Genomic DNA, 46,620 nt, shown 5'->3' with positions numbered 1-46,620 from the left:
CCCTCGTCGCGAAAGCCCTCCGCCGTGTCCGCTCCCGCCCTCCCGTCTCCCGGCGCCCCCGCGCAGAAGCGCCCGAGCACGCTGCAGACCCTGCTGCGCCTCGTCCCCTTCGTCGGCGACTCCCTGCCCCGGCTGGTCGGCGGCATCGCGGTCGCGCTCGTGGCGAGCCTGGTGTCGCTGGTCATCCCGATCGTCCTGCAGCAGCTCGTCGACGGGCCGCTGGGGGACGGAGCGGCCTCCGCCGGCTCCGGCGACCTCGGGCCGCTGATCGGCCCGGTCGCCGTCATCCTCGTGCTCGGCGTCGTCGAGGCCGGTGCCATCGCGCTGCGCCGCCGGATGGTCCTCACCCCCAGCACGCGGATCGAGGCGCGCATGCGCTCGGCGCTCTACAGCCGCCTGCAGGACCTCCCGGTGTCGTTCCACGACCGCTGGCAGAGCGGGCAGCTCCTGTCGCGGGCGATGAGCGACCTCAGCCTCATCCGCCGCTGGATCGCCTTCGGCTTCGTCCTGCTCGTGGTCAACGCGCTGACGATCGTCGTCGGCTTCGGCGTCCTCGTCTACTGGAACCCGATCCTCGGCGTGCTCTTCGTCGTGTGCTCGATCCCGGTCTGGATCTACGGGTTCGCGTTCGAGAAGCGCTACTCGAGCATCGCGCGCCGCAGCCAGGACCAGGCGGGCGACCTCGCCACGACCGTCGAGCAGTCGGTGCACGGCATCCGCGTCCTCAAGGCCTTCGGCCGCCACCAGCACGCGCTGGAGAACTTCGCCGGCCAGGCCGAGAAGCTCCGCGGCACCGAGATCGACAAGGCCCGCGCCATCGCCGGGATCTGGCTCGTCCTGCTGCTGGTGCCGGACATCGCGTTCGCGCTCTGCCTGCTCGGCGGGGTCTGGCTCGCCGCGGCCGGCCAGCTGAGCGTCGGCGAGCTGTTCGCCTTCTTCGCCACCGCGACCGTGCTGCGCTGGCCGGTGGAGTCGATCGGCTTCCTCCTCTCGATGACCTTCGACACCCGCACGGCGGTCGACCGCTACTTCGAGGTGATGGACAGCCGGAACACCATCACCGACCCGGAGGACCCCGAGACGATCCTCGAGCCGCGCGGCCGGGTGCGCTTCCGCGACGTCCACTTCCGCTACCAGGACGCCCCCGAGCGCTACCGCGACCTCCTCGACGGCGTCGACCTCGAGGTCGAGCCGGGCGAGACGATGGCACTGGTCGGCATCACCGGCTCCGGGAAGACGACGCTCACCGCGCTGCTCCCGCGCCTCTACGACGTGACCGGCGGAGCCATCGAGCTCGACGGCGTCGACATCCGCCGGCTCCGCCGCGACGAGCTGCGCACGCACATCGGCATGGCGTTCGAGGACGCGACGCTCTTCTCCACCAGCGTGCGCGAGAACGTCCTCCTCGGCCGACCCGACGCGACCGAGGAGGAGCTGCTCGAGGCCCTCGAGATCGCGCAGGCCGACTTCGTCCACCGCCTCCCCGAGGGCCTGGACACGAAGGTGGGCGAGGAGGGGATGAGCCTCTCCGGCGGCCAGCGCCAGCGCCTGGCCCTCGCCCGCGCGGTGGCCGCTCGTCCGGCGGTGCTCGTCCTCGACGACCCGCTCTCGGCGCTCGACGTCGACACGGAGGCGCGCGTCGAGGCGGGGCTGCGCCGCGTGCTCGGCGACACCACGGCGATCATCGTCGCCCACCGCCCCTCGACGGTGGCGCTCGCCGATCGCGTGGCACTGATGGAGGAGGGCCGCATCACCGCGGTCGGCACCCACAGCGAGCTGCTCGCGAGCAGCCCGCACTACCGCTTCGTCATCTCGAGCCTCGAGGAGGACGAGCTGACCCGGCCCGCCGGGACCGAGCGCATCGGCTCCCGCCCCACGACGACCCACCAGGAGACGCGATCATGAGCACGCTCGGTTCCTCCGAGGAGCGCGACGACCTCAGCAGAGCGGAGTCGGCGGCCCTGCGCCGGCGCTCGCTGCGGCTGCTCGGCTTCCTGCTGCGGCCGCTCCGGCTGCGGCTGGTGCTCACCGCGGTCGTGGTCGTCGTCGCGACCGCTGCCCAGGTCGCGGGACCGGCGCTGATCGCGGCGGGCATCGACAACGGTCTGCCCGCGGTCCTCGCGGGGAACGCGGTCCCGCTGGCGGTCACGGTCGGCGCCTACATCCTCACCGGACTCGTCGGCGCGCTCCTGGTCGCCTGGTACACCGTGCTCTCCGCGAGGGTGAGCCAGGCGATCCTGATCGACCTGCGCAAGCGGGTCTTCCTGCACACCCAGAAGCTGAGCCTGGAGTTCCACGAGAACTACACCTCCGGCCGGATCATCTCGCGCCAGACCAGCGACCTCGACTCCATCCGCGAGCTGCTCGACTCCGGCATCAACCAGCTGGTGCAGGGTGCGCTCTACATGGGCTTCGTCGCGATCGCCCTCGTCTCCCTGGACGGCGTGAGCGGCATCGTGCTCGCCTGCGCCCTGGTGCCGCTCGCGCTGCTCACCCGCTGGTTCCAGAAGCGGTCGCAGGCGCTGTTCCGCGGCACCCGCGTCGCCTCGTCGCGACTGATCGTGCAGTTCGTGGAGTCGATGACCGGCATCCGCGCCGTGCAGACCTTCCGCACGCAGAAGCGCAACGAGTCGGTGTTCGGCGGGGTCGTCGAGCAGTACCGGCTCGCCTACAAGCGCGTCTTCGGGGTGTTCGGCACCTTCGACCCCGGGCTCGTGCTGATCGGCAACGTCACCGTCGCCGTGGTGCTGTTCATCGGCGGCGTCCGCGTGCTCGACGGCGGGCTCGAGATCGGCGCGCTGCTGGCGGTCCTGCTCTACACCCGGCGCTTCTTCGACCCGGTGCAGGAGATGGCGATGTTCTACAACTCCTACCAGTCGGCGGCCGCCGCGCTCGAGAAGATCTCGGGCGTGCTGGCCGAGGAGCCGAGCGTCCCGGATCCGGCCCGCCCGGTCGACCTGCGCCAGGCGCGGGGCCGCCTCGGCTTCGAGGGCGTCCGCTTCGCCTACACCGCCGACCGCGAGGTGCTGCCGCGCTTCGACCTCGACATCCCCGCAGGGCAGACCATCGCCCTCGTCGGGTCCACGGGCGCCGGCAAGACGACGCTCGCCAAGCTGATCTCGCGCTTCTACGACCCGAGCGACGGCGTGGTGACCCTCGACGGCGTGGACCTGCGGCAGCTGCACCCGAAGGACCTGCGGCGCGCGATCGTGATGGTCACCCAGGAGGCGTACCTCTTCTCCGGATCCGTCGCCGACAACATCGCGATCGGGCGGCCGACCGCGTCCTACGACGAGATCGTCCGGGCCGCGCAGGCGGTCGGCGCGCACGAGTTCATCCAGGCGCTGCCGGACGGCTACGACACCGACGTGAACAAGCGCGGCGGCCGCGTCTCGGCCGGTCAGCGCCAGCTGATCTCGTTCGCCCGCGCGTTCCTGGCCGACCCGGCGGTGCTGATCCTGGACGAGGCGACCTCCTCCCTCGACATCCCGAGCGAGCGCCTGGTGCAGCAGGGCCTGCAGACGCTCCTGGCGGACCGCACGGCGGTCATCATCGCGCATCGCCTCTCGACGGTCGCGATCGCCGACCGGGTGCTGGTGATGGAGCACGGCCGCATCGTCGAGGACGGCACTCCGGAGGCGCTCATCGCCGGCGAGGGCCGCTTCGCCACCCTGCACGCGGCCTGGCGGGACTCGCTCGTCTGAGCGGCTGCCGCTCGCGACTAACGCCCTTGAGCCGATCCCGGCTCAGGGGCGCCAGCGGGCGCTGCGCACGTCGACGCGCCAGCCGCCCAGCGTGACGACGAGGGGCGTGCCCTCGCGCTCGTACTCCCGGCGGGCGCGCTCCTCGTGGCCGACCGGGGGCGCTCCTCCCGCGCGGACGACGCGCCACCAGGCGGTGTCGGAGCCGTAGCGGGCCATCACCGTGCCGACCGCGCGTGCCGCACGCGTGCCGAGGACCGCGGCGATCTCGCCGTAGGCCATCACGCGGCCGGGCGGGATGGAGGCGACCACCTCGAGGACGGCGGAGACGAAGTCGGCCGGCTCCGCTGCCTCCGGCGCCGCGCTCAGAGCGTCAGCGCCCCGATGTTCTCGCCGTACTGCGTCTCGCCGACGACCTCGAAGCCGATCCAGCGGAAGAACTGCTCCGGGCCGTCCTCGCCGGACTCCCAGATCACCGTGAGGGTGTCGAAGCCGCGGGCGCGCGCCTCGTCGGCGGTGGCGCGGACGGCGAAGGTGCCGACGCCGCGGCCCTGCTTCGCCGCGTCGATGTTGATGCGCCAGATGCAGCTGCGGAACTCCTCCGCCGCCTCCGGGTCGAAGTGCGCGTGGATGAAGCCGAGCAGCTCGTCGCCGTCCATCACGGCCCGCTGCCAGGAGGCGCCCGGGTCGATCACCGCGGCGGCGGCGGAGTAGGAGACCGGCGCGATGAACTGCTCCTGGCCGGGTTTGAGGCTCAGGCCGTTCACGGCGGAGATGTTCGAGGCGGACAGCTCTTCCAGGCGGAGGTCACTCATGCCGTCACTGTACCGGCGGCGCAGGACGGCGGGCATCCTCCTGTCGGGCGACGTGCGCCGGCCCCGGCGCGGACGATCGAGAACTGTCTCGACATCGAGACAGTTCGGGCCTCGGGTAGGCTGGCGGAGGCCATCCGGAGCGGTGCAGAGCCGCCCGTCCCGCACAGGTGCGGGGTCATCGACACCATGGGAGAGCAATGTCCAAGATCAAGGTTGAGGGAACGGTCGTCGAGCTCGACGGCGACGAGATGACGCGCATCATCTGGCAGAAGATCAAGGACACCCTCATCCACCCGTACCTCGACGTGAACCTCGAGTACTACGACCTCGGCATCGAGTACCGCGACGAGACGGACGACCAGGTCACGATCGACGCGGCGCACGCCATCCAGAAGCACGGCGTCGGCGTGAAGTGCGCGACCATCACCCCCGACGAGGCCCGCGTCGAGGAGTTCGGCCTCAAGAAGATGTGGAAGTCGCCCAACGGCACGATCCGCAACATCCTCGGCGGCGTGATCTTCCGCGAGCCCATCATCATCTCGAACATCCCGCGCCTGGTCCCCGGCTGGAACAAGCCGATCATCATCGGCCGCCACGCGTTCGGCGACCAGTACCGCGCCACCGACTTCGTCTTCAAGGGCAAGGGCACGCTGACCGTCGAGTTCACGCCCGAGGACGGCTCCGAGCCGATGAGGTTCGAGGTCTACAAGGCCCCGGACGACGGCATCGCGCAGGTCCAGTACAACCAGGACGCGTCGATCCGCGACTTCGCCCGCTCGTCGCTGAACTACGGCCTCTCGCGCAACTACCCGGTCTACCTCTCCACCAAGAACACGATCCTCAAGGCCTACGACGGCCGCTTCAAGGACATCTTCGAGGAGATCTTCGAGACCGAGTTCAAGGAGCGCTTCGACGCCGCCGGCCTCACCTACGAGCACCGCCTCATCGACGACATGGTCGCCTCGGCCATGAAGTGGGAGGGCGGCTACGTCTGGGCCTGCAAGAACTACGACGGCGACGTCCAGTCCGACACCGTCGCGCAGGGCTTCGGCTCGCTGGGCCTGATGACCTCCGTGCTCTCCACGCCCGACGGCAGCGTCGTCGAGGCGGAGGCGGCGCACGGCACCGTCACGCGCCACTACCGCCAGCACCAGGCCGGCAAGCCCACCTCGACGAACCCGATCGCCTCGATCTACGCCTGGACGCGCGGCCTCGCGCACCGCGGCAAGCTCGACGGCAACCAGGAGCTCATCGACTTCTCGCTCACCCTGGAGGACGTGGTCATCAAGACGGTCGAGTCCGGGAAGATGACGAAGGACCTCGCCCTGCTCGTCGGCCCCGAGCAGGGCTGGCAGACGACCGAGGAGTTCCTCGCGACCCTCGACGAGAACCTGAAGGCCCGCATGTCGGCCTGATCTCCGGCTTCGGCAGACGCGTCCGGCCCGCACGATCCTCGGATCCTGCGGGCCGGACGCGTCTCCGGGCCCGGTGGGACGCGCCCGGGCCGAGCGCCTCAGAGCGCCCGGGCGAGGTCCTCCATCGCGTGGAGCGGATCGGGCCCCGACGGCATCAGCACGACGCTCGACGCACCGGCCTCGTGCAGCAGGCCGATGCGGCGACGAGCGTCCTCGGGAGTGCCCACGACGGCCAGCTGGTCGACCCAGGCGTCGGGCAGGTCGCGGACGAAGGCGGCGCGGTCGGCGCTCTCGGCCCGCAGGCGGGCGAAGTCCTCGGCGAAGGGGAGCGGCTCGATGTGCGGCGCCCAGTCCGGCTCGCCGATCCACTCGAGTCCCGGCCGGACCGCGTCGCGCGCGGCGGCCGCGTCGTCGTCCACGGCGGCCACGTTGTAGGCGACGATCCGTCCGGTGCCGCCCAGGTGGCCGCGGGCCGCCGCGAGGTACTCCGGAGTGACGGGCTCGGCCAGGACGACCCCGTCGGCGATCCGGCCCGCGAGCGCCAGCGACTTCGGTCCGCGGACGCCGGCCAGCAGCGGCGGCACGACGGCGGGCGGCGACTCCAGGACGAGGCCGTCCACGTGCACGTAGCGGCCGGAGCGGTCGGTGCGCTCGCCGGAGAGCAGCGAGCGGATCGCGTCGAACTGCTCCTCGAGCAGGGTGAGCGGGCTGCGCGGCCAGACGCCGAGGCCGCGCATCCAGTGCGGCATCCCGTGCCCGATGCCGGCGTGGACACGGCCGGGGAACAGTTCGCCGAGAGTGCCGAGCTCCATCGCGGTGAAGGCCGCCGTGCGCACGGCGGCGGGCAGGATGCCGATGCCGACGACGATCCGCTCGGTGGCGGCGAGCACCGCGCCGGCCTGGGCGATGCCGCCGCGGAAGCCGAGGTCCTCGACCACCCAGAGCTCGTCGAAGCCGAGCTCCTCGGCGCGGCGGGCGTAGACGAGCACCTCGGAGGCGGGGAGATCGCGGGGGAGCAGGACGCCGACAGCGGTGTCGGAGGAGGAGGCGCGCATCCGGCCAGCGTAGGGCGTGCGGACACGCGGAGGGCCCGCCCGCACGATCGCGGACGGGCCCTCGCTCGTCGTCCTACTCGGCGGCCGCCTCGCCGATCCGCACCTGCTCGGGGCGGGCGGTCGAGACGACCTCGATGCGGCGGGGGCGCGCCTTCTCGCTGACCGGGATGGTCACCGAGAGCACGCCGTTGTCGTAGGACGCGGCGATGCGCTCGGTGTCGACGCCCTGGCCGAGGCTCAGCTGGCGGACGAAGGTCGCCGACTGGCGCTCCCGGGTGATCCAGGTGACGTCGTCGCCGCCCGCGACGGTGCGCTGGGCGCGGATGGTGAGGAGCTGCCCGTCCACGTCGACGTCGACCGACCCGGGGTCGATGCCGGGGAGGTCGGCGGTGAGGACGTAGTGGTCGCCGTCCCGGTACAGGTCGATCGGCATCCGGCGGGGCCCCTGGCCGGAGCCGAGGAGGGCGGTGGCGAGGCGGTCCAGCTCGCGGACGGGGTCGTAGGTGACAGCCATGAGATCACTCCATTCAGTCGTGCAACGAAGAGTTCCAAGAGTTGAGCCGACCCGGCTCAACGCGATTAAATTAGCACTCGGGGAGGGGGAGTGCCAACGGATCGGCCCCCTTCAGCGTCGACTTCGTTACCTGTTCGTAACAAAGCTGGGCAATCGAGTTCGTAGGGTCGTTTCTGTGTGGAAACCGATCCGGTTCCCAGCGAATGTGAGTAAGGACATCGATTGCCGATCCACCTGTCCCACCGACCACCCGTCCGCCGCGCTGAGAGGCGCATCCTCGCGGGCCTCGCCGTCCTCGGAGTCGCCGCGACCGCGGCCTTCGCCACCACCGGCGCCAGTGCCGCCCCTCTCGCCGGCAGTGCCTCGCTCGTCGGCGGGCTCTCCGTCGGCCAGAGCTTCGACGACGGCGACTACGTCGTCACCCTCGTCGAGCCCTCCGCGGCCACCTACCAGGGCAGCGATGCCCGTTTCGCCCGCACCGCGCCCGTCGACGGTGCGCAGCTGCAGGCCGCCTCGGCTCCGGTGGAGGACTACTCCGCCCACCTCGAGCAGCGCCAGGAGGACGTCGCCTCCGCGGTCGACGCCGCCATCGGCTACCACTACACCGTCGCCCTCAACGGCTTCTCCGCGACCCTCTCGGGCGAGCAGGCGGGCGAGCTCGCGAGCCGCCGCGACGTCGCCCAGGTCCGCAAGGTCGAGAACCTGAAGGTCGACCGCGCCGCGCAGGCCTCGCCGCTCGCCGCGGCCGCCGCCGGTACCCCCGTGCCCGACACCGGACAGCAGCGCTCCACCGACTTCCTCGGCCTCGAGGGCGAGGCCGGCGTCTGGCAGAAGCTGGGCGGCATCGACAAGGCGGGCGAGGGCGTCGTCGTCGGCGTCATCGACTCCGGCATCGCGCCCGAGAACCCCTCCTTCGCAGGCGCGCCCCTGGCGACCTCGCCCGGAGCGGCCCCCTACACGGACGGCACCACCACCTCCTTCGTGAAGTCGGACGGCGGCACCTTCGTCGGCTCCTGCTCGCCGGGGCTCCCCGCTTCCGAGCAGTGGGACGGCGACGAGTGCAACCAGAAGCTCATCGGCGCACGCTGGTTCCTCGCGGACGAGGAGGTCGGCTCGACGGACAACCCCGAGTACCGCTCCCCGCGCGACGCCGACGGACACGGCTCGCACACCGCGAGCACGGCAGCCGGCAACAACGGCGTCGAGGCGAGCGTCGACGGCTACGACTACGGGAAGATCTCCGGAGTCGCCCCGGCCGCCAAGGTCGCCGCGTACAAGGTCTGCTGGAACGGACCCGACGAGGGCACCGACGACGACGACTTCTGCTCCGGAGCGGGCATCCTCGCGGCCATCGACGCCGCGACCAAGGACGGCGTCGACGTCATCAACTTCTCGATCGGCGGCGGCTCGGCCACCTCGACCCTGACCGCGATCGACGAGGCGTTCCTCAACGCCGCCGCCGCGGGCGTCTTCGTCGCGGCCTCGGCCGGCAACTCGGGTGCGGGCGCCTCCACGCTCGACCACGCGTCGCCCTGGTACACCACGGTCGCCGCGTCCTCCATCCCGACCTACACCGCGACCGCCGCTCTCGGCGACGGCCAGAAGTTCGTCGGAGGATCCATCTCGGTCCACGAGGACGTCACCGGACCGCTGGTGAACAGCGCCGACGTCGTCCGCTCGGGCGCCGAGAACCCCGCCATCTGCGAGACCGGCACCCTCGACCCCGACAAGGTGAAGGGCACGATCGTCGCCTGCACCGCGGGCGTCACCGCGCGCGTCTCCAAGTCGGCCGAGGTCGAGCGGGCCGGCGGCATCGGCATGCTGCTGCTCAACCCGACCCCGAACGCCCTGCACGTCGACGACCACTCGGTCCCGAGCATCCAGATCGACTCGCAGGCCTACCAGGCGATCACGACCTACGCCGGCACCGCCGGTGCGACCGTGACCCTCTCCGAGGGCAACTCGTCCGGAGCCTCCATCCCCGTCCCGCAGGTCGCCGGCTTCTCGTCGCGCGGACCCGCTGAGGCGGACGGCGCCGACGTGCTGAAGCCCGACCTCACGGCGCCCGGCGTCGCGATCCTCGCCGACAGCTTCAACGCCGAGGGCGACGACCCCGCCTTCGCGTTCGAGTCCGGCACCTCGATGTCGTCGCCGCACGTGGCGGGCCTCGGCGCGCTGATCCTCGGCGCGACCCCGAAGGCCTCGCCGTCCGCGGTGAAGTCGGCCATGATGACCTCCGCCTACGACAGCGTCGACCAGTCGGGCGCCGCGTCCGAGGACGTCTTCGCCCAGGGCGCCGGACACGTCGACCCGGCCGCGTTCCTCGACCCCGGGCTGCTCTACCAGAGCGGCACGGAGGACTGGATCGCGTTCCTCAAGGGTGCGGGCTACGTCTTCACCTCGAACCCGGTGATCGACCCGATCGCCGCGATCGACCCGTCCGACCTCAACCAGGCCTCGATCGCGATCGGCGCCCTCGCGGGCACGCAGACTGTGACCCGCACGGTCACCTCGACCGGCGCGGGCACCTACACCGCCTCGGTCGACGGCCTCGCCGGGATCGACACCGTCGTCTCGCCCTCAACCCTCTCCTTCACGGGTGCGGGCCAGACGGCGGAGTACACGGTCTCCTTCACCACCGGCTCGGCGGCGCTCAACCAGTTCGCCACCGGCTACCTGACCTGGGCGAGCGCGGAGCACGACGTCCGCAGCCCGATCGCGGTGCGCCCCGTCCTGCTGGACGCGCCCTACGAGGTCTCCGGCACCGGCTCGACCGGCACCGGCACGGTGACGGTCACGCCCGGCATCACCGGCGCGCTGCCGCTCACCGCGAGCGGTCTCGCCGAGGGTGTCCTCGCCGAGGACGCCACCGCCGCCGACGGCCACTCGGCGACGCTCCCCACGGGGAAGTCGCTGACGACCACCGTCGTGGTGCCGGAGGGCGCCGAGTTCGCCCGCTTCGATCTCGACTCGCTCGACGACGCGGCCGACCTCGACCTCACCGTCACCAGCGAGAGCACCGACAAGGTCTTCACCTCGGCGACCGGCTCGGCCGACGAGCGCGTCGACATCGCCGACCCCGCTCCGGGCGAGTACACGGTCCAGGCCGATGTCTACTCGACCGCTCCGGGATCCTCGACCGTCACGTTCGACTTCCGCAGCTTCGTCATCACTCCGGAGAACGGTCTCGGCTCGCTGAGCACCGACCCCGCCGTGGTCGACGCCGTGCAGGGCGAGCCGATCGCGTACGCGGTCTCCTGGTCGAACCTGGCGGGCCCGGCCCGCTACCTCGGCCGTGTCGCCTACACCGATTCGGGACTCGCGACGCTCGTGAGCGTCGACGTCACCGAGGCGGTCACCCCCACCCCGACGCCGACCGCGACTCCGGAGCCCACGGGCACCCCGGAGCCGACCGCGACGCCGACGGCCGGTCCCACCGCCGGACCGGGGGAGCCCACCTCCACGCCGACCGCCGGACCGGGCGCGCCCGGCCACGGCGCCGGCGGCCTCCCGTCGACGGGCTTCGACGGCGGTCTCCTCGGAGCCGCCGCCCTCGCCCTCCTCGGTGCAGGTGCTGTGATCACCGGCCTCCGACGCCGCGCCCTGGCGCAGCGTGAGGCGGGCGCCGCGGAGTAGTCCTCCGCGACCGCCGCGAACGGCCGTCCCCCTGCTCCTCCAGGAGCGGCGGGGGCGGCCGTTCGCCGTTCCCGGGCCGGGGAGGCGGAGACGGGGCGGCTCGTGGTGCGTGCCGGGAGCAGGACCGGCCGGGCTGCGTGGGGGAACGGCTCGAGAGGGGAGGCGGGAGCGGGTCGGGGAGAGATCGACGATCAGGCGGGGCGGAGCATCTCCGACTGGGGCCCCGGCAGTGCGATCGGCCCGGGATCCCGCTGCGGTGGCGCATCCCCGGAGGTGCATCGACGGGAGAGCGCGGTGGCGACCTGCCGCTGCGAGCCGGGACGACGCGTTCGGTCCCGCTCCGAGCGGCGGCGAGCGCACGGGGACCGCGGTACACCCTCGGGGACAGCGGTGGACGGCTCCGAGCGAGCGCCCCCTCGGCCTGAGCGGCCGCCGTCAGGATCAGAGGGAGCGGCGTCCCGCGATGACGCCGGAGACGACGGCGAGGACGCCGAAGACGATCGCGACGACCGGCTGGCCGAGGTCCAGCCACGCCAGCGCGGCGGCGCCCATCACGAGCAGCTCGATCAGCGAGCGGCCGTAGACGTCGATCGCGAGGACCGCGCGCGGCGAGAGGAAGAGCGCCCAGATCAGCGCGGCGACCACCGGAGCGCCGATGCCGAGGACGATGTTCCACGGCAGGTCCCACGACGCGAAGCCCCAGAGGGCGAAGGTCGCCAGCGCGACGAGCTCCAGGAGGAACCGGAGGATCGCGTTCGGGCCGATCCTGATGTCGGTGCCCGCGGTGTCCGCTCCTGCTCGATTCACGCCGACCATGCTAGCCGCCGGAGGTCAGCGGAAGATGATGGTGCGGGCCCCGTCGAGGAGCACCCGGTCCTCCGCGAACCATTTGACCGCCTGCGTGAGCGTGCGGCTCTCCTCGTCCTGCCCGATCGCCACGAGCTGGGCGACCGAGTGCGAGTGGTCCACGCGCACCACGTTCTGCTCGATGATCGGCCCCTCGTCGAGGTCGCTGGTCACGAAGTGCGCGGTCGCCCCGATCAGCTTGACGCCGCGGGCGTGCGCCTGCTTGTACGGGTTCGCGCCCTTGAAGCCCGGCAGGAACGAGTGGTGGATGTTGATGGCGCGACCGGCCAGTCGCGCGCAGAGCTCGGGGGAGAGGATCTGCATGTAGCGCGCCAGGACCACGAGCTCGACGTCGTGCTCCTCGACGACCTCCAGCACGCGCTCCTCGAACCCGCGCTTCGACTCCGGCGAGACCACGGGGCGCGACTCGAAGGGCACGCCGTAGAACTCGGCGAGGTCGCGCAGGCTGCCGTGGTTGGACAGGATCATCGGGATGTCCACCGCGAGCTGCCCGGCGCGCTGGCGGAAGAGCAGGTCGTTGACGCAGTGCGCGGCCGTGGAGGCGAGGACGAGGGTGCGCAGCGGCCGGCCGACGACGTCGAGGCGCCAGGTCATCCCGTAGTGCTCGGTGATCGGCAGCAGGGCGGCGGCGAACTCCTCGCGGCTGATCGGCGACTCCACCTGCAGGCGCATGAAGAAGCGGCCGGTGTCGGCGCTCGAGAACTGCTGGCTCTCGGTGATGTTGCCGCGGGCCTGGACGACGGCACCGGACACGGCGTGCACGATGCCCGGCTGGTCGGGGCAGGCGAAGGTCAGGGTCCAGTGGTTTCCCGCGGGCCGGGCGCCGGACCACGCGGCGTCGCTGCCCGTCGGACGGGTGCTCGCGGAGGCGGGCCGGGGAGTCGCGGACGCGGCGGGTTCGGGCTGCATCCGCCCAGGATAACGGTGGGGCACGGGGCGGTCCGCGCGCCTCAGCCCGCGTCGACGGACACGACGGCGACGGGTCCCGTCCGCCCGTCCGGGGAGGAGTAGCGGACGCCGATCGTGTGCCTCCCGGGACCGACCTCCAGGGTCGCGGCGAGGACGGGGGCTCCGGGAGCGAGGGACCGCACCTGCTCGCCGTCGACCAGGAGGTCGAGGCCGTCCGCGTCGGGGTCGGCGAGCACGAGCACGCCGACCGCGCCCCCGCTCGACGCGGCCCGGGCGAGGAGCACCGGAGCGCGCAGGTCGACCGTCTCCGGGGCGCTGACTCCTGCGGCGGTGCGCGCCAGCACCGTGGTCCTGCCCGCGGGGAGGGGGAGCGCCGGCGCGGTCCAGGAGCCGTCGGCGTCGGCGGTGGCGGAGCCCACGCGGTGTCCGTCGGAGGCGTCCTCGAGGAGCACCTCGGCGCCGGGCGCGGCGGTGCCCCGGGCATCGGGCAGCAGCCGGCCGTCGGTGTCGAGCGCGAGGGTCGGTGCGGCCGGAGCGGGAGGTGCGGCCGGAGTAGGGGTCGTGACCGGTGCGGGAGTCGAGACCGGAGCGGAGGTGCTCGGCGCCTCTGTCGGGACCGGCGCCGGGGTGCTCGGTACGTGCGTCCCTGCCGGAGCGGGAGTGTCCGGTGGGGGAGTCACGGTCGGAACAGGAACAGGAAGAGGAACGGGAACCGGAGTGCTGGGTGCGGGGGTCGGGACCGGAACGGAGGGCAGGGCCGGGCCGTTGCCGATCGGGCCCGGCGCGGAGCTCCCGGTCGTGGTCCCCGGCGGCCCGGAGGGGGCCGGACCCTCGGTGACGGCAGGGGAGGGCGCCGGTGCGGGGCTGCCGGTCACGGCAGGGCGGGACGGGGCGGGCTCGGCGGCAGGAGTCGGGGAGGCGGTCGCCTCGATCCCTCTCGACGCCGGTGCGCCGACGGGATCGTGGGACGGCTTTTGTTGCGGCGGGCGTCCCGTCCTCCCGGGGGTCGCGCGCGTCGCTCCGGCATCGTCCGACGCAGCCCGTCCGGCCACGGCCGGCACCGTGCTCCTCGGAGCGGCGCCGGAACCGCTGGACCGCCCCGCCGGATCGCCGTCCGCTGCACTCGTCCGGTCCGCGGCCTCCGGGTCCGTCTCCGGCCGGTCGGCGCTCGCCGCCGCTCCTCCGCTCGATGTGGGCGCAGCCGCCTCGGCCGTTGCACGCTCGTCCACCCGCGCGGAGGCGTCCTCCGCCGCCACGAGCGCGCCGCCCCCGTTCCCGGACAGCAGCACCACCGCGCCGACGACTCCCGCGACCGCGAGTGCCGCCGCAGCGGACGCGGCGACGACTACTCCTGTTCCGCTGCCCGCTCTCGACGCTCGGACCGCTCTCGACGCTCGAACCGCGCTCGACGCCCGGACCGCGCTCGGCAGCGGACCGGAGGCCGCGCCGGAGCCCCCGCCCGCCGCCCAGGCTGCCGCACCGCTCACGCCGGCCGAGAGCGGCAGCAGCACCGACGCGAGGCGGCGCGCAGTGCTCTCGGCCTCCGCCAGCGCCTCCCGGCAGGAGAGGCACCCGTCCAGGTGCCGGTCGATGCGGTGCCTGTCCCGGACGGGGGCTCGTCCTCGCGCGTACGTCCCCGCCCGCTCGAGCACCCACTCGCACTCGCCCGTCGCCGAGGCGTCCGCCACGTGCTCCCGGATCCACGCGGAGCGCAGCCCCTCCCGCGCCCGCACCCCGAGCGCTGCGACCGCGTTGGGCCGCAGGCCCATCAGCGGTGCGGCGGCGGCGGGGGACAGGCCCTCCACCTCCGTGTACCAGAGCACCTCCTGCCAGCGCGGCGGCAGCGCCCGGAACGCGCGCGCGCCCAGGTCGCGCTCGAGGGCGGCGAGGGCGTGCGCCTCGGGATCGGGGCCGGCAGAGGGGAGGGCGCGGTCGGCCTCGTCGAACGGCCGCTCGTGCCGGTCCCGCCGGGCCCAGGATCCCGCGACGTTGCGGACGGTGGTGAAGAAGTAGGGGCGGAAGGCGCCCTCGGGTCCGCCGCCGCGCTCGATCGCCCGCAGGACGCGGAGGAACGCCTCCGAGACCAGGTCGTCGGGGTCGGAGCTGCTCGCCCACGCCCGGGCCACGGTGCGCCCGGCCGAGGAGTGGCGGCGCCAGAGCTCGGAGACCGCGTCGGTGCGGCCCTCCCGGACCAGCGCGACGAGCTCCTCGTCGCTGCGGCCGTCGATGCGCTCGGAGCGGCGTCGAGGACCCACGGCGACGCCCTCCCTCCCGGTCCCGCGCCGGGACCGCCCGAGGGATCGTCGCACGATCGCGCGTGCCCGCCCTCGACTGGCGCGACTCCCGCGCCACCCGGCCCGCTTGCTAGAGTGAGCCCGCCGCGACTGGCGTTCGGATGGGTGACCATCAGGGAGCGGCACCTCCTCCGGGGCAGCGCCCCGGACACTTTTCCCGCCGCACGCCTGGGCTGGAACGGATACCGTAGATCGGGTCGCCCGAACGAGCCGTGTCGCGCCGCAGCGACCTGCCGGGCCCCTTCCGTTTCCCAGCCAAGGAGCGTCCGTGTCCTCTTCCCCCGCCAGCCCCGGCGTCGCCGCCTCGTTCGACCAGCCCGTGTCGGTGGTCGACCCCGAGATCGCCGCCGTGCTCCAGCAGGAGCTCGACCGCCAGCGCGGCTACCTCGAGATGATCGCGAGCGAGAACTTCGTGCCGCGCGCGATCCTCGAGTCGCAGGGCTCCGTCCTGACCAACAAGTACGCCGAGGGCTACCCCGGCCGCCGCTACTACGGCGGCTGCGAGTACGTCGACATCGCCGAGCAGCTCGCGATCGACCGCGCCAAGGCCCTCTTCGGCGCCGAGTTCGCCAACGTCCAGCCGCACTCCGGAGCCTCCGCCAACGCCGCGGCGCTCGCCGCGCTCGTGCAGCCCGGAGACACCATCCTCGGCCTCGAGCTCGCGCACGGCGGCCACCTGACCCACGGCATGAAGCTGAACTTCTCGGGCAAGCTCTACAACGCGACCGCGTACGGCGTCGACCCGCAGACCTTCCGCATCGACATGGACGCGGTCCGCGAGAAGGCCCTCGAGGTCCGCCCGCAGGTGCTCATCGCCGGCTGGTCCGCCTACCCCCGTCAGCTCGACTTCGAGGCGTTCCGCGCCATCGCCGACGAGGTCGGCGCGAAGCTCTGGGTCGACATGGCCCACTTCGCCGGCCTCGTGGCGGCGGGGCTGCACCCGTCGCCGGTGCCCTACGCCGACGTCGTGACCACCACCGTCCACAAGACGCTGGCCGGCCCGCGCTCGGGGCTCATCCTCGCGAAGCAGGAGTACGCCAAGAAGCTGAACTCGGCCGTCTTCCCCGGCCAGCAGGGCGGCCCGCTCATGCACGTGATCGCCGCGAAGGCGACCGCGTTCAAGCTCGCCGGCGAGCCCGAGTTCGCCGATCGCCAGGCACGCACCATCCGCGGCGCGCAGATCCTCGCCGAGCGCCTCACTGCGGCCGACTCGAAGGCCGAGGGCATCGACGTCCTGACCGGCGGCACGGACGTCCACCTCGTCCTCGCCGACCTGCGCGACTCGCCGTTGGACGGCAAGCAGGCCGAGGACCGCCTCCACGAGGTCGGCATCACGGTCAACCGCAACGCCGTGCCGTTCGACCCCCGCCCGCCGATGGTCACCTCGGGCCTGCGCATCGGTACGCCGGCGCTCGCGACGCGCGGCTTCGGCGACACGGAGTTCACCGAGGTCGCCGACGTCATCGCCGAGGCGCTCAAGCCCTCGGCCGACCTCGAGGCGCTGCGCGGCCGTGTCGCCCGCCTCACCGACGACTTCCCGCTCTACCCCGGGCTGTAGTCGATCCGCTGCACCACCCGCGCGGCGGAGGACGGGGCACCGCCCCCCCTCCGCCGCGCCACGACCGAGGAGCCCGAGATGACGGCACAGGTACTCGACGGCGTCGCGACGGCGACGGCGGTCAAGACGGAGATCGCGGAGCGGGTCGCCGCTCTGCGCGAGCGGGGCGTCGTGCCCGGGCTCGGCACGCTGCTGGTGGGGGACGATCCCGCCTCCCGCTCGTACGTCGCGGGCAAGCACCGCGACTGCGCGGAGGTCGGGATCGAGTCGATCCGCGTGGACCTCCCCGCGACCGCGTCGGCGGACGACATCCGCGCCGCCATCCGGCAGCTCAACGACTCGGAGGCCGTGACCGGGTACATCATCCAGCTCCCGCTGCCGAAGGGCATCGACGAGAACGCGATGCTCGAGCTCATGGATCCGGACAAGGACGCCGACGGCCTGCACCCCACCAACCTCGGCCGCCTGGTTCTCGGCGTCGAGGGCGAGCTGGACAGCCCGCTGCCCTGCACGCCGAACGGGATCGTCGAGATGCTGCAGCGCCACGGCATCCCGACCTCGGGCAGGCACGTCGTCGTCGTGGGCCGTGGGCTCACCGTCGGACGTCCGCTCGGGCTCCTGCTCACGCGGAAGGGCCTCGACGCCACCGTGACCCTCACCCACTCCCGCACGGCCGATCTCGCCGCGGAGGTGCGCCGCGCCGACATCGTGGTGGCCGCGGTGGGCGTGCCCGGGCTCATCCGCGCCGACTGGGTGAAGCCCGGCGCCGCCGTGCTCGACGTGGGCATCACGCGAGTCGAGAACCCGGAGACGGGCCGCGCGAAGCTGACCGGCGACGTCGCACCGGAGGTGGCGGAGGTCGCGGGCTGGCTCTCGCCCGTGCCCGGCGGAGTCGGCCCGATGACGCGCGCGATGCTCATCCACAACGTGGTGACGGCGGCCGAGCGCGCCCTGCGCTGACCGGTCCCGCGCCACGGGACCCGCGCCGGACCGCGCTCGGGGGCGACGCCCAGTCGCCTGCCGGTAGCGTGGCCGGGCGCTCTCGCGTCCCCCACCCCGTCGGACACGTCCTCGGAGCGCGCCCCGCCCCACGAGGAGAACCCATGGTCACCGTCACCGCCTACGCCGCCCCCTCCGCGACCGAGCCGCTCGTCCCCACCACCATCGAGCGCCGTGACGTCGGACCGCACGACGTGCTCATCGAGATCGCCTACTCCGGCATCTGCCACTCCGACATCCACACCGTCCGCGGCGACTGGGGTCCGGTGGCGTACCCGCTGACCGTCGGCCACGAGATCGTCGGCGTCGTCGCCGAGGTCGGCTCCGAGGTCACCAAGCACTCCGTCGGCGACCGCGTCGGCGTCGGCTGCATGGTGAACTCCTGCCGCGAGTGCGAGAACTGCCTCGCGGGCGAGGAGCAGTACTGCCTGAAGGGCAACACCGGCACCTACGCCTCCGTCGACCGCGACGGCACCATCACCCAGGGCGGCTACTCCACGCACGTCGTCGTCGTCGAGGACTTCGTGCTCCGCGTGCCGGAGTCGATCCCCTACGAGGCCGCCGCTCCGCTGCTGTGCGCGGGCATCACGACCTACTCGCCGCTCTCGCACTGGGAGGCGGGCCCCGGCAAGCGCGTGGCCGTCGTCGGCCTCGGCGGGCTCGGCCACATGGCCGTCAAGTTCGCGCACGCGATGGGCGCCGAGGTCACCGTGCTCTCGCAGACCCTCAGCAAGAAGGAGGACGGCCTCCGCCTGGGCGCCGACCACTACTACGCGACGCGCGACGAGGCGACCTTCACCGATCTCGCGAACACCTTCGACCTGATCGTCAACACGGTCAGCGCGCCCCTCGACCTCGACGCCTACCTGGGGCTCCTGCGCCGCAACGGCACGATGGTGAACGTGGGCGCTCCGGCCGAGGCGCTGCCGTTGCACGTCTTCACGCTCTTCGGCGCCCGTCGCTCCTTCGCGGGCTCGGGCATCGGCGGCATCCGCGAGACCCAGGAGATGCTCGACTTCTGTGCCGAGAAGGGCATCGCGAGCGAGGTCGAGGTCGTCTCGGCGTCGCAGATCAACGAGGCCTACGAGCGCGTCCTCGCCTCGGACGTCCGCTACCGCTTCGTGATCGACGCCTCCACGTTCGAGAAGTGAGGGCGGCCGGGGCGCTAGCCTCGGCGGCATGAGCGAACGGAGCCACCCGGCCGTCGACCGCGTCCTCGCCGACCTCGACCGGCACGGCGTGCACCCGACCGTGCGCTGGCTCGATTCGGCCGCGTCGACGGCGGCACTGGCGGCCGAGGCGCTGGGCGTCGACGTCGGCCAGATCGCCAACTCGCTCGTGTTCCTGATCGACGGTGCGCCGCTGCTGGTCCTGACCAGCGGCGGCCACCGCGTCGACACCGCCTGGCTGGGCGTGCAGCTGGGCGGATCGATCACCCGGGCGCCGGCCGCGGAGGTGAAGTCCGCGACGGGCCAGACGATCGGCGGGATCGCGCCGGTGGGCCATCCCGCGCCGCTGCGCACCGTGGTCGACACGGCCCTCGCCGCCTACGACGTGGTCTGGGCTGCGGCCGGGCACGCGCACACCGTCTACCCGACGAGCTTCGCCGAGCTGGTTCGGGTCACCGGGGGAGAAGGGCGCGCCGTCGTTCCGCCGGATCCGGCGCCGTAGCGGCTGGACGAGGAACGCCCCCTGCGACGCGAGGTCGCAGGGGGCGTCGACGGAAGCAGAGGTCAGAGCACCCGACCCGCGCCGTCGGCGGCCGTGACCAGGAAGAGCTCCGGAGTCGTGAAGCCCTTCTCGACGAAGGCGGCGAGGACCGCGGCGCGGACCTCCTCCTCCTTCTCCACCGGGGTGAGGGCGATCGCGGAGCCGCCGAAGCCGCCGCCGGTCATCCGGGCGCCGATCGCTCCGGCGCCGCGCGCCGCCTCGACGGCGGTGTCGAGCTCGGGCACCGAGATCTCGAAGTCGTCGCGGAGGGAGACGTGGCCGGCGTCGAGCAGATCGCCGATCGCCCGGGGACCGTGCTCGCGCAGGGTGCGGACGGTCTCGAGCACGCGGGCATCCTCCGTCACGACGTGCTTCACGCGCCGGTAGGTGACGTCGTCGAGGAGCTCCTGGGCGCGCGGCAGGTCGTCGACCGTCAGCTCGCGGAGCGACGGCACGCCGAGGGTCGCGGCGCCGAGCTCGCAGGAGGCGCGCCGCTCGGCGTAGCCGCCGGTGGCGTGCGCGTGCTCGACGCGGGTGTCGACGACGAGCAGGACGAGCCCGGCCTCCTCGAAGCCGAGGGGGACGACCTCGGTGTCGAGGCTGCGGCAGTCCAGGAACACCGCGGCGTCGCGCTTCCCGAAGAGGGAGGCGGACTCGTCCATGATCCCGGTGGGGGCGCCGACCGCGACGTTCTCGGCGCGACGACCGACGCGGGCCATCGTCGCGCGGTCGAAACCGAGGTGCCAGAGCTCGTCGAGGGCGACGGCCATCGCGCACATCAGCGCCGCCGAGCTCGAGAGCCCCGCGCCGACCGGCACGTCGGAGTCGACGTACGCGTCGAAGCCCGAGCGGGAGCCCAGGTCGACGCCGTACTCGGTGAGCGCCCAGACCACGCCGAGCGGGTAGGCCGACCAGCCGGTGACGGCGCCGGGGCCGAGCTCGTCGAGAGCGACCTCGACCACCTCGGGGGAGAAGGCGCTGCTGATCCGGATCAGGCGGTCCTCCCTGGGCGCGACGGCCATCGCCGTGGCGCGGTCGATCGCGAAGGGGAAGACGAAGCCGTCGTTGTAGTCGGTGTGCTCGCCGATCAGGTTCACGCGGCCGGGGCCGGCCCAGACGCCGGCGGCGGGGCGGCCGAAAGTGCGCTCGAAGGCGGCGGCCGCGCTCTCGGCGACGGCGGTCAGGGAGGCGGGAGCGGCGGTCATCGGTTCTCCTCGGCGATGTCGGCGGCGGTGGTGGCGGGAGTGGCGGCGCCGCCGGGAAGCGAGTCGTCGCTGTGCGCGGCGACCGGCAGGGCCGCGTCGGGGCGCTGTGCGATCCCGGCCTCGAGCACGGCCGCGTCGGCCCGCTCGATCGCCGCGCGCAGGGCCGCGGCGCTCGTCTCGGGGGCGATGTCGCCGATCCAGGCGCCCATCGCGGCCTCGCTCCCCGCGAGGTACTTGAGCTTCGTCTCGGCGCGGCGGGGCGAGGTGATCTGGAGCATCAGGCGCACCTCGTCGCGGCGCTCGTGCACCGGGGCCTGGTGCCAGGCGGCGATGTAGGGCGTCGGGGTGTCGTAGAGGGCGTCGATGCCGCGGAGCAGGCGCTGGTACATCACAGCCAGCTCGTCGCGCTCCTCCGGGGTCGTCGCCGCCAGGTCCGGGACGTGGCGGTGCGGCAGGAGGTGCACCTCGACGGGCCAGCGCGCGGCGAACGGCACGAACGCGGTGAAGTGCTCGCCGCGGAGGAGGACGCGCTCGCCGGCCTGCTCGAAGGCGAGGACGTCGGCGAACATCGACGGCCCGTAGCTGTCGAGCGAGGCGAGCAGGCGGGTCGTGCGCGGCGTGACGTAGGGGTAGGAGTAGATCTGCCCGTGGGGGTGGTGCAGCGTGACGCCGATCGCCTCGCCGCGGTTCTCGAACGGGAAGACCTGCTGCACGCCGGGAAGGGCCGAGAGGGCGCCCACGCGGTCGGCCCAGGCCTCGACCACGGTCCGGGCGCGGGAGGCGCTGAGCGTGGCGAACGAGCCCTCGTGCTCGGGGCTGAAGCAGACGACCTCGCAGCGGCCGACGCTGGTCAGCGTCCGGCCGAGCCCGAGAGTGCGCAGGTCCTCCAGGGAGGCGGGCGCGTCCGCGTCCTCGAGGAGCGGGCCGAAGGAGGGGGAGCGGTTCTCGAAGACGGCGACGTCGTACCGGCTGGGCACCTCCGACGGGTTCGTCGGCGACGCCGGGGCGAGCGGATCGAGCTCGGCCGGCGGCAGGAACACGCGGTTCTGGCGCGACGCGGCGATGGAGACCCACTCGCCGGTCAGCACGTCCTGGCGCATCCGCGCGGTGGCGGGGCGGGGGTCGAGGTGGCGTGCGTCGGCGGCGCGCTCCGGGGGGAGGGTCGTGTCGGCGTCGTCGAAGTAGAGGAGCTCGCGGCCGTCGGCCAGCGTGTGCGGGCGCTTGACGACGCCGGCGGAGAGTGTGATCGCTTCGTTCATGGCAGGAGTCAGACTAGGGCCGCATCTTCGAAAAGGAAAGCTCGTTTTCCCTTTGACAAGTCCACCGGTCCGCGGGCACGATGGGCGGATGAGGACGGACGGCGAGCAGGAGTCCACGTCGGCGATCGAGCGCCGGCTGCGGCTGCGTCTAGCCGCCGAGAGCTCGGGCTTCGTCGGGGTCGCCCCGATGGCCGACATGCTCGGGGTCTCGGTCGTCACGGTCCGCTCCGATCTCGCCCTGCTCGCGAGCGAGGGCGTCCTCCAGCGGGTGCGCGGAGGGGCGATCCCGGCGCCGAGGCCCACCGGCGAGCGCTCGCTCGAGGAGGGCCTCAGCGCCGCCTCCGACGAGAAGGCCGCGATCGGCGAGGAGGCCGCCGCCTCCGTCTCCTCCGGGCAGAGCATCGTGCTCGACGTGGGCACCACCCCGCTCGCCATCGCGCACGCGCTCGTGGCGCGGGAGGATCTGCGCGACGTCACGGTGATCACGAACGGCCTCTCCACGGCGCTGGCGCTCGAGCCGGCCATCCCGCGCTTCACGGTCGTCGTCACCGGGGGCACTCTGCGGCCGCTGCAGCACTCGCTGGTCGAGCCGCTGGCGTCCGAGCTGCTCGAGCGGATCCGCGCCGACATCGCCTTCATCGGCTGCACCGGCGTGCACCCCGAGGCCGGCGTCACCAACGTCAATCTCCCGGAGGCGACTCTGAAGCGCCGGATGCTGCAGGCGGCGACCCGCCGGGTCGTGGTCGCGGACTCCTCGAAGCTCGGAGTGGTCGACCTCGGCCGGGTCGCCGCTCCCGACGAGTTCGACCGTCTGCTCACGGGGGCGGGCGCCGCCGACGGACTCGTCGCCGCTTTGGAGGAGGCGGGGCTCGCGGTCACCCGCTGCCGGGCGCTCGGCGAGCGCGTCAGTCCGTAGGATCAAGGAATGGCCGACTTCACCCCCGCCCCCGCCACCGGGCGCCAGTTCTCGCTCGACCTCACCGCTGAGGGACGCACCCTGCACGCCGTCGTGACGGAGGTGGCCGCAGCGCTGCGCTACCTCTCGGTCGACGGAGTGGAGATCACCGCCTCCTACCCGGAGAGCACCGTCCCGCCGTTCGGCTCGGGCATCGTCCTGATGCCCTGGCCCAACCGCGTCAAGGACGGGCGCTGGCACCACCGCGGCGAGACGCTCCAGCTCGCGATCACCGAGCCGAAGTACCACAACGCCATCCACGGCCTCCTGGTGAGCACCCCGTACCGCCTCGTCGACCAGGGCCCGTCCTTCGTCGAGCTGGCCGCGCCGGTCGTGCCGCAGGCGGGCTACCCGTTCCACCTCGAGACCTCGGTCCGCTACGAGCTGCAGGCCGACGGGCTGAAGGTCGTCCACCGCGTCGTCAACGTCGGAGCCGACGAGGCGCCCGTCGCCATCGGCACGCACCCCTTCCTCGCCATCGGCGACGTCCCGACCGACGAGCTCGAGATCACCGTCGACGCGGCGGTGCACATCGAGGTCGACGAGCGCCTCAACCCCACCGTGCAGAACCCGGTCGAGGGCACCGAGTGGGACCTCCGCTCCGGCCGCCGCATCGGCGACCTGGAGCTCGACGACGCCTGGGCCGACGTCCGGATGGTCGACGGCGAGAGCGTGCACGGCCTCCGCGCCGCGGACGGCCGCCGCGTGCTCCTCTGGGCCGACGCCTCGCACAACTTCATCCAGGTCTTCATCACCCGGATCTTCCCCGACGGCGACGACGTGAAGACCGCGATCGCCGTGGAGCCGATGACCGCTCCCGCCGAGGCGTTCAACAGCGGGCAGGGCCTGCGCTGGCTCGAGCCGGGCGAGGAGTGGACCGTCGCGTGGGGCATCCGCCACGAGGGGTTCCCCACCGCGTCATGACCACCCTCGCGGCGGTCGGGCGCGACGACGAGGCCAAGCGCGTCGCTCTCGTCCGGATGAAGCGGCTCGCCACGGGCCTGCTCGTGGTGATGGCCGTCGTCTTCGCCGTGTCGTTCGCCCTGCAGGAGCGCTACCCGTGGCTGCAGTGGGTCCGGGCCGCGAGCGAGGGCGGGATGGTCGGCGCGCTCGCCGACTGGTTCGCCGTGACCGCGCTGTTCCGGCGGCCGCTGGGCCTGCCGATCCCGCACACCGCGATCATCCCGACCAAGAAGGACGAGATCGGCGCGAGCCTCGCGCAGTTCGTCGAGGAGAACTTCCTCCGCGGCGCCATCGTGCGCGAGAAGCTCGACTCCTTCGGGATCGCCCGGCGGGCGGGGCTGTGGCTCGCCGAGCCGGAGAACGCGCACCGGGTCGGCGGCGAGAGCGCCGCGGCCGTCCGCTCGGCGATCGCCCTGCTGGACGACTCCGACGTGCAGCGCGTGATCGAGGCGCTGGCGCGGCGCCACCTCCTCGACCCGCAGTGGGGCCCGCCGCTGGGCTCGCTGGTGGGCAGCGTGGTCGAGGCGGGCCACCACCGGCGCCTCGTGGACACGCTGGTGGAGCAGGCGGAGGCGTGGCTGACCGCGAACCCGCAGAGCTTCACCCGCATGGTCAGCGGCCGCCTGCCGAGCTGGCTGCCCTCCGCGGTCAGCCGAGCGGTGGACGAGCGGCTGTACCGCGAGGCGCTCGTCTTCGTCGCCGCGGTGCGCGAGGACCAGGTGCACCCGTTCCGGATCGCGATCGACGGCTACCTCGCCACGCTGGCGCAGGATCTGGGCACCGACCCCGACCTGATCGCCCGGGTCGAGGAGATCAAGAACCGCGCCTTCGACAGCCCGCGCGTCCGCGAGCTCGCCGGGGACGCCTGGGAGGCGACGAAGGCCTCCCTCCTCGGCGCGATGGACGACCCGTCGAGCCCCCTCCGCGGCAGCATCGAGTCGATCGTGGTCGATCTGGGCCGCCGGCTCTCGACCGACGCCGGTCTCGCGGCGACCGTCGACTCCTGGATCGGATCGGTAGCGGCCAACCTGGTCGACCGCTACCGCACCGACATCGCCAGCATCATCGGCGACACCATCCACCGCTGGGACCCGCGCGAGACGTCCGAGAAGCTCGAGCTGCAGGTCGGGAAGGACCTCCAGTTCATCCGGATCAACGGCACCGTCGTGGGCTCCCTGGCCGGGCTGGTCATCTTCACCGTCGCGCACGCGCTGCTCGGCTCGTGAAGCGGGGCGCCCGGGCCCGCTCCGCAAGCCCTCGTCGGCGTCGGTGGTCGGGCGTACGGTCGCACCATGAGCGATGACAACACCACCGATCCCGATGTCAAGACCGAGGGCGACGTCCTCGGCGCCCGTGCCGACGACGGCAGCGACACCAGCGCCAGCAAGGACCCGTCCGACTGGGTCACCGGCGATGAGCCGATGACCGGCCCGCAGCGCAGCTACCTCGACACCCTCGCACGCGAGGCGGGCGAGACCCTGCCCGCCGACCTCACCAAGGCCCAGGCCTCCGAGCACATCGACCGCCTGCAGTCCTCCACGGGCCGTGGCGACGGCAGCAACGGGCACGACTGATCCCGCCGGGGCGCCCCGGGGCTGAGCATCAGTCCCCGTCGGCGCCCCCGTCCGGGGCGCGCACACCGCGCCCCGGCGTCCCTAGGGTTCCGTCATGGCGATCTCCCGCACCACGCGCAACGCCCTCGACCTCATCGACGCGATCCGGATCCCCGGCCGCATCGATCCCCGTCTGGCCCGGCAGGTGACCCTGTCCCTCCGCCAGCTCCTCGAATCCGGAGCCTTCGGCCCGAGCGAGCGGCTCCTCCGCCGCCGCGCGAGGAGGCTCCGCTCCCGCACCCGCGAAGCGGCCGCGTTCCGGCAGACGCGCTCGGCCGGCTGCACCGTCCAGCCCTGAGTCCGCTGAACGGAGCCGCTCCGCTGTGACCGGCGACGGGACAGACACCGTTCGCGCGGTCGTCTAGAGTTCCTGGCATCCGGTCCGCCGGATGCCCGCCGCAGTCTCCCGGCCGGTCGACAACGGAGTCGTCCCGGTGCGGGTCATCCCCCCGTTCGCGCGTCGAACGCCCCGCTGGTTCCAGCACCCCGCTCCCTCCTCGAGAAGGGACTCCCGCGATGACGACTCGCGTCTCGCACACCGCGACGACCGTCCGCCTCGTCCGCTGGTACCGGATCGACTCCGACTGGCTCTCGGAGGTCGTCACCGGCCGCCTGCTCGAGCACCAGGACGGCCGCTGGCGCCTGCTCGTCGGCGAGAAGGTCCGCGACTACCCGGACGAGGTGTGGTCGCTCTGCCACGAGTGACGCCGTCGCGGAGCACCGCGGCCCGGACGAGCCGTCAGAGGTAGAGGTAGTACGTCTTCGCGCAGTCCGTCGAGCAGAACGGGTCACGGCGGCGGGCCGGCCGGACGCGGCACGCCTCGCACAGCCGAGGCCGGCGCAGGAGGACGCGGAGGACGGTCAGCACCTCTGCACGGTAGTGCGGCGACCTGGCTGCGCCCTGGCACTGTCCGGAAAGCGCGACCAGGCGGTCGTGTGGTGGGCCCCGTCGGGCTCGAACCGACGACCCGCGGATTAAAAGTCCGCTGCTCTGCCAACTGAGCTAGAGGCCCGCGCGCTCCAGGGTAGCGGGCCGTCGACGCCCCCGGAGCAGGTGCGGCCCGGAGCAGGTGCGGCCCGGACCGCGGACGATCCCGGAGCGGACCGCGTCCTCGGCGCGGGCATACCCGCCCAGCCGCGGGCGTTACCCTCCTCGAACCCCCTACGGAGCGCGAGCGCGAGAGCGTCCGCGCGCACGACCGCGGAAGGCGGCCCCATGACAGACGGCTTCCACAAGCCGACCAAGTTCCCCTCCCACGTCTTCGAGGCGTTCCAGGGAGGAGAGGACCCGGCGCAGATCAGCCGTGTCGCCCACGAGACCGCGATCGCGCTGCTGAGCCGTGTCCGGAACGACCCCGACCCGGTGGTCATCGACCGACTGGTCGAGTACACCGACCACAACGGCATCGACGCGCTCGCCGAGCTCTGGGCGCGCTCCAGCGCGGCGAGCCTGCCAGGCGCCCTCTGGCGGATCTACCTGCTGCGGCTGGTCATCCGGCAGGACCCGGAGAGCACGAGCTTCCTCTACCAGCGCGGAGTCGAGCTGTCCGCCACGATCGACCCGGTGGTCGCCGGAGCCAGCACTCCCACGGGGCCGGCCGAGATCACCGAGCTGGCCGACCGGATCCTCCGCGGCGTCTTCGACGGCGACTTCGCGGTGGCACTGGACCGCGCCGCGGCGTTCTGCCGCGTGAGCGCCTCCGGAGCCGTCTCGGTCGCCGACGACGTGGAGCCGGTGAACCCCGCCCGGGCGAGCGAGCTGACCACCCGCGCCCTGCGCCTCTCGACCACCGCGGCCGAGCTCGTGAGCTGCGCGCGGCTGTGGCGGAGCGACTCCCTGGAGTGACGCGCAACCCGCGTTCACCCACTGCGAACGCCGCTCGCCGCCACCGCGGAGGCCTTTGGTAGACTGGCGGAAGCCGGATCGCAGTAACCCCGGGCTCCACTTATAGCCGCTTCGAGCGGCCTCGCGCCGAGAGGCGTTCCTGCGGTCCGGCCCCTTCTCTGCTCGCATCGAGGCCACGGTGCGCGAGGCGAGGGCCCAGGAGGAGTCGATCCTCGCCCGAGTCCCCACAGACAGGCGCCAGCGGAATGAAGAACAGCAGAGCTCTCCGGATCGGCGCGCGCGTCTGGGCGGGGACGGGGCTGCTGGTCGTCGCCGCCCTCTACCTCCTCGCCGCGCCGAGCGTCGACGACGCGGAGGGCGCCCAGTTCGCCGCGGGGGTCTCGCTCTCGCAGGGCACGGTGATGCGCGTCCTCGCGGTCCTCGACGTGCTTGCCGGGCTCTGGGTCCTCATCCGCCCGCGCAGCTATCCGGGCATCACCGCTGCGGCGGTGGCCGTGATCTCGCTCTGGCTGGCCCCCCGGCTGGGCGACCCCGCGCTCGTGCCGATCGGCACGTTGGCGCTGGATGTCCGATTCGTGACGCATCCGATCGAGGTGTCGGTCGTCGTTGCAGGCCTGGCCGTGACAGCCTTCTGGATGACGCGGAATCTTTCAGCCCGGGCGCGGGCGAGGCGGGGCTGATGACGGACGACACCACAGCGGAGGCGGCTGTCCTCCTCGAGCGCATCGCCGGGGGAGAGCAGGCCGCGTTCGCCGCGCTCTACGACCAGATGGCCGGCCGGGTCCTCGGCCTGATCATCCGCGTCCTCGTCGACCGCTCCCAGTCCGAGGAGGTGGCCCAGGAGGTCTTCCTCGAGATCTGGCAAACCGCTGGGCGTTTCGCTCCGAATAAAGGAAGCGCGACGACCTGGATCCTCACGATGGCACACCGCAGGGCCATCGACAGGGTCCGCGCGGCTCAAGCCGGCCGTGATCGGGACATGCGCATCGGAATCCGAGACCTCGGACGCGACTACGACCAGGTCTCCGAGCAGGCGGAGGTGTCCCTCGAGCACGAGAAGGTCGCGGCCGCCATGGGCCGCCTGACGGAACTGCAGCGGCAGGCGCTGCAGCTCGCTTACTACGGCGGATACTCGCACAGCGAGATCGCGGGGATCCTGCAGTGCCCCGTGGGAACCGTCAAGACACGCCTGCGTGACGGAATGATCAGACTTCGAGAAGAGATGGGGGTGGCCCTGTGAACGATGTGCGACTCCCCGACGGGATGGACGACCCGCGCGATCTCGCGGCGGGTCACGCACTGGGCATCCTGACGCCCGAGGAGCAGGAGCGCTTCGAGCGCTTCCTCTCCGAGCACCCGGAGGCGCGCGGCGAGGCCGACGCGTTCGCTGAGGTGGCGGAGGCGCTGGTCGCCGACGCACCCGCCGTGGAGCCCTCGCCGGGCTTCAAGGCCGACCTGATGGCGCTCATCGCCACCACTCCGCAGCTGCCGCTGGAGGAGCCCGACGAGGACCACGAGGCGCCCGCCGCGCCCCGTCTGGTCCCCGTCGCCTCCGAGGGCGAGCGGAGCGGTCCGACGGCTCGCCGGGACGGTGGCGGCAGCGCCGCGAACCGCGCCCGGAGCCGCTGGTTCGCCCGCCCCGCGGTCTTCCTCTCGGCGGCCGCGGCCGCCGCGGTGATCGTGGTCGGCGGAGTGACCCTTCCGCCGCTGCTCTCGTCCGGCCCCGGCCAGACGCAGCAGCAGACGGCTCTGGAGCAGATCCGCAGCGCCCCCGACGCGCAGGAGACGACCGGCACGGTCGCCACCGGCGAGCAGGCGACGCTGGTCTGGTCGAGCTCGCTCGGCCGCTCCGCCCTCGTGGTGGACGACCTGGCGCCGCTGCCGGAGGACAAGACCTACGAGCTCTGGTACATCGGCTCGTCCGGTCCGGTCGCCGCAGGGACGTTCGATGGGGGAGAGGGCAGCACCGTGGCCCCGCTCGAGGGGAGCCTGACCGAGGGCGGAGTCGTCGCCGTGACGGTCGAGGACGCCGGCGGCTCGCCGACTCCGACCACCGATCCGATACTGGCGATCGACATCGCCTGACGGCCCGAGCACGAGAAGAGCCGCACTCCCATGACGGAGTGCGGCTCTTCTCGTTCCCGGAGGGAACGCGGTGGAACGAGAGCGAGCCGCGACCCCGGAGGGACGCGGCTCGCTCTCGTCTGGGGCGGATCAGCCGAAGCGGCCCGAGACGTAGTCCTCGGTCGCCTGGACGGACGGCCGCGAGAACATCGTCGCGGTGTCGTCGTACTCGATGAGCTTGCCCGGCTTGCCGGTGCCCGCGATGTTGAAGAACGCGGTGCGGTCCGAGACGCGCGAGGCCTGCTGCATGTTGTGGGTCACGATGACGATCGTGTAGTCGTTCTTGAGCTCCTCGATGAGGTCCTCGATCGCGAGGGTCGAGATCGGGTCGAGGGCGGAGCAGGGCTCGTCCATCAGGAGGACGTCGGGGGAGACGGCGATCGCGCGGGCGATGCACAGACGCTGCTGCTGGCCGCCGGAGAGACCGGAGCCCGGCTTGTCGAGGCGGTCCTTCACCTCGTTCCAGAGGTTCGCGCCCTGGAGCGAGCGCTCGACGAGCGCGTCCGCGTCCGACTTCGAGATGCGGCGGTTGTTGAGCTTCACGCCGGCCAGCACGTTGTCCCGGATGGACATCGTCGGGAACGGGTTGGGGCGCTGGAAGACCATGCCCACCTGCCGGCGGACCTGCACCGGGTCGACGCCCGGGCCGTACAGGTTGTTGCCGTCGATCAGGACCTCGCCCTCGACGTGCGCGCCGGGGATGACCTCGTGCATGCGGTTGAGCGTGCGGAGGAAGGTCGACTTGCCGCAGCCGGACGGGCCGATGAAGGCGGTGACCGTGCGGGGCTCGATGGCGAGCGAGACGCCCTCCACCGCGAGGAACTGGCTGTAGTAGACGTTGAGGTCGTTGACCTCGATGCGCTTGGACATTGCTTCCTTCGGGGATTCCGGCCGGAGCCGAGTGGTGGGTGTCAGCGGCCGAGCTTGGGGGCGAAGATCTTCGCGATCAGGCGGGCGACCAGGTTCAGCGCCATGACGATCAGGATGAGGGCCAGCGCGCCGGTCCAGGCCCGGTTGAGGAACGCCTCGGCGTCGGGGCCCTGGTTCGCGTACTGCGTGTAGACGAAGACCGGGAGGGTCATCATCCGCTCGCTGAAGAGGTCGTAGTTCATCGACGCGGTGAAGCCGGCGACGATGAGCAGCGGGGCGGTCTCGCCGATGACGCGGGCGATCGCGAGGGTGATGCCCGTCGTGATGCCGGCGATGGAGGTCGGCAGCACGATCTTGACGATGGTCAGCCACTTCGGCACGCCGAGGGCGTAGGACGCCTCGCGCAGCTCGTTCGGGACCAGCTTCAGCATCTCCTCCGACGAGCGGACGACCACGGGGATCATCAGCACGGCGAGGGCGATCGAGCCGGCGAAGCCCATCCGGACGCCGGGGCCGAGGAGCAGCGCGAAGAGCGCGTAGGCGAACAGGCCCGCGACGATGGAGGGGATGCCCGTCATCACGTCGACGAAGAAGGTGATCGCCCGGGCGAGGTGGCCGCGGCCGTACTCGACGAGGTAGATCGAGGTGAGCAGGCCGATCGGCACCGAGATCAGCGCGGCCATGGCCGTGATCTCGAGCGTGCCGATGATCGCGTGGAGGGCGCCGCCGCCCGCGTCGATGACGTTGCGCATCGACGAGGAGAAGAAGAGCGGATCGAACCGCGCGACTCCGTTGGAGACGACCGTGTAGAGCAGGGAGATCAGCGGGAGCAGCGCGATGATGAACGCGGTCGCGACCAGCGAGGTCACGAGGCGGTCGACAGCCTTGCGGCCGCCCTCGACCAGGCGCGAGACCACGTAGATGGCGACGTCGAAGAGGACGGTGCCCCAGAAGATCGCGCCGACGAGGCTGAAGTCGTTCATCATGCCGGCCGCCTGGAGGATCAGGAAGACGGCGGCGAACACGACCCAGCTGCCGACGAGCAGCATCCAGGGGGTGCCCTTGGGCAGCTTGCCCGCCTGCAGCGAGAAGGGCATCGACGAGGTGGCGGCGGACATCAGTTGGCTCCCGAGAAGGCCTTGCGGCGGTTGACGATGAACCGCGCGACCGAGTTCACGACGAGGGTGATGACGAAGAGGATGAGGCCCGAGGCGACGAGGACGTTGACGCCGACTCCGCTCGCCTCCGGGAACTGCAGCGCGATGTTCGCGGCGATGGTGTTCGAGTTCTGCGAGGTGAGCAGGAGGAAGGAGACGACCGTCGCGGGCGAGAGCACCATCGCGACGGCGAGCGTCTCGCCGAGGGCCCGGCCGAGGCCGAGCATGGCGGCCGAGACGATGCCCGGGGCGCCGAAGGGCAGGACGGCCATGCGGATCATCTCCCAGCGGGTCGCGCCGAGCGCGAGCGCCGCCTCCTCGTGCAGGCGCGGGGCCTGGAGGAAGATCTCGCGGCAGACCGCGGTGATGATCGGGATGACCATGACGGCCAGCACCACCGAGGCGGTGAGGATCGTCTTGCCGGTGCCCGACGCCTGGCCGCCGAAGAGCGGGAACCAGCCGATGTTCACGTTGAGGAAGAGGTAGAAGGGCTGCACCATCGGCGCCAGCACGGTCGCGCCCCAGAGGCCGAAGACCACCGAGGGGACGGCGGCGAGGAGGTCGACCACGTAGCCGAGGGCCATCGCGATGCGGCGCGGCGCGTAGTGCGAGATGAAGAGGGCGATCGCGATCGAGAGCGGCAGGGCGATCACCAGGGCGATCACCGCCGACCAGACCGTGCCGAACACCAGGGGGCCGACGTAGGCCCAGAAGCTCGTCGCGTCGCCGGGGAGGCTGCCGGCCGGCGCGGTGAACGCGGGGATCGACTGCGCGATGAGGAAGATCGCGACGGCGGCGAGGACGAGGAGGATGAGGGAGCCGGCGGCGACGGTCGAGATCGAGAAGACCCGATCTCCGACACGCACCTTCGCCTTCGGGCGGACGACGGTCTCAGTTGCCATTCCAGGGGACTCTCTTCAGACGAGGGGGTTCGGCGGGGCGCACAGGGAGATGCTAGGGCTCGGAGGGGCGTCCGGCGGGTCGAGCCCGGCACAGGCGGGGCCCGTCCCGCGGATCGTGCTGCGAGACGGGCCCTGCCGGTGGGACTACTTGATCGACTCGATCGCGGTGGCGACGGTCGAGGCGAGCTCGGAGCTCAGGGGAGCGGAGCCGGCCTGAGCGGCGGCGGCCTCCTGGCCCTCCTCGCTCGCGACGTAGGAGGCGAAGGACTTGACGACCTCGCCCTTGTCGGCGTCCGCGTACTCCTGGCACACGATGAGGTAGCTGACCAGGACCATCGGCCAGGCGTCCGCCTCGGTGCCGGTGCGGTCGATCTTGATCGCGAGGTCGTTGTCCTCGCGGCCGTCGGCGATGGGCGAGGCGGCGACGACCGCCGCGGCTCCGTCGGCCGAGATGGTCGAGAACGCGTCGCCGACCTTCAGCTGGGCCATGTCCATGCCCTGGGCGCCGGACTCGTCGGCGTAGCCGATCGTGTTGGTGCCGTTCTTGACCGCGTCGACGACACCCGAGGTGCCCTTGGCGCCGTCACCGCTCTGGTACGGGAAGGTCTGCGCGGCGGGAGCGTCCCAGACGTCGCTCGCGGTGGCCGCGAGATAGTCGGTGAAGTTCTGCGTGGTGCCCGAGTCGTCCGAGCGGTGCACGGAGGTGATGTTCGCCGACGGGAGGGTCGCGTCGGGGTTCAGGGCCGTGATCTCCGGGGCGTCCCAGGAGGTGATGGTGCCCTTGAAGATGCCAGCGATGGTGGCCGCGTCGAGCTTGAGCTCGTCGACGCCCTCCACGTTGAAGATGACCGCGATCGGCGAGATGTAGACCGGGAGGTCGATCGCCTTGGTGTCGGGGGCGCAGGCGGCGAAGGTGCCTGCGAGCTCCTCGTCCTTGAGCGCGGAGTCGGAGCCGGCGTAGTCGGCGGCGCCGTCGATGAAGTTGGTGCGGCCGGCGCCGGAGCCCTGCGGGTCGTAGTTGACCGTGACCTCGGGGTTCGCGGTCTGGAACGCGGCGGCCCAGGTGGTCTGCGCGGTGCCCTGAGCGGACGAGCCGATCCCGGTGATGGTGCCGGAGAGCGTGGAGGTGGTGGCGGAGCCGGAGCTGCCGCCTGCGGCCGGTGCCTCGTTGGCAGCGCAGGAGGTCAGCGTGATCGCTGCGACGGCGGCGACGACGGCCGCCTGGCCGAGACGCGAGAATCTCACAAGTATCCCTTTCGGGTAGGAAAGCGTGGAAAACAGAACAGGGCCTGGTGCAGCCCGCGAGCGAGAGTACGGAGGGGTCGTGTCCTGGCACCGACCGCTCGGTGAACGCGCGGTGAACGGGTCCGCCTCGGGGATTGCGGAGCGACGGGGCGGCGGGGAAGGCGCGGTGCGTCGGGCACGTCCCGGCGGCGCGACCGGCCCGGTCCGGAGGGACCCGTCGAGCCGGCCGCGCAGCGCCCGGGCGGGTCAGGCCAGCGGCGTGTGCGTCTCGATCGCGACGATGCCGGAGCCGGGGTGACCGGTGGAGAGGTGCACCACGGCGAAGCCGCCGGTCGGGAGCGCTGCCGCCTCGTCGAGGTAGGCGCCGAGAGGGGTCGCCGTGGCGAGGGCGATCTCGCGCAGGATCTCGGGGATCACCGGCCGGTGGCTGCAGAGGACGGCGGTGCGGCGGGCGCGGACCCGCTTGCCGACCAGGGCGCGGACGTCGGCGGTGCCCTGCTCGTGCGCCTCCTGGCTGAGGTCGTCGCGCAGCTTGACCGGCTTCCTGACCAGACCGGACAGCGGGGCGATGGTCGACCGGCAGCGCTTGGCGGTGCTCGAGACGAGGCGGCGCGGGCGCCAGGCGGCCACGGCCTGAGCGGCGGCAGCGGCCTCGACCCGGCCGCGCCCGGTGAGGCGGCGGGTGGAGTCGCGGCCGTCCCAGGAGGAGGCGGGCACCGCCTTCGCGTGCCGCAGGACCACGATCGCGAAGGTCTCGAGCGCACCGCGTGCGGCGATCCGGGCGAACTCGTCGACGATCGTCACGTCGTGCGGATAGGTCAGGTAGCTCCGGGCCCGCTTGAGCGTCACCCACTCGAGCGCCTCGACCTCGTCGTTCGGGAGGAAGTCGGACGCCAGGACGGCCTTCTCGGTCACCTGCGCCGCCCAGTAGTAGACGGCCTTCGGGCGCCCGCTCGGCAGCGTGTACTCGGTGCACCCCAGCGGCACCCCGAGCGCCACCGAGAGCCCGGTCTCCTCGCGGATCTCGCGGACCGCGGTCTCCGGGAGGGACTCGCCCGCGTCGACCTTGCCCTTGGGCAGGCTGACGTCCCGGCGGTGCGGCCGGTGGATCACGAGGATGTGCGGGCGGCCCTCGATGATCCGCCAGCACACCGCTCCTGCTGCGTAGACGGTGCCCGTCACGGGCGTCAGCGGCTGGAGGCCCGGTTGGCGGACCGTGTCGCCGCGCGCTTGCGATGGGTGATGTGCTGCATCAGCTGGTTCTGCAGGTCGGCGAGCGGAGCGCCCTCCTCATCGAGGTGGTGCCGCGTCCAGTCGCCGTCCGGGCCGAGCCACCAGGAGGCGGTCCGCTCGTCCATCGCCCGCTCGAACATGTCGTCGATCTCGCTGAGGTGCGCCGGCTCGACGATCCGCACCAGAGCCTCGACGCGGCGGTCGAGGTTGCGGTGCATCATGTCGGCGCTGCCGATGAAGACGTCCGGCTCGCCGCCGTTGACGAAGCTGAAGATGCGGGAGTGCTCGAGGTAGCGGCCGAGGATCGAGCGCACGCGGATGGTCTCGGAGAGCCCCTCCTGGCCGGGCTTCAGCCCGCAGATGCCGCGCACCCACACGTCGACCGGCACGCCGGCCTGGCTGGCGCGGTAGAGCGCGTCGATCACGGACTCGTCGACGATCGAGTTGACCTTGATCCGGATGCCCGAGGGGCGCCCCGCGCGGGCGTTCTCGGTCTCGGCGGCGATCCGCTTGAGCAGGCCCTTCCGCAGGTGGCGCGGCGCGACGAGCAGGCGCTTGAACTTCTTCTCGATCGCGTAGCCCGACAGCTCGTTGAACAGACGCGTGAGGTCCTTGCCGACCTCGGGGTCGGCCGTCAGGAGTCCGAGGTCCTCGTAGATGCGCGAGGTCTTCGGGTTGTAGTTGCCGGTGCCGATGTGGGAATAGTGGCGGAGCACTCCGCCCTTCTCCTGGCGGATGACGAGCGCGAGCTTGCAGTGGGTCTTCAGCCCGACGAGCCCGTAGACCACGTGCACGCCCGCCTTCTCGAGCTTGCGCGCCCACGAGATGTTCGCCTGCTCGTCGAAGCGCGCCTTGATCTCGACCAGGGCGAGCACCTGCTTGCCCGACTCGGCCGCGTCGATGAGCGCCTCGACGATGGGGGAGTCGCCCGAGGTGCGGTAGAGCGTCTGCTTGATCGCGAGCACGTCCGGATCGGCCGCCGCCTGCTCGAGGAACGACTGCACGCTCGTCGCGAAGGACTCGTAGGGGTGGTGCAGGAGTACGTCGCCGCGGGAGACGGCCTTGAAGACGTCCTGCCGCTGGTTGGGCTCGCTGGGCGAGAGCTGCACCGCCGTCGTCGGGACGTGATTGGGGTACTTCAGGTCCGGGCGGTCGATCTTCTGCAGGCTGAAGAGCCCGCTGAGGTCGAGCGGGGCCGGGAGCTTGTAGACCTCCTGCGTCGTGATGTCGAGCTCGCGGACCAGCAGGCCCAGCGTCTCGTCGTCCATGTCGTCGGTGACCTCGAGGCGGATGGGCGGGCCGAACCGGCGGCGCAGCAGCTCCTTCTCGAGGGCCTTGATCAGGTTCTCGGTCTCGTCCTCGTCGACCTCGACGTCCTCGTTGCGCGTCACCCGGAACACGTGGTGGTCGAGGATCTCCATGCCGGGGAAGAGGTCGTCCAGCTGGTTGGCGATCAGGTCCTCGAGCGAGATGAACCGCATCGGCTCGCCCGGCGCCGCGACTCCGGCGATCCGCACGAAGCGGGGGAGCATCTGCGGCACCTTGAGGCGCGCGAACTCGACCTTCTGCGTCTTCGGGTTCCGCACCCGCACCGAGAGGTTGAGCGAGAGGCCGGAGATGTAGGGGAACGGGTGCGCCGGGTCGACCGCAAGCGGCATCAGCACCGGGAACACCTGGGCCGAGAAGTAGTCGTCCAGCACGGTGCGCTCGGCGTCGCTCAGCTCGTCCCAGCGGACGAGGTCGATGCCGCCGTCGCGCAGGGCGGGCTCGACGAGCTCCTTGAACGCTCGGGAGTGGCGCTGCTGCAGCAGGTGCGCCTTCTCCGAGATGTCGGTCAGCACGTCGACCGGCACGCGGCCGATGTTCGTCGGCAGGGCGAGCCCCGTGAGGATGCGGCGCTTGAGGCCGGCGACCCGGACCATGAAGAACTCGTCGAGGTTGGACGAGAAGATCGCCAGGAAGTTCGCCCGCTCGAGCGCCGGAACCAGCGGATCCTCCGCGAGCTCGAGCACGCGCTGGTTGAACGCGAGCCAACTCAGCTCCCGGTCGAGGTAGCGGTTGTCGGGGAGGAGCGGGTCCGAGTGCTCCTCCTCGTCGTCGAAGTCGTCGTCGAGGTCATCGCTGAGACCGTCTTCGAGAAGCAGGTTGTCGCCGTCCATGCGACCATCCTGGCACCGCGTCCGTCCGCTCCGCGCCGCCGCTCGTGAATGCCGGATGAACGGGGCCGGGGGAGGCCCTGTGGAGGAGTGCCGGTTCAGCGCAGCGGCGCGGCCCGCTGCAGGTACTGCACGTCGACGGAGGCGTCCGTGAACCCGAGCGAGCGGTAGAGCGCCACCGCCGACCGGTTCTCGGCCTCGACGTAGAGGTCGGCCGTGGTGCAGCCGCGCTCGAGCATCCGCGCGAGCCCGGCGTTCAGCAGGGTGCGGCCGAGTCCCCGTCCGGCCGCCTCGGGGGCGACCCCGAGGACGTAGATCTCGCCGGTCGTCGATCCGGGCTCGATCTTGAGCCAGTCGTAGCCGAGGAGCGTGCCGTCGGCGTCGCGGAGCAGGAGGAAGTCGCCCTCGTCGAACCACGGCTCGGCGCGGCGGGCCGCCAGGTCCTCCTCCGTCATCCGCCCCTGCTCGGGGTGCGCGGCGAAGACCCGCGCGTTCAGGGCGATCCACTCGGCCGGAGCGAGGTCGCGGGCGTCCGAGAGGACGACGCCCTCGGGGACGCGGACCTCGGGGGCGGCGAGCGGCTCGAGCTCGAGGTGCAGGAGGGTGCGCACCGGGGCGAAGCCGTGGGAGGCCGCGAGTGCCCGTGCGGCGGGGTGGTCGCCGTGCGCCCAGGCGAGCAGGCCCGTCCGGCCGCTCGCGAGGACCTGCTCGAGGGTCGCGGTGCCGAAGCCGACCCCGCGCCACTCCGGATCGACGACGAACTCCAGCTCGCCCTGCCCGAGGATCGCCGCCGCCACGACCACGTCGGCGCGCAGCCCCACGAGGAGGGTGCGCGAGCCGGCCCGGGCGTCGACGAGCGTCTGGTCGCTGAAGGGGGGCTGGTGGTCGAACCAGGCGGCGCGCCCGATCAGGTGCTCGAGGCCGGCCGCCACCGCGGGATCGGCCAGATCCTCAACGGACAGGTTGAGCGACTCGCTCATTGTCCTCTTCGTACACGTTGAAGCGGTATCCGACGTTGCGGACCGTGCCGATCAGCGACTCCAGGTCGCCGAGCTTCGCGCGGAGGCGCCGCACATGCACGTCGACCGTGCGGGTGCCGCCGAAGTAGTCGTAGCCCCACACCTCGCTCAGCAGCTGCTCGCGGGTGAAGACGCGCGAGGGGTGCGTGGCGAAGAAGCGGAGGAGCTCGAACTCCTTGAAGGTGAGGTCGAGCGGGCGCCCGTGCACCTTGGCGGAGTAGCTGGCCTCGTCGATCACGACGCCCGAGGCCTGGATGCGCGAGGTCGACTGCTCCTGCGCCAGCCGGCCGATCACCAGGCGGATGCGGGCGTCGACCTCGGCGGGGCCGGCCGAGTCGAGGATGACGTCGTTGACGCCCCAGTCGGCCGAGACGGCCGTGAGCCCGCCCTCCGTGAGGATCAGGATGAGGGGGACGTTGATGCCCGTGGTCGTGAGGATCTTGCAGAGCGACTTGGCGCTGGCGAGGTCCTGCCGCGCATCGACCAGGATCAGATCGCAGCTCGGGGCGTTCACGAGCTGGGCGGGCTCCGCGGGGATCTGCCGGGTCCGGTGGCTGAGGAGCCCCAGTGCGGGGAGCACCTCGGCGCCTCCCGCCGAGGTCAGTATCAACAACTGCGCCACGGATCCTCCAGAACTGGTCTGCCCGCAATACTAGCGGCGGGCCGGGAGGGGCGTCCGCCTGGGGCACAATTGTCGGATGGGCAGGGATCGGGTGGGCATCGGAGTCGTCTGGGCGCTCGCACTCGCGGGCTCCGTGCTGACGCTGGCGATCGCCGCTCCGGGGTCCCGGCAGCTCTGGCTCGCGCTGACGTTCGGCGGCTGCGTGCTCTCGACCTTCGCGGTGCAGCTCGCCGTGGCCCGCGCCGAGGGGTACCTCCTCCGCGCGATGACGAGCATCGTCGGAGCGATGGCCGTGGTCGCGGTCGCGAGCGGGATCGCCCTCCTCCTCCCCGCCTGAGCGGTCGCGCCCTCCCGTCCCGAGCGCCCGGATCCGCACCGCCTGAGCGGCCGCGTCCGCCCCGCCCCGGCGTCGGAGGCGGCGGGTAGGATGAGCGCATGCTTCTCGCCCTGGAACTCTTCTACCTCGGTCTGCTCGGGCTCGCCTCCCTCGCCATCGCGTGGGTCTCCGGCGTGGTCGTCTACAAGCTCTACCGCGGCCAGCGCTAGCCGCCGCCGGAGCCCGAGTGATCTCGCTTCCGTCGGGCCTGCCGCCCGAGCTCGTCCCCCTGTCCTGGCTGCTCGGCGTCTGGGAGGGCTCGGGCGTCATCGACTACACGATCGGCGACGACTCCGTCCAGGCCGAGTTCGGCCATCGCATCAGCTTCAGCTACGACGGCCTCCCGTACCTCAACTACAACTCCTACACGTGGCTGATCGAGGAGGGCGCCGAGGAGGCGCCCCGGCCCCTGGTCACCGAGACGGGCTACTGGCGCCTCAGCCGCGCGCTGACCGACTCCGACGCCGGCCCGGGAATGCTGCCCGGCCGCGGCGCACCCGCCTTCCCCGACGCCGAGTCCGTCGAGACGCTGCGCAACGCCGCCGGCGGGTTCGACATCGAGGTTTCGCTCGTGCACCCGGACGGGGTCAGCGAGCTCTACCTCGGTCAGGTCAAGGGGCCTCGGATCGACCTCGCGACCGACGCGGTGATGCGCACCGCCGCGGCGAAGGACTACGCCGCCGCCACGCGCCTCTACGGCCTGGTCGACGACCACCTGCTCTGGGCGTGGGACATCGCCGCGCTCGGCCAGGGCCTGCGGACCCACTCCTCCGGACGGCTCGCCCGTGTCGACTGACGCGCCCTCCCCGCTCCTGGCCGCCCCGGGCGCCGTCGCCACGACGAGCGCCGCCGAGCCCGGCGTCGCCGCCCACTACGGCGAGCCCTTCCGCGAGCAGCGCGCTCTCGCCGCGGGCACCGCGCTCGTCGACCTCTCCGGCCGCGGCGTCGTGACCGTCACGGGGCCGGACCGCCTCACCTGGATCGACTCGCTCACCAGCCAGGCCGTCTCGCGCCTCGCTCCCGGCGCGTCCGCCGAGACGCTCCTGCTCGACCCGACCGGCCGGATCGAGCACGTCATCCGCCTCGTCGACGACGGCGAGACCGCCTGGCTCCTGCTCGACCGCGACGAGACGGCCGGCCTGGCCGCCTGGCTCGACCGGATGCGCTTCATGCTCCGCGTCGAGGTCGCCGACCGCACCGACGACTTCGCGACCCTCGCCGCCCTCGGCGACGGGCCGGCCCTGACGCTCGCCCTGTCCCTGGCCGAGGAGCCCGTCGTCTGGAGCGACCCGTGGTCGCAGGTCCAGCCGGGCGGCTGGCAGTACGCGCTGACCACAGAGCACCCCGGGGCCTCCTGGGAGCTCCGCGAGGTCCTGGTCCCGCGAGCGGCCCTCGAGGCCCTCGCGGAGACGGCCGTCGGGGTGGGAGTGGCCCTCGCCGGGGTCGACGCCCTCGAGGCCTTGCGCATCGCCGCCTGGCGCCCGCGCCACGCGACGGAGGTCGACGAGCGGTCCATCCCGCACGAGCTCGACCTCCTCCGCTCGAGCGTGCATCTCGCCAAGGGCTGCTACCGGGGCCAGGAGACGGTGGCGAAGGTGCACAACCTCGGGCACCCGCCGCGGCGCCTGGTCCTGCTGCAGCTCGACGGCTCCGACTCGGTCCTCCCCGCCCACGGCGACGTCGTCACGGCGCTCAAGGGCGGCGAGCCGGTCGAGGTCGGCACGGTCACCTCCAGCGCCTGGCACTACGAGGACGGACCGGTCGCCCTCGCGGTCGTCAAGCGGAGCGTCCCGGTGGACCTCGAGCTGACCGTGCTGGCCGGCGACTCGCGCGTGGCCGCGGCCCAGGAGGTCGTGGTCCCGCCCGGAGCCGGAGCGGAGGCGGGAGTGCCCCGCCTGCCCCGCCTCGGGGCGACGACGAGGTAGGCCACGCCGTGGTGGCCGCACGTCCCGCCGAGCGGGGCCGGGCGGCCGAGCGGCTGCGCGGTCTCGTCCGGACCCCCGAGCTGAGTCCCGCGCGCGCCCTCGCCCGCGCGGGGGCGTCGCTCCCCGCCGTGCTGCAGATCGTGCTCGCGGCGACCCTCGCCTACTCCGTCGCGCACTTCCTCCTCGGGCACCCCGCGCCGGTGCTGGCGCTGACGGCCACGATCTCGAGCCTCGGCATCGCGCGCGACACCCGCCCCAAGCAGGTGGCCGAGACAGCGACGGGGATGCTCATCGGCATCACGGCCAGCGAGGTCCTGCTCCTGCTGTGGGGGAGCGGTGTCTGGCAGCTCGCCGTCGTCCTCGCGATCGTCTTCACGCTCGGCCGGGCCCTCTCGCCCTCGCCGGGGTTCGCCGTGGCCGCCGGGACCCAGGCGATGCTGGTGATGGTCCTCCCTGCGCCGGACGGAGGCGTCTTCACCCGGAGCGTCGACGGTCTGATCGGCGGGCTCGCGGCGCTGCTCTGCACGGCGATCGTGCCCCGCCCGCCGCTGCGCACGGCGCGGGCCGAGGCGCATCGGCTCCTCACCGCGCTCAGCCGGACCGTGGAGGAGCTGGCCGAGGCGCTCCGCCGGGGCGACTCCTCGGCGTCCACCGCAGCCCTCGAGCGGATCCGCGGGACGCAGCCGGTCATCGACGGCTGGACCGCGGCGCTCGACTCCGCGACCGGCGTCGCCCGGATCTCGCCGTTCGTCCGTCGGCACCGCGGCGAGCTCTCCCGCCAGGCCGTGATGCTGTCCGCGCTGGACCTCGCGACCCGGAATCTGCGCATCGTCGCGCGCCGCACCGACTTCCTCGTCGGGGACGGCGCCCCGCGGCCGGCGCTCGCCGGAGCGGTCGCCGCCCTCGGCCCGGGCATCGCGCTGCTCGGCCGCGCGGTCGCCGATCCGTCGGTGCTCGCCCTGGCGCGTCAGGACCTCGTGCTGCTCGCGACCACGCTCGACCCCCAGCGGCTGATCCCGGAGGCGCGCCTCGCCGAGAAGACGGTGCTCGTCCTGCTCCGCCCGCTCGTCGTCGACCTGCTCACGGCGACCGGCGCCGCTCCCGCCGAGGCGCGGGCCGCCCTGCCCCCGCTCGCCTAGGGCTCAGGAGGTCCGGCGCTCAGGCCCGGCGCTCAGGCCCGGCGCTCAGGCCCGGCGCTCAGGAGGAGGGGGCGACCGCCTCCCACGCGACCGTCACCTCGCCCAGGCGCCAGCGCCGCGGCCCGCCGAGGACCGGCCACTCCGGCCGGAGGTCCCGGACCGCCGCGATCCAGCGCTGACCCGGACTGTAGACGGCGAGAGGGGCGTTCAGCGTCCACGCCCGCTCGAGGGCGGAGAGGAAGGCGTGCACGCCCTCGCCGGGCACGTTGCGGTGGATGAGGGCCTTCGGCAGGCGCTCGGCCGCCGTCATCGGCGAGGGGATCGCCGCGAGCCGGAGCGAGAGGGTCAGCGAGCGCGGGCCCTCCCGGCCGACCTCGATCCAGGTGCAGATGCGGCCGATCTCGTCGCAGGTGCCCTCGACCAGGACGCCGTCGGGCTGCAGGCGGTCCGTCATCGTCGCCCAGGCTCCCCTAACCGCGTCCTCGTCGTACTGGCGGAGCACGTTGAAGGCGCGGATGACGCCCGCCCGCCGCCCCGCGGGCAGGGGCACCTCGAAGCCGCCGCGCTCGAAGCGCACGCGCGCGTCCGCGGGGAACGGCGTGCCGCCCTCCCTCACCCGGGCGAGCTGGCGCCGAGCGGTGTCGACCCGTGCGGGCTCGATCTCGAGGCCGAGCACCTCGACGTCGGGCGCGGCCTGGACGAGCCGGCGGTGCAGCTCGAGCGTGGTGACCGCGCTCGCCCCGAAGCCGAGATCGACGACGAGCGGGGAGGCGGTGCTGCGCAGGACGGGCAGCTCGGCGAGCCGGCGGTCGACCCGGCGGAGGCGGTTCGTGCCCGTCGTTCCGCGGGTGACGGCTCCGATGGGCATGCTCTCCAGCGTATCCGCGGGCGAGGGGGCCGCCTCTAAGCTGGACGCATGTCCGAGACCTACACCCTCATCCTCGTGCGCCACGGCAACAGCGAGTGGAACCAGAAGAACCTCTTCACCGGCTGGGTCGACGTGCGCCTGACCGAGCAGGGAGTCGCGGAGGCCACCCGCGCCGGCGAGCTGCTGACCGAGGCGGGCCTGCACCCCGACATCGTCTACACGTCGCGCCAGACCCGTGCGATCCAGACCGCCAACATCGCCCTCGAGGTCGCCGACCGCCTGTGGATCGACGTCAAGCGCTCCTGGCGCCTCAACGAGCGCCACTACGGCGCCCTGCAGGGCAAGGACAAGGCGCAGACCCTCGCCGAGTACGGCCCCGAGCAGTTCCAGACCTGGCGCCGCTCCTTCGACGTGCCGCCGCCCCCGCTCGACGACGACGACCAGTACTCGCAGGCGCACGACGAGCGCTACGCCGACCTCGGCGACGCCCTGCCCCGCACCGAGTCGCTGAAGCTCGTGATCGAGCGGATGCTCCCGTACTGGGAGTCCGACATCAAGCCGGACCTCGCCTCGGGCAAGACCGTCATGATCACCGCGCACGGCAACTCCCTCCGCGCGCTGGTGAAGACGCTCGACGGCATCTCGGACTCGGACATCGCGGAGCTCAACATCCCGACCGGGATCCCGCTCGTCTACGAGCTGAACGAGGACTTCGAGCCCATCGGGGAGGCGCGCTACCTCGACCCCGAGGCCGCGGCCGCCGGTGCCGCCGCCGTCGCCGCCCAGGGCGCCAAGAAGTAGCACCGCCCCGCACGCGCGAACGGCCCGCCCGAGTCCTCGACTCCGGCGGGCCGTTCCCGTCCGCAGCTCCGACGGGGACGGCACGGACACGTCCGGCCCGCAGGAGACGATCGTTCCTGCGGGCCGGACGGTGAGACGGGCCGGAGCCCGAGGTGTCGACTAGGAGTAGTCGCCCGAGATCAGGTACTGGACCTTCTTGGCGATCGACACGGCGTGGTCGGCGAAGCGCTCGTGGTAGCGGCTGGCGAGGGTCGCGTCGACGGTGTCCGCTGCCTGGCCCTTCCACGCCTCGCTGAGCACCTTGTCGAAGACGCTGACGTGCAGCTCGTCGATCTTGTCGTCCTCGTCGCGGATCTCCTCGGCGATGCGCGGATCCTGCGAGCGGAGCAGGTCGGTCAGCTTGTGCGCGACGACCACGTCGAGGCGGCCCATCTCGACGAACGTCGGACGCAGGCTCTTGGGGACCACCTTGTCGGGGAAGCGGTAGCGCGAGAGCTGGGCGATGTGCTCGGCGATGTCGCCCATCCGCTCGAGCGACGCGCTGATGCGCAGCGCCGAGACGACGATCCGCAGGTCGCGGGCGACCGGGTTCTGCCGGGCGAGGATGTCGATCGCGAGCTCGTCGAGGCTGATGGCCAGCTCGTCGATGCGCGCGTCGCTCGCGATGACCTCCTCCGCGAGGGTGACGTCGGAGTGGTTGAACGCCTGGGTCGCCTTCTCGATGGCGATCTCGACGAGTCCGGAGATCTCGACGAGTCGTTCCTGGACCTCGGCCAGCTCCTGCTGGAAAACTTCGCGCATCTGTGTTCGACCCTCTCTACGGCGCGCGCGGACGACGGCGCCGGATCTGCGGCGAGCACCTCGCACGCCGCTGCGACTGCACTCCGTGGGCGCAGGCGCAGTCATGATGACCACGGCAGGTTAACGGACGGTGCCGGGCGTTTGAACAGTACTCGACCCCCGGAGGATCGACGGGCGTCCGGTAGGGGGACGCCCGGTGGATGGTTAGCCTGGGTCCGTGGATTCGGGCTTGATCGTGGTTCTGTCGCTCGTTCTCGGTGTCGCGATCGGGATCCTTCTGACGACCGTGCTCACGCTCGCCGCCCGCCAGGGCCGCATCGCGCAGGACGTGATCTCGGTCGGGCTCCCCGAGGGGATCGAGGCGATCATCGACGCCGTCGGCTCGCCCGCCTTCGTGACCGACCCGTCTCACAACGTGCTGAAGGCGTCCACCCGCGCCGTCGCGCTCGGCCTGGTCTCGCAGGACACGCTGCTCCACCCCGACCTCGCCGCCATCGTCGACCGCGTCCGCCGCTTCGGCGACGACATCGTCCAGGACCTCGAGCTCGCGACCAGCCCGCTCTCCGACGCCGCCGTGACGCTCGTCGTCCACGCGACCCGCCTCGGCTCCCGCTACGTCCTCGTCATCGCCGAGGACCACACCGAGGCGCGCCGGCTCGAGGCCGTCCGCCGGGACTTCGTCGCCAACATCTCCCACGAGCTGAAGACCCCGATCGGCGCCGTCGGCCTGCTCGCCGAGGCCCTCGACTCCGCCGCCGACGACCCCCAGCAGGTGCGCCGCTTCGCGCACCGGCTGACCCAGGAGTCGCACCGCCTCGCGAAGATCACGCGCGAGATCATCGAGCTCTCCCGCCTCCAGGCCGCCGACGTCGCCGGCTCCGCCGAGATCATCCGCGTCGACGACGTCGTCACGGCGGCGCTCGAGACCACCCACGTCATGGCGGAGTCGCACGACGTCACCCTGGTCAAGGGCGGGATGAAGAAGGCCTACGTCGTGGGGCAGGAGAAGATGCTCGTCTCGGCGCTGCACAACCTCCTCGCCAACGCCATCCAGTACTCGCCCGCCGGCTCCCGCGTGGGCATCGGCGTCCGCTCCACCGGCGGAGTCGTCGAGATCGCCGTCACCGACCAGGGCATCGGCATCCCGGAGGAGGACCTCGACCGGGTGTTCGAGCGCTTCTACCGCGTCGACCAGGCCCGCTCCCGCCACACCGGCGGCACCGGCCTCGGCCTCAGCATCGTCAAGCACGCCGTGCAGAACCACGGCGGCGACGTTCGCGTCTGGTCCAAGCCCGGCCGCGGCTCCACCTTCACCATCCGGCTCCCCGAAGCCGACCCCGCCCGGACGCCCTTCGCGGCGACCGCCCCGATAGGAGAACACGCGTGACCAGCATCCTGCTCGTCGAGGACGAGAGCGCCCTCAGCGAGCCCCTCAGCTACCTGCTCGAACGCGAGGGCTACGACGTCACCGTCGCCGAGGACGGCAACCGCGCCGTCGCCGCCTTCGACGAGGGCGACTACGACCTGATCCTCCTCGACCTCATGCTGCCCGGCATGCCCGGCACCGAGGTCTGCCGCGAGATCCGCACCCGCTCCTCCGTCCCGATCATCATGGTCACCGCCAAGGACTCCGAAGTGGACATCGTCGTCGGCCTGGAGCTCGGCGCGGACGACTACGTCACCAAGCCCTACTCCACCCGCGAACTGCTCGCCCGCATCCGCGCCGTCCTCCGACGCCGCACCGAGGAGCCCGGCGAGGAGCGGATCGTCGTCGCCGGCCCCGTCCGCATGGACATCGAACGCCACACGGTCGAAGTCGACGGCGTCGAGACCCCGATGCCCCTCAAGGAGTTCGAGCTCCTCGAGATGCTCCTCCGCAACGCGGGCCGTGTCCTCACCCGCGGCCAGCTCATCGACCGCGTCTGGGGGAGCGACTACTTCGGCGACACGAAGACCCTCGACGTCCACGTCAAGCGCATCCGCTCCAAGATCGAGAAGACGCCGAAGGAACCGGTGCTCCTGGTTACTGTCCGCGGCCTCGGCTACCGCTTCGACGCTTGATCGCGGG

At 72.4% G+C, this 46,620-nt stretch carries 45 protein-coding genes and 1 tRNA gene; 25 read left to right on the top strand and 21 right to left on the bottom strand.

The genetic code is table 11. The annotated features are described in order from the left end of the window. The first annotated feature begins 24 nt into the window (after positions 1-24). Positions 25-1,905, top strand: a complete 1,881-nt coding sequence (locus tag C5C46_RS15075; RefSeq protein ID WP_104227288.1) for an ABC transporter ATP-binding protein — start codon at positions 25-27, stop codon at positions 1,903-1,905. Then, complete coding sequence (locus C5C46_RS15070) at positions 1,902-3,704, top strand: ABC transporter ATP-binding protein (protein WP_104227287.1); 1,803 nt, start codon at positions 1,902-1,904, stop codon at positions 3,702-3,704. Before C5C46_RS15075 ends, C5C46_RS15070 begins: the two co-directional genes overlap by 4 nt. Before the next feature lie 42 nt (positions 3,705-3,746). Here the strand turns inward: C5C46_RS15070 and C5C46_RS15065 are convergent, their stop codons facing one another. Both C5C46_RS15065 and C5C46_RS15060 read right to left on the bottom strand, forming a co-directional pair. Next, on the bottom strand, positions 3,747-4,070 hold the full coding sequence (locus C5C46_RS15065) for an MGMT family protein (protein ID WP_104227286.1): 324 nt from the start codon (positions 4,068-4,070) through the stop codon (positions 3,747-3,749). Further along, a complete protein-coding gene (locus C5C46_RS15060; RefSeq protein ID WP_104227289.1) occupies positions 4,067-4,516 on the bottom strand; it encodes an N-acetyltransferase in 450 nt (149 codons plus the stop codon). Before C5C46_RS15060 ends, C5C46_RS15065 begins: the two co-directional genes overlap by 4 nt. Positions 4,517-4,713: 197 nt before the next feature. Between C5C46_RS15060 and C5C46_RS15055 the strand changes: the two genes are divergently transcribed. After that, positions 4,714-5,931, top strand: a complete 1,218-nt coding sequence (locus C5C46_RS15055; protein WP_104224939.1) for an NADP-dependent isocitrate dehydrogenase — start codon at positions 4,714-4,716, stop codon at positions 5,929-5,931. A gap of 98 nt (positions 5,932-6,029) precedes the next feature. On the opposite strand, the gene C5C46_RS15050 is transcribed toward C5C46_RS15055, so the two are convergent. Next, on the bottom strand, positions 6,030-6,986 hold the full coding sequence (locus tag C5C46_RS15050; protein ID WP_104227285.1) for an LLM class flavin-dependent oxidoreductase: 957 nt from the start codon (positions 6,984-6,986) through the stop codon (positions 6,030-6,032). 73 nt (positions 6,987-7,059) lie between these two features. Continuing rightward, complete coding sequence (locus C5C46_RS15045; protein WP_104227284.1) at positions 7,060-7,500, bottom strand: Hsp20/alpha crystallin family protein; 441 nt, start codon at positions 7,498-7,500, stop codon at positions 7,060-7,062. Positions 7,501-7,722: 222 nt separating this feature from the next. On the opposite strand from C5C46_RS15045, the gene C5C46_RS15040 reads away from it, so the two are divergent. Continuing rightward, complete coding sequence (locus C5C46_RS15040) at positions 7,723-11,136, top strand: S8 family serine peptidase (protein ID WP_104227283.1); 3,414 nt, start codon at positions 7,723-7,725, stop codon at positions 11,134-11,136. Between the two features lie 441 nt (positions 11,137-11,577). Here C5C46_RS15040 and C5C46_RS15035 read toward each other — a convergent pair whose 3' ends face one another. Genes C5C46_RS15035 through C5C46_RS15025 form a run of 3 tightly spaced genes read right to left on the bottom strand, consistent with a single transcriptional unit; the run spans position 11,578 to position 15,167 of the window. Further along, complete coding sequence (locus tag C5C46_RS15035) at positions 11,578-11,943, bottom strand: YrdB family protein (RefSeq protein WP_104276971.1); 366 nt, start codon at positions 11,941-11,943, stop codon at positions 11,578-11,580. 24 nt (positions 11,944-11,967) lie between these two features. Then, positions 11,968-12,912, bottom strand: coding sequence for a formyltetrahydrofolate deformylase (gene purU / locus C5C46_RS15030; protein WP_104227281.1), 945 nt, complete (start codon positions 12,910-12,912; stop codon positions 11,968-11,970). A gap of 41 nt (positions 12,913-12,953) precedes the next feature. Continuing rightward, on the bottom strand, positions 12,954-15,167 hold the full coding sequence (locus tag C5C46_RS15025; RefSeq protein WP_146079010.1) for a sigma-70 family RNA polymerase sigma factor: 2,214 nt from the start codon (positions 15,165-15,167) through the stop codon (positions 12,954-12,956). Positions 15,168-15,474: 307 nt separating this feature from the next. On the opposite strand from C5C46_RS15025, the gene glyA reads away from it, so the two are divergent. The 4 genes from glyA (at position 15,475) to C5C46_RS15005 (ending at position 19,434) form a co-directional block, all read left to right on the top strand. Continuing rightward, a complete protein-coding gene (gene glyA, locus C5C46_RS15020; RefSeq protein ID WP_104224723.1) occupies positions 15,475-16,764 on the top strand; it encodes a serine hydroxymethyltransferase in 1,290 nt (429 codons plus the stop codon). Positions 16,765-16,842: 78 nt separating this feature from the next. Next, positions 16,843-17,724 carry a bifunctional methylenetetrahydrofolate dehydrogenase/methenyltetrahydrofolate cyclohydrolase gene (locus tag C5C46_RS15015; protein ID WP_104227279.1) on the top strand — a complete coding sequence of 294 codons (882 nt, stop codon included), beginning with the start codon at positions 16,843-16,845 and terminating at the stop codon, positions 17,722-17,724. A gap of 143 nt (positions 17,725-17,867) precedes the next feature. After that, complete coding sequence (locus C5C46_RS15010) at positions 17,868-18,914, top strand: NAD(P)-dependent alcohol dehydrogenase (RefSeq protein ID WP_104227278.1); 1,047 nt, start codon at positions 17,868-17,870, stop codon at positions 18,912-18,914. Between the two features lie 28 nt (positions 18,915-18,942). Next, complete coding sequence (locus tag C5C46_RS15005) at positions 18,943-19,434, top strand: YbaK/EbsC family protein (RefSeq protein WP_104227277.1); 492 nt, start codon at positions 18,943-18,945, stop codon at positions 19,432-19,434. 62 nt (positions 19,435-19,496) lie between these two features. On the opposite strand, the gene galK is transcribed toward C5C46_RS15005, so the two are convergent. Next, on the bottom strand, positions 19,497-20,678 hold the full coding sequence (galK, locus tag C5C46_RS15000) for a galactokinase (RefSeq protein ID WP_104227276.1): 1,182 nt from the start codon (positions 20,676-20,678) through the stop codon (positions 19,497-19,499). Next, a complete protein-coding gene (gene galT / locus C5C46_RS14995) occupies positions 20,675-21,937 on the bottom strand; it encodes a galactose-1-phosphate uridylyltransferase (RefSeq protein WP_104224718.1) in 1,263 nt (420 codons plus the stop codon). The genes galK and galT overlap by 4 nt, the downstream gene beginning before the upstream one ends. 88 nt (positions 21,938-22,025) lie before the next feature. Between galT and C5C46_RS14990 the strand changes: the two genes are divergently transcribed. From C5C46_RS14990 to C5C46_RS14965, 6 genes are all read left to right on the top strand, one after another. Then, positions 22,026-22,853: a DeoR/GlpR family DNA-binding transcription regulator gene (locus C5C46_RS14990; RefSeq protein WP_104227275.1), complete on the top strand. Its 828-nt coding sequence runs from the start codon at positions 22,026-22,028 to the stop codon at positions 22,851-22,853. Between the two features lie 9 nt (positions 22,854-22,862). Further along, complete coding sequence (locus tag C5C46_RS14985) at positions 22,863-23,816, top strand: aldose 1-epimerase family protein (protein WP_104227274.1); 954 nt, start codon at positions 22,863-22,865, stop codon at positions 23,814-23,816. Further along, the gene (locus C5C46_RS14980) at positions 23,813-25,081 is read left to right on the top strand and encodes a DUF445 domain-containing protein (RefSeq protein WP_104224715.1); all 1,269 of its coding nucleotides are present in this window, start codon (positions 23,813-23,815) and stop codon (positions 25,079-25,081) included. Before C5C46_RS14985 ends, C5C46_RS14980 begins: the two co-directional genes overlap by 4 nt. A 66-nt stretch (positions 25,082-25,147) precedes the next feature. Further along, complete coding sequence (locus C5C46_RS14975; RefSeq protein WP_104224714.1) at positions 25,148-25,429, top strand: DUF3072 domain-containing protein; 282 nt, start codon at positions 25,148-25,150, stop codon at positions 25,427-25,429. Between the two features lie 94 nt (positions 25,430-25,523). Beyond that, the gene (locus tag C5C46_RS14970; protein WP_104224713.1) at positions 25,524-25,766 is read left to right on the top strand and encodes a hypothetical protein; all 243 of its coding nucleotides are present in this window, start codon (positions 25,524-25,526) and stop codon (positions 25,764-25,766) included. Between the two features lie 218 nt (positions 25,767-25,984). Then, positions 25,985-26,173 carry a hypothetical protein gene (locus tag C5C46_RS14965; RefSeq protein ID WP_104224712.1) on the top strand — a complete coding sequence of 63 codons (189 nt, stop codon included), beginning with the start codon at positions 25,985-25,987 and terminating at the stop codon, positions 26,171-26,173. Between the two features lie 34 nt (positions 26,174-26,207). Here the strand turns inward: C5C46_RS14965 and C5C46_RS17320 are convergent, their stop codons facing one another. Together C5C46_RS17320 and C5C46_RS14960 are read right to left on the bottom strand one after the other, a co-directional pair. After that, entirely contained in the window at positions 26,208-26,336 is a 129-nt protein-coding gene (locus tag C5C46_RS17320; RefSeq protein ID WP_258059535.1) for a hypothetical protein, read from the bottom strand. A gap of 69 nt (positions 26,337-26,405) precedes the next feature. Next, positions 26,406-26,481: transfer RNA gene (locus C5C46_RS14960), tRNA-Lys, on the bottom strand. A 203-nt stretch (positions 26,482-26,684) separates the two neighbouring features. On the opposite strand from C5C46_RS14960, the gene C5C46_RS14955 reads away from it, so the two are divergent. The 4 genes from C5C46_RS14955 to C5C46_RS14940 all read left to right on the top strand — a co-directional run bounded on the left by C5C46_RS14955 (position 26,685) and on the right by C5C46_RS14940 (position 29,399). Then, on the top strand, positions 26,685-27,314 hold the full coding sequence (locus C5C46_RS14955; protein WP_104227273.1) for a DNA-directed RNA polymerase subunit beta: 630 nt from the start codon (positions 26,685-26,687) through the stop codon (positions 27,312-27,314). Positions 27,315-27,559: 245 nt separating this feature from the next. Beyond that, positions 27,560-27,994 carry a hypothetical protein gene (locus tag C5C46_RS14950; RefSeq protein ID WP_104227272.1) on the top strand — a complete coding sequence of 145 codons (435 nt, stop codon included), beginning with the start codon at positions 27,560-27,562 and terminating at the stop codon, positions 27,992-27,994. Further along, a complete protein-coding gene (gene sigK, locus C5C46_RS14945; protein WP_104224709.1) occupies positions 27,994-28,554 on the top strand; it encodes an ECF RNA polymerase sigma factor SigK in 561 nt (186 codons plus the stop codon). Before C5C46_RS14950 ends, sigK begins: the two co-directional genes overlap by 1 nt. Beyond that, positions 28,551-29,399: an anti-sigma factor domain-containing protein gene (locus C5C46_RS14940; RefSeq protein WP_146079009.1), complete on the top strand. Its 849-nt coding sequence runs from the start codon at positions 28,551-28,553 to the stop codon at positions 29,397-29,399. Before sigK ends, C5C46_RS14940 begins: the two co-directional genes overlap by 4 nt. A gap of 129 nt (positions 29,400-29,528) precedes the next feature. Here C5C46_RS14940 and pstB read toward each other — a convergent pair whose 3' ends face one another. The 8 genes from pstB to C5C46_RS14900 all read right to left on the bottom strand — a co-directional run bounded on the left by pstB (position 29,529) and on the right by C5C46_RS14900 (position 38,642). After that, on the bottom strand, positions 29,529-30,308 hold the full coding sequence (gene pstB, locus C5C46_RS14935) for a phosphate ABC transporter ATP-binding protein PstB (RefSeq protein WP_104224707.1): 780 nt from the start codon (positions 30,306-30,308) through the stop codon (positions 29,529-29,531). A gap of 41 nt (positions 30,309-30,349) precedes the next feature. Further along, on the bottom strand, positions 30,350-31,426 hold the full coding sequence (gene pstA / locus C5C46_RS14930; protein ID WP_104224706.1) for a phosphate ABC transporter permease PstA: 1,077 nt from the start codon (positions 31,424-31,426) through the stop codon (positions 30,350-30,352). Next, complete coding sequence (gene pstC / locus C5C46_RS14925) at positions 31,426-32,367, bottom strand: phosphate ABC transporter permease subunit PstC (protein WP_104227270.1); 942 nt, start codon at positions 32,365-32,367, stop codon at positions 31,426-31,428. The genes pstA and pstC overlap by 1 nt, the downstream gene beginning before the upstream one ends. 144 nt (positions 32,368-32,511) lie before the next feature. Next, positions 32,512-33,612, bottom strand: a complete 1,101-nt coding sequence (pstS, locus tag C5C46_RS14920) for a phosphate ABC transporter substrate-binding protein PstS (RefSeq protein ID WP_104227269.1) — start codon at positions 33,610-33,612, stop codon at positions 32,512-32,514. 246 nt (positions 33,613-33,858) lie between these two features. Next, entirely contained in the window at positions 33,859-34,794 is a 936-nt protein-coding gene (locus tag C5C46_RS14915; protein ID WP_104224703.1) for an NUDIX domain-containing protein, read from the bottom strand. A 5-nt stretch (positions 34,795-34,799) separates the two neighbouring features. Then, a complete protein-coding gene (locus C5C46_RS14910; protein WP_104224702.1) occupies positions 34,800-37,004 on the bottom strand; it encodes an RNA degradosome polyphosphate kinase in 2,205 nt (734 codons plus the stop codon). 95 nt (positions 37,005-37,099) lie between these two features. Further along, positions 37,100-37,981 (bottom strand): mycothiol synthase, encoded by an 882-nt coding sequence (gene mshD, locus C5C46_RS14905; RefSeq protein WP_104227268.1) that lies wholly within the window; start codon positions 37,979-37,981, stop codon positions 37,100-37,102. Next, positions 37,953-38,642: a winged helix-turn-helix domain-containing protein gene (locus tag C5C46_RS14900; protein WP_104224700.1), complete on the bottom strand. Its 690-nt coding sequence runs from the start codon at positions 38,640-38,642 to the stop codon at positions 37,953-37,955. Before C5C46_RS14900 ends, mshD begins: the two co-directional genes overlap by 29 nt. 76 nt (positions 38,643-38,718) lie before the next feature. Between C5C46_RS14900 and C5C46_RS14895 the strand changes: the two genes are divergently transcribed. The 4 genes from C5C46_RS14895 to C5C46_RS14880 all read left to right on the top strand — a co-directional run bounded on the left by C5C46_RS14895 (position 38,719) and on the right by C5C46_RS14880 (position 42,082). Next, positions 38,719-38,979 (top strand): hypothetical protein, encoded by a 261-nt coding sequence (locus tag C5C46_RS14895; RefSeq protein ID WP_146079008.1) that lies wholly within the window; start codon positions 38,719-38,721, stop codon positions 38,977-38,979. A gap of 226 nt (positions 38,980-39,205) precedes the next feature. Continuing rightward, on the top strand, positions 39,206-39,814 hold the full coding sequence (locus C5C46_RS14890; protein ID WP_104224698.1) for an FABP family protein: 609 nt from the start codon (positions 39,206-39,208) through the stop codon (positions 39,812-39,814). Next, on the top strand, positions 39,804-40,943 hold the full coding sequence (locus tag C5C46_RS14885; RefSeq protein WP_104227266.1) for a folate-binding protein YgfZ: 1,140 nt from the start codon (positions 39,804-39,806) through the stop codon (positions 40,941-40,943). Before C5C46_RS14890 ends, C5C46_RS14885 begins: the two co-directional genes overlap by 11 nt. An 8-nt stretch (positions 40,944-40,951) precedes the next feature. Then, a complete protein-coding gene (locus C5C46_RS14880; RefSeq protein WP_104227265.1) occupies positions 40,952-42,082 on the top strand; it encodes an aromatic acid exporter family protein in 1,131 nt (376 codons plus the stop codon). A gap of 58 nt (positions 42,083-42,140) precedes the next feature. Here the strand turns inward: C5C46_RS14880 and C5C46_RS14875 are convergent, their stop codons facing one another. After that, positions 42,141-42,950, bottom strand: coding sequence for a class I SAM-dependent methyltransferase (locus C5C46_RS14875; protein WP_104227264.1), 810 nt, complete (start codon positions 42,948-42,950; stop codon positions 42,141-42,143). A 48-nt stretch (positions 42,951-42,998) separates the two neighbouring features. On the opposite strand from C5C46_RS14875, the gene C5C46_RS14870 reads away from it, so the two are divergent. Next, positions 42,999-43,751: a phosphoglyceromutase gene (locus C5C46_RS14870; RefSeq protein ID WP_104224694.1), complete on the top strand. Its 753-nt coding sequence runs from the start codon at positions 42,999-43,001 to the stop codon at positions 43,749-43,751. A 159-nt stretch (positions 43,752-43,910) separates the two neighbouring features. On the opposite strand, the gene phoU is transcribed toward C5C46_RS14870, so the two are convergent. Further along, positions 43,911-44,552 carry a phosphate signaling complex protein PhoU gene (gene phoU, locus C5C46_RS14865; protein WP_104224693.1) on the bottom strand — a complete coding sequence of 214 codons (642 nt, stop codon included), beginning with the start codon at positions 44,550-44,552 and terminating at the stop codon, positions 43,911-43,913. Positions 44,553-44,769: 217 nt separating this feature from the next. Between phoU and C5C46_RS14860 the strand changes: the two genes are divergently transcribed. Both C5C46_RS14860 and C5C46_RS14855 read left to right on the top strand, forming a co-directional pair. Then, the gene (locus C5C46_RS14860; protein WP_104224692.1) at positions 44,770-45,939 is read left to right on the top strand and encodes a cell wall metabolism sensor histidine kinase WalK; all 1,170 of its coding nucleotides are present in this window, start codon (positions 44,770-44,772) and stop codon (positions 45,937-45,939) included. Further along, positions 45,936-46,613 (top strand): response regulator transcription factor, encoded by a 678-nt coding sequence (locus C5C46_RS14855; protein ID WP_104227263.1) that lies wholly within the window; start codon positions 45,936-45,938, stop codon positions 46,611-46,613. The genes C5C46_RS14860 and C5C46_RS14855 overlap by 4 nt, the downstream gene beginning before the upstream one ends. The last annotated feature ends 7 nt before the right edge of the window (positions 46,614-46,620 follow it).

Source organism: Rathayibacter sp. AY1E6 (genome assembly GCF_002931115.1).
GTDB lineage: Bacteria > Actinomycetota > Actinomycetes > Actinomycetales > Microbacteriaceae > Rathayibacter.
The sequence above is the reverse complement of the archived record's forward strand: the minus strand, read 5'-3'. Positions and strand labels throughout refer to the sequence as shown.

Bases quoted from the DNA above. Each gene is read 5' to 3' on its own strand.
- C5C46_RS15070 (WP_104227287.1), top strand. From the start codon at position 1,902: ATGAGCACGCTCGGTTCCTCCGAGGAGCGCGACGACCTCAGCAGAGCG.
- C5C46_RS15060 (WP_104227289.1), bottom strand. From the start codon at position 4,516: ATGAGTGACCTCCGCCTGGAAGAGCTGTCCGCCTCGAACATCTCCGCC.
- C5C46_RS15055 (WP_104224939.1), top strand. From the start codon at position 4,714: ATGTCCAAGATCAAGGTTGAGGGAACGGTCGTCGAGCTCGACGGCGAC.
- C5C46_RS15050 (WP_104227285.1), bottom strand. From the start codon at position 6,986: ATGCGCGCCTCCTCCTCCGACACCGCTGTCGGCGTCCTGCTCCCCCGC.
- C5C46_RS15045 (WP_104227284.1), bottom strand. From the start codon at position 7,500: ATGGCTGTCACCTACGACCCCGTCCGCGAGCTGGACCGCCTCGCCACC.
- purU (WP_104227281.1), bottom strand. From the start codon at position 12,912: ATGCAGCCCGAACCCGCCGCGTCCGCGACTCCCCGGCCCGCCTCCGCG.
- C5C46_RS15015 (WP_104227279.1), top strand. From the start codon at position 16,843: ATGACGGCACAGGTACTCGACGGCGTCGCGACGGCGACGGCGGTCAAG.
- C5C46_RS15010 (WP_104227278.1), top strand. From the start codon at position 17,868: ATGGTCACCGTCACCGCCTACGCCGCCCCCTCCGCGACCGAGCCGCTC.
- C5C46_RS15005 (WP_104227277.1), top strand. From the start codon at position 18,943: ATGAGCGAACGGAGCCACCCGGCCGTCGACCGCGTCCTCGCCGACCTC.
- galK (WP_104227276.1), bottom strand. From the start codon at position 20,678: ATGACCGCCGCTCCCGCCTCCCTGACCGCCGTCGCCGAGAGCGCGGCC.
- galT (WP_104224718.1), bottom strand. From the start codon at position 21,937: ATGAACGAAGCGATCACACTCTCCGCCGGCGTCGTCAAGCGCCCGCAC.
- C5C46_RS14990 (WP_104227275.1), top strand. From the start codon at position 22,026: ATGAGGACGGACGGCGAGCAGGAGTCCACGTCGGCGATCGAGCGCCGG.
- C5C46_RS14985 (WP_104227274.1), top strand. From the start codon at position 22,863: ATGGCCGACTTCACCCCCGCCCCCGCCACCGGGCGCCAGTTCTCGCTC.
- C5C46_RS14980 (WP_104224715.1), top strand. From the start codon at position 23,813: ATGACCACCCTCGCGGCGGTCGGGCGCGACGACGAGGCCAAGCGCGTC.
- C5C46_RS14975 (WP_104224714.1), top strand. From the start codon at position 25,148: ATGAGCGATGACAACACCACCGATCCCGATGTCAAGACCGAGGGCGAC.
- C5C46_RS14970 (WP_104224713.1), top strand. From the start codon at position 25,524: ATGGCGATCTCCCGCACCACGCGCAACGCCCTCGACCTCATCGACGCG.
- C5C46_RS14965 (WP_104224712.1), top strand. From the start codon at position 25,985: ATGACGACTCGCGTCTCGCACACCGCGACGACCGTCCGCCTCGTCCGC.
- C5C46_RS14955 (WP_104227273.1), top strand. From the start codon at position 26,685: ATGACAGACGGCTTCCACAAGCCGACCAAGTTCCCCTCCCACGTCTTC.
- C5C46_RS14950 (WP_104227272.1), top strand. From the start codon at position 27,560: ATGAAGAACAGCAGAGCTCTCCGGATCGGCGCGCGCGTCTGGGCGGGG.
- sigK (WP_104224709.1), top strand. From the start codon at position 27,994: ATGACGGACGACACCACAGCGGAGGCGGCTGTCCTCCTCGAGCGCATC.
- pstB (WP_104224707.1), bottom strand. From the start codon at position 30,308: ATGTCCAAGCGCATCGAGGTCAACGACCTCAACGTCTACTACAGCCAG.
- pstA (WP_104224706.1), bottom strand. From the start codon at position 31,426: ATGTCCGCCGCCACCTCGTCGATGCCCTTCTCGCTGCAGGCGGGCAAG.
- pstC (WP_104227270.1), bottom strand. From the start codon at position 32,367: ATGGCAACTGAGACCGTCGTCCGCCCGAAGGCGAAGGTGCGTGTCGGA.
- C5C46_RS14910 (WP_104224702.1), bottom strand. From the start codon at position 37,004: ATGGACGGCGACAACCTGCTTCTCGAAGACGGTCTCAGCGATGACCTC.
- mshD (WP_104227268.1), bottom strand. From the start codon at position 37,981: ATGAGCGAGTCGCTCAACCTGTCCGTTGAGGATCTGGCCGATCCCGCG.
- C5C46_RS14895 (WP_146079008.1), top strand. From the start codon at position 38,719: ATGGGCAGGGATCGGGTGGGCATCGGAGTCGTCTGGGCGCTCGCACTC.
- C5C46_RS14875 (WP_104227264.1), bottom strand. From the start codon at position 42,950: ATGCCCATCGGAGCCGTCACCCGCGGAACGACGGGCACGAACCGCCTC.
- C5C46_RS14870 (WP_104224694.1), top strand. From the start codon at position 42,999: ATGTCCGAGACCTACACCCTCATCCTCGTGCGCCACGGCAACAGCGAG.
- phoU (WP_104224693.1), bottom strand. From the start codon at position 44,552: ATGCGCGAAGTTTTCCAGCAGGAGCTGGCCGAGGTCCAGGAACGACTC.